Below are 55,063 nucleotides of genomic sequence, written 5' to 3' on the forward strand. Positions count from 1 at the left end.
GGTGGGCGGGTCACCACAGCACCGAGGACCAGAACACCTGCCCGATGATCTGGATGCCGGCCTGGGGACGCTCCTCGTCGGGGTACTCCTCGCGCTTGTAGCTGCGCAGGCGAATCTGGCCGGCGGGGAGGCGGTGCAGGACCTTGATCCTCAGCATGCCCTCGTCCACCAGGGCATAGACCTTGCCATCGACCAGCTCGCAACGCCCACGATCGATTCCGAGGACCGCGCCGTCGGGAAAGAGGGGTTCCATGCTGTCGCCGCTGACGATGACGCAGGCAACGTGTTCCGGATCTATCTGACGCTGCTGCAAGGCATGTCGGCTGAAGCGAATACCGGAGTAGTCCAGTTCCTCCAGCGCGGCGGGATGCCCTGAATCGCCCTCGGCCTCGCGCAGCAGCGGAAGCTCGATTTCGTATTCATAGCGGGACGACTCCGGTTCTCCGATGGTCATAGGGGCCACGCCATCCGGGGCGTCTGCGGCCTGCTTGCCGTCGTCGGGCGCCGTGGACGACTGCACGGCTTGCCCGCCGATGCTCAGCGGAGGCATGTGCAGCGCGCCGAGTATCTGGTTGATACGTGTCAGCCCAGGCTCGCGGCGCCCGCCCAGCCAGTGCGCGACTGCGCCCTGGGTCACGTGCAGGCGTTCGGCCAGTTGCTCCTGGGTGACGCCGAGATCTTTCATCCTGGCCTTGGCCAGCAGGTTCCATTTTTTCATGGGCGCGACATTACGCGCCGTATTGCCGGCCACCAGTGACCCAGTGTAATACACTGCCGAAGCACGAATTACCATGTGTATTATCCAAAAGCAGGTTGTTCCTCTGGCATCCCTCGAGCGGACGCCACACGGGTTTCAACCTCCCTCCGCCCGCCAATGCGTGCCCGTGTTCCACTCACGGTCCGCCAGCCGGCAGGACCAGGCGTCGGGAAGAACGCCGGTCGCCGGCCCGGGCCAGTGGCCCCCAGGCATGGGCCCGCAGGGCGGAGGGAGGCTTTCAGTCAAAGCGCCCGGATGGGCCTGTGCCGCAAGGCACCCAATCGCGAAAGGAGATGCGACATGCAATTTCAACTCACCGTCCTGTGCCTCGGCATCCACCGCCATAACGTCGAAGGCCACGACCAGTGCTACGCGGTCATCGCCCGGCAGCCGGCAACCGAGGAGGAGCGCGACCAGCACCGGGGCTACCTGGTGCAGCAGGTGACCGCCGAGCCCCGCCTGTTCGAGCAGATGACCTGGCTGGATACCCCTGCCGAACTGAGTTTTCTGTGCACCATCAGCGCAGAACCGGGGGGCCATTATCGACCGCATCTGCTCTGCCTCTGCCACTGAGCACCGCCGTGGCGTGCCACCCGTCTCGGGCTGGTTTGACAGCCTCGGGCGCATTCACGGAAGCTGCGCGCTTCCGTGAATCCATGCACCACAGCGGACGTCTGCATGCCGAAACGCCCGAACGCACCCGATTCCCCCGCGAGTACGCCCAGCCGCCCCAGTTACGTCCTTCCCGTGCTCGCCGCCCTGTTGCTGCTGGTGGGCCTGGGTGGCTGGCTGTGGGTGCAGGGCGGCAAGCCGTACGTGCCGGCCCGGGCCACGGTGCCGACGCTTGCGGAGCAGGGGCCGGCGCAGATGGTCGACGAGCAGCAGTGCGGCACCTGCCATGCCCCCCAGGCCAGGGCCTGGAAAGGCTCCCACCACCAGTTGGCGATGCAGGAGGCCACGCCGCGCTCGGTGCAGGGTGACTTCGACGACGCCCGCTTCGACGGCGAAGGCGGCAGCACGCGCTTCTTCCGCAAGGACGGTGGCTACTGGGTGAACACCACGGGCCCCGATGGCCAGCCGGCGGATTTCAAGGTCGCCTATGCCTTCGGCGTCGAGCCGCTGCAGCAATACCTGCTGGAGTTCCCCGGCGGCCGCCTGCAGGCCTTGGACCTGGCCTGGGATACGCGCAGGAAGGCCTGGTTCCACCTCGCCCCCGGCCAGGGCGTCGACTTGCGCAACCCGCAGCACTGGAGCAAGCCGTCGCAGAACGCCAACTTCCAGTGCATCGATTGCCATACCACGGGCTACGTCCGTGGCTTCGACGACGGCACCGGCACCTACGCCAGCCAGTGGCACGCCCTGGGCGTCGGCTGCCAGGCCTGCCACGGCCCGGCCTCGCGCCACCTGGAATGGGCACGCTTCAGGGGCCTGCACTCCCAGGCCGGCTTCGCCCTCGACCTCACCCGTGCCAGCAACCGCCTGCAGGTGGAGACCTGCGCCCGCTGCCACGCCCGGCGCGTGCCGCTGAACGACGACCACGCCTTCGGCAAGCGGCTGATGGACAACTACCTGCCCAGCGCGCTGACCCGTGAACTCTATGAGCTGGACGGCACCTTCAAGGAGCAGGTCTACGAGTACGGCTCCTTCACCCAGAGCCGCATGTACGCCCGGGGCCTGAGCTGCAGCACCTGCCACGATCCACACGGCGGCGGCCTCAAGGTCCGGGGCAATGCCCTGTGCACCCAATGCCACAACCCCGCCGGCAAGAGCGCCGTGGCCGGCATCGACGACAGGGGCCTGAAGGCGCGCGACTACGAAGCCCCCGAGCACCTGCGCCATACCGCCGGGCAGCCCGGCTCGCAGTGCATCGACTGCCACATGCCGGGCAAGACGCTCCTGGGTGTCGACTACCGCCATGACCACGGCTTCAGCCTGCCCAACCCGGGCCGCGCGCTGAAGCTCGGCACGCCCGACGCCTGCCTCGGCTGCCACCAGGATGTCGCCGGCCAGGCGGTCGCCGAGCAGTTCGAGCGCTGGTACGGCAAGGCGCGGGACCCCGCGCCGCGCTATGACGAAAGCCTGGCCCTGGTGCGCAACGGTCGCCCCGGTGCCTCGCGCGCGCTGTTCCAGCAACTGGAGCGCGGCGACCTGCCGGCGATCCGTCGCGCCACCCTGCTCGCCGAGTTGCCCGGCTACCCCAGCGAGCGGGCGCTGAACCTGGCCGCCAACGACCTCAACCACGCCGCACCCCAGGTGCGCGAGGCGGCGGTGCGTGCGGTCAATGCCCTGCTGCCGCCGGAGCAGCGCCGCGACCTGCTGGGCCCGCTGCTCAGCGACCCGGTGCTGGCGGTGCGCGCCATCGCCGCGCGCGGCCTGCTGGGCATGGGCACCACCGGCCTGGGCAACTACGAGAAGGCCTGGAACAAGGCCATCGGCGAGTACGAGGCCATCCAGCTGAACCTGGCCGAGCGCGCCGAGGCCAACCTCAACCTCGCTTCGCTCTACCAGGGCAACGGCCGCGCCGACCAGGTGGAGGGCCGCCTGCGCAAGGCCGTCGAGCGCGACCCCGATTTCCTCCCCGCCCGCGTGGCGCTGGTGCAATGGCTCGACGCCAACTACCGATGGGAGGAAGGCCAGCGGCTGCTGGCCGAGGCCCTGCGCGATCATCCGCAGTCGGCGCTGCTGCACCATGCCCGCGGGCTGGCGCTGCTGCGCAAGGGTGAACGCCAGGACGCCATCGCCGCCTTCCGCGAAGCGGTGCGCCTGGAGCCCGGCAACGCCCAGTTCGGCCACGCGCTGGCGACCGCGCTGCACGACGACGGCAAGCTGGAGGAAGCCTGCCAGCGCCTGGAGCAGGTGCTGGAGAACGCGCCGGCCAACCGCGAGGCACGCCTGACGCTGATCGGCTATTGGCGCGAGGCGGGGCAGATGCAGAAGGTGCAGGCGCTGCTCGCCGAGCTGGAGCAGCTCAATCCGGACGACCCGGCGCTGAAGCGCGAATAGCCACGTCGCGGCCCTGCAGACTGGCCAGCTGCCATGACCGATCGGCGGCTGCCAGGCGAGGCGACGGAACTCCCCGGGGGCGCCCGGAATCTCACGTGCAGGTTCCCCCCACAACAACCTGGAGTCATCCCATGCGTACCACAGTAGCTGCCGCTGTCATCGCCCTGGCCGCCCTCCCTGCCGGCTCGGCCATGGCGGATACCTTCTGGCGCAACGTGATCTCTTCCGGCGCCACCACCGCCTCCACCTACGTGACCTTCAAGGACCACAAGCTGATCGTGGCCGCCCGCGAGGACGCCAGCAGCTTCGTCGCCAGCGATGGCGCCATCCGCGGCCCCTTCCTGGAAGCCGCCCTGAAGCAGGTCCGTGCCGACAACCCCGGCATCCAGGCCAGCGACGAGGAACTGGCCAGCGCCATCCTCGCCAGCGAATAAGGGAAACCCGCAGGCGCGGGCGCTTGCAGCGCGGCATGGAATGCACCGAGGGCCCTCAGCACGGCTGAGGGCCCTTTTCATTGCCCCGGCGCCGCGAGCCGAAGCGTTACCCGGCGCGCACCCTGCGCATCCGGTGGTTGCGGGCGGCGCCTGGCTCAGGCAAAAAGCAACGGGCCGGCGTCACGGCGCAACGGCCCCTCCATTCCCTCCCCACAAGGACGTACCCCATGGGCAACCCCGTTCCCACGCTGAAGATCGTGCTGATCCTGATGATCGTGATCGACCTGTTCTGGTTCGGCGAGCGCGTGCTCTCGATGCTCGACTTCAGCCTCTTCGATTTCATGCCCAGCACGCTGATCAACCTCGTGGGCCTGGCCAGCAGCCTGCTGCTGATCGTCTTCAACGTGCTGCTGATCGGCCTGCTCGGACGCCTGCAGCTGAAGGCCGAGTGAACCCGGTCTGCCGGGGGCCCCTGGAAACGCAGGCGAGGCCGTCGGTGCAGGGCAGAACAGGCGGAGAAGCGCAGTTCACGCGGCGTGAATGAGCACGTTGAGCCTGTTCCAACGCCGCAGTGGCAACGCAGGCAGTCTCTGGAGATGCCTCACTCGCGGTAGTCCTCCAGGGGCACGCAGGCGCAGAACAGGTTGCGGTCGCCATAGACGTTGTCGACGCGGTTCACCGTCGGCCAGTACTTGTGCGCCCGGGTGTGCGCGGTGGGCGTGACGGCCTGCTCGATGCTGTAGGGGCGCTCCCAGAGGCCCACCACGTCGGCCAGGGTGTGCGGCGCACGCTTGAGCGGGTTGTCCTCGGCCGGCCATTCGCCGGCCTGCACCTTGGCGATCTCCGCGCGGATGCCGAGCATGGCCTCGATGAAGCGGTCCAGCTCGTGCCTGGACTCGCTCTCGGTGGGCTCGATCATCAAGGTGCCGGGCACCGGGAATGACATGGTCGGCGCGTGGAAGCCGTAGTCCATCAGGCGCTTGGCCACGTCCTCCTCGCTGATCCCGGTTTCCGCCTTGAGCGGGCGCAGGTCGAGGATGCATTCGTGGGCGACCCGTTCGTTGCGCCCGGTATAGAGCACCGGGTAGGCCTCGCCGAGACGCTTGGCCAGGTAGTTGGCGTTGAGGATGGCCAGCTCCGTCGCATCCGCCAGCTGCGGGCCCATCATGGCGATGTACATCCAGCTGATCGGCAGGATGCTGGCGCTGCCCCAGGGCGCCGCGCTGACCGCCCCGTTCTCCGGGTCCGGCCCCTTGAGTTCGATCACCGGGTGGTTGGCGACGAAGGGCGCCAGGTGCGCGCGCACGCCGATCGGCCCCATGCCCGGGCCGCCGCCGCCGTGGGGGATGCAGAAGGTCTTGTGCAGGTTCATGTGCGAGACGTCGGCGCCGATGTCGGCCGGACGCGCCAGGCCGACCTGGGCGTTGAGGTTGGCGCCATCCATGTAGACCTGCCCGCCCTGGGCGTGGATGACCTCGCAGATCTCGCGGATGCCTTCCTCGTACACGCCGTGGGTCGAGGGGTAGGTGGCCATCAGGCAGGACAGCTGCGCCCCCGCCTCGGCCGCCTTGGCCTTGAGGTCGTCGAGGTCGACGTTGCCGGCCTTGTCGCACTCGACGATCACCACGCGCATGCTCGCCATCTGCGCCGAGGCCGGGTTGGTGCCGTGGGCCGAGGCGGGGATCAGGCAGATGTTGCGATGCGCCTCGCCCCGGCTTTCGTGGTACTTGCGGATCGCCAGCAGCCCCGCGTACTCGCCCTGGGCCCCGGAGTTGGGCTGCATGCAGATGGCGTCGAAGCCGGTGATCGCCCGCAGCCACGCCTCCAGCTCGGCGATCATCGCCTGGTAGCCCTGGGTCTGCTCCAGCGGCGCGAAGGGGTGGATGGCGGCGAACTCCGGCCAGGTGATGGGGATCATCTCGCTGGTGGCGTTGAGCTTCATGGTGCAGGAGCCGAGGGGGATCATCGACTGGTTGAGCGCCAGGTCCTTGTTCTCCAGCTGCTTGAGGTAGCGCAGCATCTCGGTCTCGCTGTGGTGGGTGTTGAACACCGGGTGTTCGAGGTAGGCGGACTCGCGCGCCAGGGCGGCGGGAATGCCCGGCACCAGCACCCCGGCGTCCAGCTCGTCTACCGAGAGGCCGTGGTCGGCGCCGAGGAAGATGCTCCACAGCTGCTCGACGGTGGCCGCGCTGCTGGTCTCGTCCAGGCTCAACCCCAGCCGGCCGCGCCCGAGGATGCGCAGGTTGATGCGGGCGGCCTTCGCCGATTCGATGATCGCCGTCTGGCTGCCGCCCACCTCCAGGGTGAGGGTGTCGAAGTAGTGCTGGTTGACCCGCTGCATGCCCTTGCGTGCCAGCCCCTCGGCGAGGATGGCGGTGAGCCGGTGCACGCGCTGGGCGATGCGCTTGAGGCCCTGGGGGCCGTGGTAGACGGCGTAGAAGCCGGCGATGTTGGCCAGCAGCACCTGGGCGGTGCAGATGTTGGAGTTGGCCTTCTCGCGGCGGATGTGCTGTTCGCGGGTCTGCAGGGCCATGCGCAGGGCGAGGTTGCCCCGGGCGTCCTTGGAGACGCCGATGATGCGCCCGGGCATGGCGCGCTTGAATTCGTCGCGGGTGGCGAAGAAGGCGGCATGGGGGCCGCCGTAGCCCATGGGCACGCCGAAGCGCTGGGCCGAGCCGAACACCACGTCGGCGCCCAGCTCGCCGGGCGGGGTCAGCAGCAGCAGGCCGAGCAGGTCGGCGGCGACGCAGGCCAGCGCCTGCTGGCCGTGCAGGTGGTCGATCAGGGGGCGCAGATCGCGGATCTCGCCGTGGGTGTCCGGGTATTGCAGCAAGGCGCCGAACACCTGATGCGAAGGCAGGTTCTCCACCGCGTCCACCACCAGCTCGAAGCCGAAGGCCTCGGCGCGGGTGCGCACCACGGAGAGGGTCTGCGGGTGGCAGTTCTGGTCGGCGAAGAACAGGTTGCTCCTGGCCTTGGCCACGCGCCTGGCCAGGGCCATGGCCTCGGCGGCGGCGGTGGCTTCGTCCAGCAGCGAGGCGCTGGCCAGTTCCAGGCCGGTGAGGTCGATGGTCATCTGCTGGAAATTCAGCAGCGCCTCCAGGCGGCCCTGGGCGATCTCCGGCTGGTAGGGGGTGTAGGCCGTGTACCAGCCGGGGTTCTCCAGCACGTTGCGCAGGATCACCGCCGGGGTCAGGGTGCCGTGGTAGCCCATGCCGATCAGGCTGGTCCACACCTCGTTGCGCTGCGCATGGGCGCGCAGCTTCGCCAGGGCGCCTTGCTCGTCGAGGGCGGGCGGCAGGTCCAGCGGGCGGTTGAGGCGGATCGCCGGCGGCACGGTCTGCACCACCAGTTCGTCGCGGTCGGCGAGGCCCAGGGTCTCGAGCATGGCCTGCTGCTCGGCCGGGTCCGGGCCCAGGTGGCGGCGGAGGAACGCATCGGGCTGTTGCAGCTGGGACAGCGGGGGGATGTGCGACATGGAATCGGCCTCTGGAAATGGCCCAATAAGCTTAGGCAAGCATTTCCAGGATGGCCGGCCGGCTGGTCGGGGAGACCCGCCGGGCAGGACGCCGGCGACCGCCCCAGGGGGAGCGGCGCGCCGGGTGGGGTCAGGCGTCGGAGTCGGCGGAGGCCTTGTAGGCGGCAGCGTCCAGCAGCTTGTCCAGCTCGGCGGTGTTGGCCGGCTTGAGCTTGAAGAACCAGGCGCCGTAGGGGTCGCTGTTGACGTCTTCGGGGGACTCGGTCAGTTGCTCGTTGATGGCGATCACCTCGCCGGAAACCGGCGAGTAGATGTCCGAGGCGGCCTTCACCGACTCGACCACTCCGGCTTCCTGGCCGGCGGCCAGGGTCTTGCCGACTTCCGGCAGCTCGACGAAGACCACGTCGCCCAAGGCTTCCTGGGCATGGTCGGAAATGCCCACGGTAACGCTGCCATCGGCTTCCAGGCGGGCCCACTCGTGGCTGGGGGCGTAACGCAGATCGGCGGGGATGTTGCTCATTGTTCAGGCTCCTAAAGGACGGCGGCGGTCGGCCCGCCAGGAAAATTTAGATCAAGGCTTTGCCATTGCGAACAAAGTTCGGCTGGACGACACGAACCGGGTACCACTTGCCACGGATTTCCACCTCGGCGCGATCGCAGGTCCCCGCCGGCAGGCGGGCCAGGGCGATGGACTTGCCGAGGGTGGGCGAGAAGCTGCCGCTGGTGATCTCACCCTCGCCCACGCCCTCCACCCGCACCACCTGGTGGGCGCGCAGCACGCCGCGCTCCTCCAGCACCAGGCCCACCAGCTTCGGCTGCTCGCCGGCGGCGCGCTGGGCTTCCAGCGCGGCACGGCCGATGAAGTCGCGGCCGGCGGGTTCCCAGGCGATGGTCCAGGCCAGGTTCGAGGCCAGGGGCGAGTTGTCCTCGTCCATGTCCTGGCCATAGAGGTTCAGGCCCGCCTCCAGGCGCAGGGTGTCACGGGCCCCGAGGCCGATGGGCGCGATACCGGCGCCCACCAGTTCGTTGAGAAAGCCCGCTGCCTGGTCGCGCGGGAGCATGATTTCAAGGCCGTCCTCACCGGTATAGCCGGTGCGGGCGATGAACCAGTCGCCTTCAGGCAGGCCCTGGAAGGGCCTGAGTTCATGGATCAGCGAGGCGCGGGCACTGCTCACCAGCTCGGCGGTACGGTGGCGGGAGGCGGGGCCCTGGATGGCGAGCAGGGCCAGGTCGCTGCGCTCCTCGAGGCGTACCGCGAAGCCCTCGGCCTGCTTGTGCATCCAGGCCAGGTCCTTGTCGCGGGTGGCGGCGTTGACCACCAGGCGGTAGCCGTCGTGGGTGAGGTAGACGATGAGGTCGTCGATGACGCCGCCACGCTCGTTGAGCATCGCGCTGTAGAGCGCCTTGCCGGGGGTCCCGAGGCGGTCGACGTCATTGGCCAGCAGGCGCTGGAGGTAGGCCGCGGCCTGGCTGCCGGACACGTCGACCACGGTCATGTGGGAGACATCGAAGACGCCACAATCGGTGCGCACCTGGTGGTGCTCATCGACTTGCGAGCCGTAGTGCAGCGGCATGTCCCAGCCGCCGAAATCGACCATCTTGGCCCCCAACGCCAGGTGCAGATCGTAGAGGGGGGTACGCTGTCCCATGGGTTTCTCCTTCCGGGCTTGGCGAAGATGCGGACGGGTACGGAGCCCTTGCCGGGCCTGGCTTTGGGTAGCCCAGGCGGGGGCTCCCGGCACCCTTTCATGCAGACGCGCCGCAACGAATGGCGCGCATTGTAGCCGCAAGGTGGAAGACTGGACACCCGACCGGCGACCCGCCGGTCACGCCATGTTTCAGCGTCCGAAACCCCGGGCGGAACGGCGGATCAGGCCGACCACCGGCAGCAGCCCCACCAGCACGAGGCTCAGGGCGGGCAGCGAAGCGCGGGCCCATTCGCCCTCGCTGGTCATCTCGAAGATGCGCACCGCGAGCGTGTCCCAGCCGAACGGACGCATGAGCAGGGTGGCGGGCATCTCCTTGAGCACATCGACGAACACCAGCAGCGCCGCGCTCAGGGCGCCGGGCACCAGCAACGGCAGGTAGACCCGCAGGAACAGGCGCGGGCCGGCGACGCCGAGGCTGCGCGCGGCCTCCGGCAGCGCTGGGCGGATGCGCGCCAGGGCACTCTCCAGCGGCCCATGGGCCACCGCCATGAAGCGCACCAGGTAGGCCAGCAGCAGGGCCGAGAGGCTGCCCAGCAAGAGCGGCTTGCCGGCCCCGCCGAGCAGGCCGGACACAGGCACCACCAGCTCTCGGTCGAGCCAGCTGAAGGCGAGCATGATGGCCACCGCCAGCACCGAGCCCGGCAGGGCGTAGCCGAGGTTGGCCAGGCCTACCGCCGAGCGGATCGGCCGGGTCGGCTCCTGGCGCCGGGCGAAGGCCAGCAGCAAGGCCACCGCAACGGTGATCAGCGCCGCCATCGCGCCCAGGTAGAGGCTGTGCAGGATCAGCCCCAGGTAGCGCTCGTCGAGGTCGAAGCGACCGCGCTGCCAGCACCAGACGAGCAGTTGCAGCAGGGGGATGACGAAGGCGCAGGCGAACACCAGGCCGCACCAGGCGCTGGCCGCCCAGGCCCGGGCGCCACGCAGGTGATAGAGGGCGGCGCCACGGGGCCGTTCGCTGGCCGGGCGGGTGACGCCACGCGCGCGGCGCTCGCCATAGAGCACCAGGCACACGCCGAGCAACAACAGGCTGGCCAGCTGGGCCGCGCTGCCGAGGCTGAAGAAGCCGTACCAGGTCTTGTAGATGGCGGTGGTGAAGGTGTCGAAGTTGAACACCGAGACCGCGCCGAAGTCGGCCAGGGTCTCCATGATCGCCAGGGCCAGCCCGGCGCCGATGGCCGGTCGCGCCATGGGCAGGGCGACGCGCCAGAACGCCTGCCAGGGCGTCAGCCCCAGGGTGCGCGCGGCCTCCATCAGCCCCCGCCCCTGAGCCAGGAAGGCGCTGCGCGCCAGCAGGTAGACGTAGGGGTAGAAGACCAGCACCAGCACGGTGATCACCCCGCCGGTGGATCGCACCCGGGGCAGGCGCACGCCGCTGCCGAACCCTTCGCGCAGCAGGCTCTGCACCGGGCCGGCGAAGTCGAACAGGCCGATGAAGACGAAGGCCAGCACGTAGGCGGGGATGGCGAAAGGCAGCATCAGCGCCCAGTCCAGCCAGCGCCGGCCGGGGAACTCGCAGAGGCTGGTGAGCCAGGCCAGGCTGACGCCCAGCAGCGTCACCCCGCAGCCGACGCCGAGCACCAGCACCAGGCTGTTGCCCAGGAGGCGTGGCAACTGGGTGTCCCACAGGTGCGCCCAGATCTCCCGGTCCACCTCGTGCCAGGACAGCAGCAGCACGCAGAGCGGCAGCAGCACCAGGGCGGCGATGGCGAAGGTGATGGGGTACCAGCGGCGCAGGGCGGGACGCTTCAAGCGGGGTTCTCGACCAGGCGGGAGTAGGGTGGCGAGGGGCGCCCACCGGGGAGCGCCCCGGCGCGGGTCAGTTCCAGGACACCCGGTCCATCATGCGGATGGCTTCGGCCTGGCGCTTGCCGGTGATTTCCACCGGTACGTCGTCGGCCTTGAAGGCGCCCCAGGCGGCCACTTCGGCCGACGGCTGCACCGCCGGGTTGGCGGGGAATTCCTGGTTGACCCCGGCGAACAGGCTCTGCGCCTCGGGGGTGGTCATCCACTCCACCAGTGCCTTGGCCGCCTCGGGATGGGGCGCGTGGCGGGTCAGGCCGATGCCGGAGAGGTTGACGTGCACGCCACGGTCGGCCTGGTTGGGCCAGAACAGCTTGGCGCGCAGCTTCGGGTTCTGCTGGTGCAGGCGCCCGTAGTAGTAGGTGTTGACGATGCCGACGTCGCACTGGCCGGCGTCCACCGCCTGGATCACCGCGTTGTCGTCGGCGAAGGGGTCGGTGGCCAGGTTGGCGACCCAGCCCTTGAGCACCTTCTCGGCCTCGGTGGCGCCGCGCGCCTCGATCAGGGTGGCGGTCAACGACTGGTTGTAGACCTTCTTCGAAGAGCGCAGGCACAGGCGGCCTTCCCAGCTGGAATCGGCCAGGGCCTCGTAGGTGGAGAGCGCCTCCGGCTTCACCCGCTCGGTGGAGTAGACGATGGTGCGCGCGCGCAGCGAGAGGCCGGTCCAGCTGTCGGTGCCGGAACGGTACTGCGCGGGGATGTTGGCCTTGATGGTGGGGGAGCTGAAGGGTTGCAGGATGCCCATCTGCTCGGCCTGCCAGAGATTGCCGCCGTCGACGGTGAGCAGCAGGTCGGCCACGCCGTTCTCGCCCTCGGCCTTGATGCGCTGCATCAGCGGGGCTTCCTTGTCGGTGATGAACGTGATGGGGACGCCGGTCTTCGCGGTGTAGGCGTCGAACACCGGCTTGATCAGCTCGTCGATTCGCGACGAATAGACCACCACTTCATCGGCTGCCTGGACGGAGGTAGCGCCCAGGCCGACGGCCAGGAGCGTGAGCAGGGAGTTGCGCGCCTTCATTTGCGAATGCCTCGCGATGGACAAAAGGAGCCAGATGATAATCAACCTCAGTTGGCATCCGACGGCGCTTTGTATGACGAGGTGTTTCGCCCGGGCCGCGCGCGCGGCCCGGGGAGGTCAGACGCGGGCGAGCTCCGGCAGGTCGCCGGAAAGGCCCAGGGCCTGGCGCACGAACAGGGCCTTGGCCTCGGGCAGGCCGTCGACCAGGTCGAGCCCGGCGTTGCGCAGCCAGCGCAGCGGCAGCGGGTCGGCCTGGAACAGGCGCTGGAAGCCTTCCATCGCCGCCATCATCCCCAGGTTGTGCGGCATGCGCCGGCGCTCGAAGCGGCTGAGCACGCGCTCATCGGCCAGGCGCTCGCCACGGCCATGGGCGTGCAGCAGCACCTCGGCCAGCACCGCGGCGTCGAGGAAGCCGAGGTTGACGCCCTGCCCGGCCAGCGGGTGGATGGTGTGGGCGGCATCGCCGATGAGGGCCAGGCCCGGCTCCACGTAGCGCTTGGCGTGGCGCTGGCGCAGCGGGATGCACAGGCGCGGATCGGCGGCCTCGATGCGGCCCAGGCGATGCTCGAAGGCCTTGCCCAGCTCGACGCGGAAGGCCTCGTCGTCCAGGGCCATCAGGCGCGTGGCCTGCTCGGGCGTGGTGGACCAGACGATGGAGCACCAGTGGTCGTCGCCCTGGCGATCCAGCGGCAGGAAGGCCAGCGGGCCGTCGTCGGTGAAGCGCTGCCAGGCGGTGCGGTGGTGCGGCCGTTCGCAGCGCACGCTGGTGACGATGGCGTGGTGCAGGTAATCCCACTCGCGGGTGGCGCAGCCGGCCAGGCGGCGCACGGCGGAATTGGCACCGTCGGCGGCGATTACCAGCGGGGCACGCAGCTCGCGGCCATCCACCAGGGTCAGCAGCCAGTCGTCGCCGGAACGCCGCAGGCGCTCCAGGCGGGCGTTGGGCAGCAGGCCGACGCCGCTGTCGTGCAGCGGCTCCAGCAGGGCTTCCTGGATCACCCGGTTCTCGACGATGTGGCCGAGCACCTCGGCGTGCACGCTGGCGGCGGAGAAGTGGATGTTGCCGGTGCCGGAGCCATCCCAGACCTGCATCTCGCCATAGGGGCTGGCGCGGCGCGCGGCGACACCCTCCCAGGCGCCGAGGCGCTGAAGGATGCGCTGGCTGGCGGCGGACAGGGCGCTGACCCGGGGCTCGAAGGCGGCCTCGGCGTCGAAGGGCTTGATGCTCAGGGGGCTGCCGTCGATCAGGATGATCTCCAGGCCGCTGTCCTTGAGCGCCAGGCCGAGGGCACTGCCCACCATGCCGGCACCGACGATGATCAGATCCGCTTGCATGTGCATTCCTTAGGCGGCTTGCCGCGCGCGCGGCTTGAGCCGCACATAGAGGGTCTTGTGCACCCTGGCGACCAGGGTGCCGTCGCCGTCGTGCACGTCGACGTGCAGCTCGGGCAGGTATTTTTCACCGTCGGCGGTGTGCTGGCGGATGCGCGCGAGCAACGCGTCGTCGATGCGGAACTCGGCGTAGACCGGGCCCTTGCCGGGGGAGACGAAGTCGATGCTGGCGGCCTTGTCCCAGACGATGTAGTCGCGTCCGAGCAGGTTCATCAGCATCAGCATGAAGAAGGGGTCGGTCATGCTGTAGAGCGAACCGCCGAACTGGGTGCCGACGTAGTTGCGGTTGTACCAGCCCAGCGCCAGTTTGACTCGCACCAGACGGAAGTCTGCGCTGATCTGCCGCACGCGCACACCCGCCCCGAGGTAGGGCGGGTAGATGTTCAGCGCCCAGCGCAGGAAGCGCGCCTTGCGCGCCATCGAACGGTCCTGCATCGCGCGGCTCAGATGGGGCGGGTGCCCAGGCCCATGGCCTGGCGGGCGAACCAGCGCTTGGCCGGGGGCAGCAGGTCGAGCCCCAGCAGGCCCAGGTTGCGCCCGGTGGCCAGCAGCGGCTCCTTGTTGGAGAACAGGCGCGTCACCTGGTCGGAGAAGCCGACGGTGAGGTCCTGGTCCAGGCGCTGGTTGTCGAGGTAGCCCTGCAGGGTGGCGAAGTCGCCCAGGGGCGCGGCGCTGGCCAGCAGCGTCTCGGCCAGGGCCACGGTGTCGCGCAGGGACAGGTTGTAGCCCTGGCCGGCGATGGGGTGCAGGCTGTGGGCGGCGTTGCCGAGCACCACCAGGTTGGCGCGCACCTGCTCCTCGGCTTCCACCAGGGTCAGTGGGTAGAGGTGCCGCGCGCCCACCTGGCCGAAGGCGCCCAGGCGATAGCCGAAGGCTTCCTGCAACTCGGCGAGGAAGGCGCGGTCGTCGAGGCGGGAAAGACGCTCGGCGTCCTTGCCCGGACGGGTCCAGACCAGCGCGCAGCGGTTTTCCGCCAGCGGCAGCAGGGCCATCGGGCCTTCGTCGGTGAAGCGTTCGAAGGCCTGGCCGCGATGGGCTTCCATCGGGCTGACGTTGGCGATCAGCGCGGTCTGCCCATAGGGGTTGCGCCTGACGCCGATGCCCAGTTGCTCGCGCAGGCCGGAACGGCCGCCGTCGGCCAGCACCGCCAGCTCGCAGTCGAGCTGGGTGTCATCGTTGAGGCTGAGGCGATAGCCGTCCGCCAGGGGCTCCATGCGCACCACTTCGGCGGGGCAGCGCCAGCTCACCACCTCGGCGTCCAGGGCCTGCCACAGGCACTGGCCGAGCCAGGCGTTCTCCACCACGTAGCCAAGCGCCGGGACGCCCTCCTCGATGGCGGCCAGGCGCGCGGCGCCGAAGCGGCCACGGTCGGATACGTGGATCTGCAGGATGGGCTCGGCTCGGCGGGCGATGGCCTGCCACAGGCCGAGGCGCTCGTAGATCTGCCGGGTGCCGAACGACAGCGCCGAGGAGCGGGCGTCGTAGCTGGGCTGGTAACTGTCACCGGGGGCGAAGGGTTCGATCAGGGTGATCTTCCAGCCGCGCGCCTTGGCGCCTTCCTGCAGGGCCAGGGCCAGGCTGGCGCCCACGAGGCCGCCGCCGATGATCGCCAGTTGGGTACGTTGCATCACGCGGCCTCGGTTCGTGCGGCGGCCATCAGGGCCTCGATATCGGCGACCGTCTTGGGTACGCCACCGGTGAGGATCTCGCAGCCTTTCCTGGTCACCACCACGTCGTCCTCGATGCGCACGCCGATGCCGCGCCACTTCTTCGCCACGTCCTGGTTGTCGACGGCGATGTAGATGCCCGGCTCGACGGTCATGGCCATGCCGGGCTCCAGTACGCGCCACTCGCCGCCGACCTTGTATTCGCCGACGTCGTGCACGTCCATGCCCAGCCAGTGGCCGGCGCGGTGCATGTAGAAGGGCTTGTAGGCTTCGCTGGCGATCAGCTCGTCGACATCGCCCTGCAGCAGGCCGAGCTCGACCAGGCCGGCGGTGATCACGCGCACGGTGGCCTCATGGGCTTCGTTCCAGTGCTTGCCGGGGGCGATTTCTAGGAAGGCGGCTTCCTGGGCGGCCAGCACCAGTTCGTAGATGGCCTTCTGCTCGGGGCTGAAGCGGCCACTGACGGGGAAGGTGCGGGTGATGTCGCTGGCGTAGCAGTCCAGCTCGCAGGCGGCGTCGATCAGCACCAGGTCGCCGTCCTTCAGCTGCGCGTCGTTCTCGCGGTAGTGGAGGATGCAGGCGTTCCTGCCGGCGGCGACGATGGAGCCGTAGGCCGGCATCTTCGCGCCGCCCTTGCGGAACTCGTATTCCAGCTCGGCTTCCAGGCTGTACTCGTAGAGGCCGGCGCGGGCGGCCTGCATGGCGCGCACATGGGCACGGGCGGAGACCTCGCCGGCCTCGCGCATGACCTTGATCTCGGCCGCCGACTTGTACAGGCGCATGTCGTGCAGCAGGTGGTCGAGGGCGACGAACTCGTTCGGCGGCTGCGCACCCTGGCGCGCCTTGGAGCGGATCACGTTGACCCACTCCATCAGGTGCTGGTCGAACTCGGGGTTGGTGCCGATGGAGTAGTAGACGCGCTCGCGGCCTTCGATGAGGCCGGGGAGGATGTCGTCGATGTCGCCGATGGGGAAGGCATCGTCGGCGCCGTATTCGCTGATGGCGCCGTCCTGGCCGGCGCGCAGGCCGTCCCACAGCTCGCGCTCGGGGTCACGCTCGCGGCAGAAGAGCACGTATTCGCCGTGCTCGCGCCCGGGGATCAGCACCAGCACCGCCTCGGGCTCGGGGAAGCCGCTGAGGTACTGGAAGTCGCTGTCCTGGCGGTACACGTGCTCGACGTCGCGATTGCGGATGTGCACCGGCGCCGCCGGCAGGATGGCGATGCTGTTGGGCACCATCTGCGCCATGAGGGCCTTGCGACGACGGGCGAATTCGGACTTCGGGATACGGGTCATGCGCGCTCCTTACAAGGGGCGCCCATGCGCCCGTGACGCGGGTTCAATGCAGAGAGGTTTTCGGCGCCGGAGCCACCGGCGCGGGCTTCCTGGCGCACTCGCTGAACAGCAGCAGGGGCGCCACGCGCAGGTACTCCATCACTTCCATATAGTCGGTCTCGCCGTCCTCGGAGTCTTCCAGGGCGCTCTGCACCTGGGCGATGGAGGCAAGATCCTGGAGCACTTCGACCGCCTCGCCGGACAGCGCGCCTTCGCGTGCGGTCAGGCCGAAGCCGCCGAGGAAGCCCTGGCACCACTGGCCAAGGGCGGCGGCGCGGTCGGCCAGCGGCGTTTCGTCGTCGGGCAGCAGCAGCACGACGGCCATCTCGCTGCCGGTGAGTTCGTCCTTGACCATCTCCTGCAGGCCGATCAGGGCCTGGCGCAGGTTGTCCTGCGGGGCGCTGCCGAGCAGCTCGGCGGCATCCTCCAGCCAGGGCTCGGCGTCGAAGCCCGCACCGGCGCAGCTGCGCCCCAGCAGGAGGCCGTGAAGCTCGGCGGGAGAGACGGGCTGACCGCTGGTGGCGAGCAGGGTGGCGAAGGCGGAATACGGGGAATTGGAACTGGGCATGGGTGGCTAGGCGCCAGAGGGCGCAATCACTAGAATGACGGCCTCGTATCCTAGCATCGGCACGCGCGCCAAGACCATCGACCGCCGCCGACGGGTTTGACCCTGGATCGGGCCGATCCTATATAGTCCGACCATTCATCGCCCAAGTAGAGAGCCCATGGAAGACGCGGAACTGCAAGCCCTCACCGCCAAGCTGGAGCTCCTGATCCAGCGCGTTGAGCAGCTCAAGTCGCAAAACCGGCAACTGCAGGCGGCTGAAAAGGCCTGGAAAGAAGAACGCGCTCATCTGATCGAAAAGAACGAAATGGCCCGGCTGAAGGTCGAAGCGATGATTTCGCGCCTGAAAGCCCTGGAGCAGGATTCATGACCCAGCCGAACACCGTCACCGTCCACATCCTCGACAAGGAATACTGCATCGCCTGCCCCTCGGACGAGCGCGCCAACCTGGAAAGTGCCGCCCGCTACCTCGACGGCAAGATGCGCGAGATCCGCACCAGCGGCAAAGTCATAGGCGCTGACCGCGTCGCCGTGATGGCCGCCCTCAACATCACCCACGAACTGCTGCACAAGCAGGAGCGCCTGGACCAGGAGGCCACCTCGACCCGCGAGCGCGTGCGCGACCTGCTCGAGCGCGTCGACCACGCCCTGGCCGCTGATCCGGATGGTCACGAAGCCTGACGCCAGAGCCTTCTCTTGGGGTATACTCGCCGGCAGCTCCCTGGTGTGTTTGCCAGTCGGTGATGTCCCTGAGCCGATACGCACAACCACGGGGGTTGTAAGTGGGGCCGGTGTGCATGTCCGCCTGACGGAAAGCCTTAACGCCTCCTGCAACCTCCACCTTGAACTTTCGGGTTCAAGGGCTAAACCGACAGCGGCATAACCGGGGAGTCGTACCCTTCATGATCAGCGCCGGCACTCTCTCCCGCCCGGCTCTGCGGCGCCTGCTCAGGCAGACACGCCGCACGCTTCCCCCCCTCGAACAGAAACACGCCGCCCGCGACCTTTATCGCCAGCTCGCCCAGCATCCGCTGTTCCGCCGTGCCCGCCACGTGGCGCTGTACCTGCCGGCAGACGGCGAGATCGACCCGCGCCCCTTGCTGCGCGAGGCGCAGAGGCGCGGCAAGGCCACCTACCTGCCCGTGCTCAAGGCCTGGCCGCCGACGCGCATGGTGTTCCAGCGCCTGCGCCCGGGCGAGAAACTGGTGCGCAACCGTTTCCGCATCCTCGAACCCCGCGCCAATGGGTCGCAGCAGCGCCCGGTGTGGACGCTGGACCTGGTCCTGCTGCCGCTGGTGGGATTCGACGAGGACGGCGGGCGCCTGGGGATGGGTGGCGGCTTCTACGACCGCAGCCTGGCCTATCGCGCACGGCGCAAAAATTGGCAGAAGCCGACGCTGCTGGGCCTGGCCCATGAATGCCAGAAAGTGGATCGGTTGCCCTTGGCGAGCTGGGACGTGCGCCTGCAGGCGACGGTGACGGACGGGGGCTGGTATCGCGGGAACTGAGGCGGCGCCGCGTTCCCTGCGGCGTCGTCGGAGAATCAGGGCTGCTGGATACTGACCGGCGCGCCTTGGCGCTGCTCCCACAGGCTCTGGGTGTAACCCGTGGTAACCACGCCCAGGCCGAAGAGTATGACCAGTACCCAGAGAAGATCGGGTTTGCGTTTCATCGATTGCCTCCCCCTTCAAGGCAAACGTTCCGCGATGACTTGCGGCGGTTGCTTTTAGTTATGGGCCGCGAGTGGTCTGCGGCTTAAAGTGCGGCATTCTCCGGCAACGCTGGGGAACACGCAATTTATGACGCCAGCCGACCGTCGGCCAGTTGATGATTTTTCGTCCGCGACAAGGACCGGACGTCAGGAGCAAAGTTCATGCCTTATTGGTTGATGAAATCAGAACCCGACGAACTGTCGATCCACGACCTCCAGCGCCTGGGCCGCGCGCGCTGGGATGGCGTGCGCAACTACCAGGCGCGCAACTTCATGCGTGCCATGCAGGAGGGCGAACTGTTCTTCTTCTATCACTCCAGCTGCCCGGAACCGGGCATCGCCGGGATCGCCCGCATCGTCGGTGCCCCCTACCCGGACCCAACGGCACTGGACCCCGGCAGCCATTACTTCGATGCCAAGGCCAGCCAGGAGAAGAACCCCTGGAGCGCGCTGGACGTCGAGTTCGTCGAGGCCTTCCCGTCGGTCATCCCCCTGGCGGCGCTGAAGACCCAGGCCGCGCTGGAGGGGATGCCGCTGGTGCAGAAGGGGTCGCGCCTCTCGGTGATGCCGGTGCGCGACGAGGAATGGCAGGCGGTGATCGCGCTGCGCTGAACGCGAGCCCGGGTCAGGGCTGGATGATCAGGTTGTTGAACAGCAGGTCGTCCACCAGCGGCTTGCCCTCTTCCTGCTGCAGCACCTGCTGGACCTGCTTGAGCGCCTCCTGGCGCAGTTTCTCCTTGCTGTCGGGCGTGGCCAGGCTTTCGTCGGTCTGCTGCGAGAAGAGCATCACCAACTGATTGCGGATCAGCGGCTCGTGGTATTCCACCGACTTGGCCGCATCCGCCCCAGCCACCTGCAGGGAAATGTCCGCCTTGTAGTACTTGAGCTTGGGGCCCGCACCGTAGTTGCCCACCAGTGCAGGCGTCAGGCCGACATAGGCGACCTTCGGGGCGGCAGCCTCGCCCTCCTTGGGTTCTTCCTTCTCCTCGTTGGCCAGGGCGGCGAAGGGGATGAGCAGGGCCAGCAGCAGTGCGAGGGTGGTTTTCACGGGGATCATTCCTGAGGAGGCATGCCGCCTAGCATAGCCAGACCCGCGCGCCGGCCCAAGCCCGATGCTTATGCATGGCTATCAGGCCGGGCCATGCTCGTTGACCCACCGGGCCGGCTACCTACACTGCCAAGCCATCAGGCCAACCCGCCGGGCCCTTCGCGCCGGCATCCACGTTGAGGAAGCGTCCATGAAAGCCGTCCTGTGCAAAGCCTTCGGCCCAGCCGAAACCCTGGTGCTCGAAGAGGTTGCCAGCCCCGAGCCGAAGAAGAACGAAGTGCTGATCGACGTGCATGCCGCCGGCGTCAACTTCCCCGACACGCTGATCATCGAAGGCAAGTACCAGTTCAAGCCGCCGTTCCCCTTCTCCCCGGGTGGCGAAGCGGCCGGTACCGTCGCCGCCGTCGGCGAGAAGATCACCCACCTCAAGCCCGGTGACCGGGTCATGGCGCTGACCGGCTGGGGCAGCTTCGCCGAGCAGGTGGCCGTGCCCGGCTACAACGTGATGCCGATCCCCAAGGGCATCGACTTCAATTCCGCAGCCGCATTCGGCATGACCTACGGCACCTCCATGCACGCCCTCAAGCAGCGCGCCAACCTACAGCCGGGCGAGACCCTGCTGGTGCTGGGCGCCTCCGGTGGTGTCGGCCTGGCGGCGGTGGAGATCGGCAAGGCAATGGGCGCCAAGGTGATCGCGGCCGCCAGCAGCGCCGAGAAACTGGAAGTGGCCAAGGCCGCAGGCGCCGACCTGCTGATCAATTACAGCGAGTCCAGCCTCAAGGAGAAGGTCAAGGAGCTGACCGGCGGCCAGGGCGCGGACGTGATCTACGACCCGGTGGGTGGCGACCTGTTCGACGAGGCCATCCGCTCCATTGCCTGGAACGGCCGCCTGCTGGTGGTCGGCTTCGCCAGCGGCCGCATCCCCGAGCTGCCGGTGAACCTGACCCTGCTCAAGGGCGCCTCGGTGGTCGGCGTGTTCTGGGGCTCCTTCGCCCAGCGCCAGCCCCAGGACAACCTGGCCAACTTCCAGCAACTGTTCGCCTGGCATGCCGAAGGCAAGCTCAAGCCGCTGGTCTCCCAGGTGTTCCCGCTGGAGCAGTCCGCCGACGCCATCAACGCCCTCGGCCAGCGCAAGGCGGTGGGCAAGGTGGTCGTCAAGGTCCGCTAGCAACCGAGCAGTACTGGGCCCGCCCCGCCACGAAACGGGAGCGGGCCCTTTTCTTTCCGGGTCCCTCAGCCCGCCGCCAGCAACGGCGACGGACGCCGGCGGAACCAGTCGCTGGCCTGCTCGTAGGCATGGGCCAGTTGCAGCACCGCCAGGTCCTTCTGGTGCGGCCCGATGATCTGCAGCCCCATCGGCAGGCCATCCGTGTTGAACCCCGCCTGCACGTTGGCCACCGGGCAGCCCGACAGGGTCCCGGGGATCACCACCTCCATCCAGCGGTGGTAGGTATCCATCACCACGCCCTCGATCGCCTGCGGCCAGTGCTGCGCCTTGTCGAAAGGGAACACCTGGGCACTGGGCAGCAGCAGGTAATCGAAGCGCTCGAACAGCCGGCTCACCGCGCGGTACCAGTCGCTGCGGGCGGCCGAGGCGCGGTAGACCTGCTGGCCGCTCAGGCGCAGGCCGTTCTCCACTTCCCAGCAGGCTTCCGGCTTGAGCTGCGCGCGTTTCGCCGGGTCCTCATAGGCCGCCCCCAGGCCACCGGCCACCAGCCAGTGGCGCAGGGTCAGCCACGTGTCCCAGAGCCGCTCGCGGGAAAAGCCCAGGCCCGTCTCCTCCACCACGCAGCCCAGCGCCTCGAAATCCTTCAGGGCGGTGCGGCACAGCTCAAGCACGCCGCGCTGCATCGGCAACTGGCCGTCGAGGTCACCCAGCCAGCCCAGGCGCGCGCCCTTGAAGTCGCGCTGCAACGAGCCGGCGAAGGCCGCGCCATCGCCGGGGATGGACAGCGGCGCACGGGCATCGCCGCCCGCCTGCACCGAGAGCAGCAGGGCCACGTCGCGCACGCTGCGGCCCATCGGCCCCTCGTAGCCGAGCTGGTCGAAGAACAGGTCGGCGCTGTCGTCGAAGGGCACGCGGCCCTGGGACGGGCGGAAACCGATGACGTTGTTGAAGGCCGCCGGGTTGCGCAGCGAGCCCATCATATCGCTGCCATCGGCCACCGGCACCAGGTGCAGCGCCAGGGCCGCCGCCGCGCCACCGCTGCTGCCGCCGGCCGTGCGGGTGGGGTCGAAGGCGCAGCCGGTGGCGCCGAACAGCGGGTTGTAGCTCTGCGAGCCGAGGCCGAATTCCGGCGTGTTGCTCTTGCCGATGAAGATCGCCCCGGCGGCGCGCAGGCGCTCGGCCATGATGCCGTCACGTGCCGGCACGTGGTCGCGGAACAAGGGCGAGCCGTAGGTGGTGGTGATGCCCCTGACCGCCGAGAGGTCCTTCACCGCGTGGGGCAGACCGTGCATCCAGCCCCGGTAGAGGCCCTGCGCCAGCTCGGCGTCGCGCTCGTCGGCCTGGGCCAGCAACGCCTCGGCCGGTTGCAGGCTGACCAGCGCATTGACCGCCGGGTTGAAGCGCTCGATCTGGGCCAGGTAATCCAGCATCACCTCGCGGCAGGACACATCGCGCGCGCGGATGCGCTCGGCCAGCTCGGCGGCCGGCAGGCGCACCAGCTCGCTGATCGGGGTTGCATGACTCATGGGCAGTGATCTCGTTCCGTCTCGTTCTGGTTATGCGCCCCCGCGCCGGCGGGGGCGGTGTTCATCAACGCATCAGGTTGGTCCACAGGCGGTCGGCCAGGCGGATGGCGCCAGCGCCGCAGGTCTGGCTGAACACCACCTTGGTGCCTTCGGGGATGTGCAGCTCCGGGGCGTCCTTGAGGCCCGGCTCGAGGTAGGGCTCGACGCCCTGCACCGGGCTCTGGTGCTTGAGGAAATTCTGCGTCAGCGCGGCGTTCTCCGGCTGGCTGAGGAAGGCGATGAAGGCCTTGGCGTTATCCAGGTTGCGCGCGCCCTTGGGGATCACCAGGTTGTCCACCCAGGCCATCACGCCTTCCTTCGGGTAGAGGTACTGGAGGCTCGGCTTCATCTCCCGTGCGCGCAGCGAGGAACCGCCCCAGAACATCGACATGTCCAGCTCGCCGGCCGCCAGGCTCTCGCGGATGGCACCGGCCTTGGAGCTGTAGGTGCGCACATGGGGCTTCTGCTGCTTGAGCAGCGCCAGCACCTGCTGCATCTGCCTGGGGTCCTCGCTGCACAGCGGGATGCCCAGGTAGAGGCTGGCGGTGTCGATCACCTCGCTGACCGAGTCGAACATGTTGATGCGCCCCTGCAGCTCCGCCGGCGGCTTGAACAGCAGCGCGTAGCTGTCCGCCTCGCCCTGGTAGCGCTCGCGGTTGACCACCACGCTGGTGGTGCCCCAGATGAAGGGTGCGGCGTAGGCGCCCTCCGGGTCCCAGGCGGGCTTCTGCAGGTTGGCGGTGAAGCCCTGGTAGTAGGCCTGCTTGCCGGGCTCGAAGCGCTCCAGCAACTGCTCCTGGATGAGGATCGGCACGAACTGGTGGGAGGGGATGGCGACGTCGTAGCCGGCGCCGCCCTGCTTGAGCTTGGCCAGCAGCGTCTCGTTGGAATCGTAGGAGTCCACCGTGACCTTGATGCCGCTCTCCTTCTCGAACTTCTCCAGGATCTGCGGCGAGAAATAGCCGCTCCAACTGATGACGTTGAGCGTGCCGGCGGCCTGCACGTTGGCCGCCAGGGCGAGGCCCAGCGAAGTACCCAGAACAGCGATCAGCTTTTTCATGCGTCAATTCTCCAGGGTCAGGTTCTTTGCCTGCCAAGCAGCCAGGACAGGGTCACGAAGAGCACGGAGACGCCGAGGATCAGCGTCGACACGGCGTTCACGTCGGGCGTCACGCCCATGCGCAGCAGGCCGAAGATGAAGATCGGCAGCGTGGTGGTGCCGGCCTGGGAGACCATCATCGAGATCACGAAGTTATCCAGCGAGACGATGAAGGCCAGCATCAGCCCGGAGAGGATCCCCGGCATCAGCAGCGGCAAGGTGACCTTGCGCAGGGTGCGCCAGGGCCCGGCGTAGAGGTCCGCGGCGGCCTGCTCCAGGGACAGGTCCATGTCGTTGAGGCGCGCGCGGATCGGCAGGTAGGCGAAGGGGATGCAGAACACCGTGTGGGCGATGATCAGGTTGCCGTAGCCCAGGGACAGGCCAAGGGTGGAGAACAGCGCCAGGGTGGCGACGCCGACCACGATCTCGGGCAGCACCAGCGGCAGCATGATGGTGCCCATCGACAGGCGCAGGCCCTTGAAGCGGGCGCCGCGCGAGGTGGCCAGGGCCGCCAGGGTGGCGATGGCGGTGGCGATCAGGCTGGCGCACAGGGCGATCAGCAGGCTGTTGCCGGCGGCCTGGCGCAGCGCCTGGTTGGCGAAGGCGGCGCGGTACCAGTCGAGGCTGAAGCCGCTCCACACCGTGGCCGACTGGTTGGCGTTGAACGACAGCACCACCAGGACCAGGATCGGCGCGTAGAGGTAGAGATAGAACAGCAGGCTGAAGCCGCCGAAACCGGGGAAGTGGTGGACGCCGAGGCGGCGCTTGAACAGGTTCATCACACACCTCCCCGGGCGATGCGCACGCGCTCGGCGCGCAGTGCGTAGAGGGTCAGCACCAGCATCACCGCGGCCATCAGCACCAGCGCCAGGGCGGAGCCGAAGGGCCAGTTACGGGCATCGCTGAACTGCCGGAAGATCAGGTTGCCGAGCATCATCCGCGTGCCGCCGCCGAGCAGCTCCGGGGCCACCATGGCGCCGAGGCAGGGCACGAAGGTGAGGATGGCCCCGGCGAGGATGCCCGGCCGGGCGATGGGCAGCACCACCGTGCGCAGGGTGCGCCAGCGGCCGGCGTAGAGGTCCTGGGCCGCCTCCAGCAGGCGCATGTCCATCTTCTCCAGGGTGGCGTAGATCGGCAGCACCACGAAGGGCGCGTAGGTGTACACCAGCCCCAGCAGCACCGCGCCGTCGGTGTAGAGCAGCTGCAGCGGCTGGTCGACCAGCCCCAGGCCCACCAGCGTGCCGTTGACCACGCCGGTCTCGCGCAGCAGCAGGATCCAGGCGTAGGTGCGGATCAGCAGGTTGGCCCAGAACGGCACGGTGATGAGGAAGATCAGCAGGCCGCGCTTGTGGGGCGGCTGCATGGCCAGCCACACCGCCACCGGGAAGCCGATCAGCAGGGTCACCAGCGTGGTCGCCGCGGCGATGCCGATGGAGCGCAGGGCGATCAGCAGGTAGGCGTCGACGAAGGCCAGGCTGTCGTCCAGTTGCCGCTCGAACAGCAGCGACAGGTAGGACTCGGTGCTGAACACCGGCTCGACCCCGCCGTAGGGGTTGGCTTCCATCAGCGAATAGCCGACCACCAGCAGGATGGGGACGATCAGGAACAGGCCGATGGCGAGCAGCGCCGGGCTGACGCCGAGCAGGTTGCGCAGGGATTGCCGGCGCGCGTGCAGGGCGGCGCCGGTGAGGGTGGATCGATGCATGTCAGCCTCCGGGCTCAGTCCAGCAGGACGCTGGCGCTGCCGTTCTCGAACTGCAGCGCGGCGCGCTCGCCGACGCCGAAGCGCTGGTGACGCTCCAGGCTGTTGGGCATGCGCACGGTCAGCCGGGTGCCGTCGTCGAGGCTCACCCGGTACTGCAGGTCGGTGCCCAGGTACACCTGTGCCTCCACCCGGCAGGGCAGTGCGCCGACGGTATCGACACCGCCCAGGTGCACGCGCTCGGGGCGGATCGACAGGCTGACCCGGCTGCCCGGCAGCACGCCGTCGACGGATTCGGCCTGGAACGGCTGCCCGCCCGGTCCCTGGCACAGCGCCCGGGCGCCATCGAGGCTCAGCACCTGGGCGTCGAGGAAGTTGGTCTCGCCGATGAAGTCGGCGACGAAACGATTGCGCGGGCGCTCGTAGATTTCCTGCGGGGTGCCGACCTGCTGCACCTGGCCCTCCGAGAACACCGCGATGCGGTCGGACAGGGTCAGGGCCTCTTCCTGGTCGTGGGTGACGAAGATGAAGGTGATGCCGGTCTTCGCCTGGATCACCTTCAATTCCTCGCGCATCGCCTGGCGCAGCTTGAGGTCGAGGGCCGAGAGCGGCTCGTCCAGCAGCAGCACCCGGGGGTGCGGCGCCAGGGCGCGGGCCAGGGCGACGCGTTGCTGCTGGCCGCCGGACAGCTGCGTCGGGCGACGGTCGGCGAAGCGCTCCATCTGCACCAGGGCGAGCATCTCGGCCACGCGCTCGGCGACCTGGGCGCGGCTCATGGCCCGGCCCAGCGGCTGGGATTCCAGGCCGAAGGCCAGGTTCTGGGCGATGGTCATGTGCGGGAACAGCGCGTAGTGCTGGAACACCGTGTTGACCGGGCGCGCGTAGGGCGGCAGGTCGGCGATGTCCTCGCCATAGAGGTGGATGCTGCCGGCGCTGGGGTATTCGAAGCCGGCGATCATCCGCAGCAGGGTGGTCTTGCCGCAGCCGGATGGGCCGAGAAGGGTGAAGAACTCGTTGTCGCGGATTTCCAGGTCGACGTGCTTGAGGGCGACGGGCCCGGATTGCGGATCGCCGTAGACCTTGCGGACCGCGCGAATGGATACCGCTGCGGTCTGCACTGCATGCAGGGCGTTCATGGCCTTACCTCCGTGTCCTCGCCGCGTGGTGTCCGCTGGCGGGACTTCTCGTTGTTCTGGGCAGGACTGAGGGCTCGTGGCGAGCGGGTGGAGCGGGCGCGCTGGTTGTCGTTATGGCGCTGCCTGGCCCGGATACTCGGCCAAATACACGCGACAGGAAACTTCAATTTCCTTACATTGGCTGTTAATAAAATTAACAGCCAGGAGTCCCGTGATGGCCGAACCACGCCTGCCGCCGCTCAACGCCCTGCGCGCCTTCGAGGCCGCTGCCCGCCTCGGCAGCTACGTCGCCGCGTCACGGGCGCTGCACGTCACCCAGCCGGCCATCGGCCGCCATGTGCGCCTGCTGGAGGACTGGCTCGGCGTGCAGTTGCTGGAACGTACGCCACGCGGCGTGCTACTCACCGAGGCCGGGCGGCGCTACCACGCCAAGGTGTCGCGGGCGCTGCGGCAGATCGCCGAGGCCGGCGCCGAGGTGGCGGCCAGCGACACCCCGCGCTGGTTGCGCATCCTCGCCGTGCCGGCCTTCGCCAAGCGCTGGCTGATGCCGCGCATGGAGTCGCTGCGCCAATTGCGGCCGGGGCTGAAGATCGCCATCGAGCCCAACCCCACCTTCACCGCCGTGGACGGCCAGGGCGCCGACCTGGGCATCGTCTACGGCATGCCCGGGCAGTACCCGCAATGCAGGGCCACCCTGCTGCAACCCAATGTGTTCCCGGTGTGCTCGCCGGAGTACCTGGCCGCCCACGGCCCGATCGCAGGAGCCGACGAGCTGGCGCGGCACAAGCTGATCCATGTGGACGACGGTGAATGGTGGAACGCCTGGCTGGCGGCCGTCGGTTGCGCCGTGCGGGTCAGTTCCGATGTGCTCTACGTGAGCAACGACCACGCGCTGAGCATGGCCGAGAAGGGCCACGGCATCGCCCTGGCCAACGAGGTGCTGGTGAGCCAGGAACTGGCCACCGGCCTGCTGGTACGCCCCGTGTCGCTGCAGGCGCCGCTGGAGAGTTACCAGGCGCTGCTGCCGACCGAAGCGGTCAGTGCCGATATCCAATGGTTCCTGGGGTGGCTGGCAGCGGAGCTGCGCGCGGAGTTTCCCGAGCTGGCGTGATCCCCGGCCGGTTGACCGTGGGATGGGTAGAGGTATGAACCCCATCAAGCGGCCTTCCCGGCGAGCACCCTGCCCGTGCTTACCGCATGGGTTTCGCTTCGCTCTACCCATCCTGCGGGCCGCCCGGCTTATGCCGGATTCGGTGCGCCCCAGGTTGACGACAACGATGGATGTCGCCAACCCGGGGCCCGGAAGTACCGGTTAGCACACGCCGATTGGCGCGCTACCGGTCAGCGGAGCGCATCAGTTGCAGGCGCCCGCGTCCCTCCAGACCTTGCCGCTGCCTTCGCCACCGATGGTGGCGGCAGTGGGCTCGTTGCCCTTGGTCCACCAGCGGGCGACGTAGAAGCGACCGTTGTGGCTGACCTTGTCATTGGTCCAGTAGGTTCCCTGGGGGCTCCAGGCACCCTGGCAGCCGGTCGGGGTTTCCACCTTGTCCGCCAGCACCCTCACGCTGTGGTCGCGGCTGGCCACATGGGTGCCGTTGCCCAGGTTCAGGGTGAAGCGGTAGCTGATGTCCTTGTCGCTCCTGGGCGCGACGAAGCTCAGTTTCGATCCCGAGGCCTGGAAGGCGACGCTGGGCGTCACGGTCCACTGGTAGCTCAGTGCCAGGCCGGCTGGATCGCTGGAGCCTGCGGCGTCCAGGGTCACTGTTTCACCGCCCTTGGCCTGGCTGGCGCCAGCGATGCTGGCCACCGGCGGCTTGACCTGCACCGGCTTCTCGGCGGGCACCCTGACCTGATGCACGCGGGTTGTGCTGTGCTTGCCATTGTTGACGGTCAGGCTGACGTCATAGACGACATCCTTGTCGGCCTTCGGGGCGACGAATTTCATCAGGGTGCCGGCGGCCTCAAACGCGACGCTGGGGCTGACGCTCCAGCTGTAGCTGAGCTTCAGGCCCGCCGGGTCGCTGGAAGCAGTGGCGTTGAGGTAGACGGTTTCGCCCGGCTTGGCCTCGCTGGCACCGCCGATCACCGCCACGGGCGGCTTGACCTCCGCCACCGGCGGCTCGACCGGTTTCTCGCCGCCGCTCTGGCAGGGGCCCAGGTCACGCCAGACCTTGCCGGCGCCGTCCGGGCCGGTGGTGCCGGCCAGCCCCGGCTCGGCGCCCGAGGTCCACCAGCGGGCCTGGTACTGACGCCCCTTCCACTGCACCGTGTCGTTGCCGACATAGGTGCCCCTCACGGTCCACTCCGGCTTGCAGCTGGCGGTGGCGGCCTTGCCCTTGACCAGCACCTCGTGGGTCCGGGTGCTGCTCTGCTTGCCATTGCTCAGGGTCAGGGTGAAGCGATAGCGGGTGTCCGCCTGCAGTTCCGGCGCGGTGAAGCCGATACGCGCGCCGTCGTAGTCGAAGTCCAGGCGCGGCGAGGCCTCCCAGGCGAAGCTCAGGGCATTGCCCTGGGGATCACTGGAGCCGGAGGCGTCCAGGACTATCCGGTCCCCGGCACGGGCTTCGGTCTTGCCGCTGATCATCGCCAGCGGAGGCTGGCCGGCGTTCACCGGCTTGAGGGATGCGGCCTTGACGTCGTTGTCGGCGCTGAATTCGCCATCGGCCAGCAGGTTCCAGCCACCGTTGACGCTGCTGCTGCCGTAGACCTGGTAGCCCTTGATGTTGCCGCTAAGGCCCGCGTCCTGGCGGGGCAGGTAGTGCAGTTGCGAGAAGCGGCTAGCGGCACCCAGGTCGATCACCATTTCATGGGGGTAGCGTGCACCTGCGGCCGTGCTCCAGTAGGAGTTGGGGTTGCCATCGATCGCGTGGTTGCCGACCGCCGCGCCAGGCACCGCACTGCTGGTGGACAGGATTGTCCAGCTCTCGCGGGGCAGGGCCTTGCCCTTGGCATCCACCAGCAGCAGCTCGGCGACACTGGCGGTGTCCTTGCCATCCACCGCCGAGGTGGCGACGAACTTCAGGTAGCGGCCCTGGGCGCTGTCCTGGGTCAGGCCATAGGCGTGAACCTCAAGCACCTGGTCCTGGGTGGCGAGGTTGTCGGTGTTGATCGCCAGGTACCAGCGCCCCGGCTGCGGGTCGTTCACCCCCAGGGAGACGTTGTGGCTACGCGCCGAGCGGTAGTCGAAGCTGGCGCCGCTGGGCTGGGCGCCGCGCTTGAGCAGCAACTGGACCTGGCCGGCCTTCTCGGTGAGCTCGCCGTCCACCACGCTGAACACCAGGCGCCGGGTGCCTTCGGGAACGTCCACCGGGAAGTAGCGCGTCTGTTTGCTGCTCAGGCTCACCTTCTGACTGAGGATGGAGGTGCCCTGTTCCTCTTCCAGGGGCACGACGGAAGGGCTGTAGGCCGACATCCGCGCCGCCCTTTCCCGCCAGACCCGGGCCATGTTGGCGGTGTCCGCGTCGCCCAACGGCACACCCCGGCTGTCCTTGACGTCCGGGTTGGAGAAGTAGCCGACATGGTTGCCGCAGAGGATGGTGCCGACCCGGCCGTTGTGGTAGCCCCAGGTGTAGCTCCTGCCATCGGAGCAGTGGCCGCCGCCGATGTTGTGGCCCAGCTCGTGGCGGAACACGGTGGACGACTTGATGGAGTTGATGGTGTAGCGCCCGGGCATATGGCCCCAGCCGACGGCGGTGTCCACGCCGGGAGTACCCACGACGAAGCTGGCGACCACGTCCGGGCTGTAGCGACGCATGCCTTCGGCGAAGACGTTGCGCACCTGGCTCAGGCTGGAGCCGGTGATGGGAGCGTCCTGGGCCACCACCTGGGTGCCCACCAGGCGCAGGCGCACGCCCTGCACCTGGGACTGTCGCAGTGCACGGTTGACCGAGGCCACCTGGGCCAGGGCAAAGGCTTCGTGGTCACCGATGTAGTCCGCGGCCTTTTGCGAGAAACCGGCCAACAGGTCGATCACGGTTTCGCCCTGGATGTTGCGGTTGACCTGGAACGTGCGCTGGCCGCTGCGCGACTCCTTCAAGGCCGGCATCTCGCTGTCATCACCGGCGATGTAGTCGACGCCATCCGGCGCGAAGGCAGCGCCCGGATCGAAGCGGATCATCGACTGCTGGCCACTGGCGTCGCCGCGGATGATGGCGTTGGCGTCCGGCAGCAGCGCAACGAAGCTGCCATCGGGCCGCGCGGCCAGCGTCATTTCCCCGGGGGCGCTGAGAGTGCGCGCGCGCCCCTCGAGCTGCCCGGTCATGACCTGCAGGTTCTTGAATGCATCGCCGGCTCGCGGGGTGAGGCTGCGCACGCGCATCCCGGTTTCCTGCTCCAGTTGCTCGGTTCCGGCCTCGGCGGCGCTGAACGGGGTCGCCCTGGCATTCGATGACTGGAGGTTGAGGAAATGCCCCTGGATGATTGATTCGGTGCCGTGCTGGCTGTCATCGGCCAGCGCCATGCCGCTCGGCAGGAGCAGGGCCGCACCCAGGCTGGCACTCCATCGGCGGGTGGCACGGGAAAGGGCGTTCAATCGGAAGCTCGACATAACTGTTCCTCGATAGTCACGGCACGGCACGAGGCCAGGCGAACAGGACCGCTGGAGCGGCCGCGCGAGTGATGAGATAGGGAGTTTTGCCGGCAGCCGCGATCATAGGCAGGCCACCTATGGCCGTACATGAAAAGGCGGTGTTTTCGTACCTGTCCTAGACGGCCCGGTACGGCCGCCATGGCAGGCGTCGCGTCGAGCGCAGGCGGCTCGGGGCCGCGACGGGCACGCAGGTGGCGATGCGAGACTCATCGCCCCCGCCGAGCGTGACCGGGCCGCCGGGAGGGCGGCTGGCGCTGGGGCTCACGCCCGGGGGGCGTAGGCGAAGACGTCGGCTCGCATCTGGTGGGCGTCCATCCCCGCCGCCACCAGGGCGTCGAGGGTCGCGTAGACCATGGCCGGCGAGCCGCTGGCGTAGACGTGCAGCGGCTTCAGGTCGGGGAAGTCCTGGCGTACCGCTTCGTGCAGCAGGCCGCAACGGCCCTGCCAGCCACAGGCATCGCTGACCACCTGGTGCAGGGTCAGGTTGTCGAGGCCCTGCCACTGCGCCCAGTGCGGCAGCTCGTAGAAATCCTCCGGCCGCCGCGCCCCCCAGTACAGGTGCACCGGGTGCCTGAACCCCGTGGCGCGGCAATGCTCGATCAGGCTGTGCATCTGCGCCATGCCGGTGCCGGCGGCGATCAGCACCAGCGGACCCTCGGGAAGCTCGGCGAGGTGGGTGTCGCCGAAAGGCATCTGCACCCGGGCGATGCCGGTGCGCTGCAGCTGCGCCAGCAGGGCCTGGGCGCTGGGCTCGCGGGCGAGGATGTGCAGTTCGATCTCGCGCCCTTCGCTCGGCGCCGAGGCCAGGGAGAAGGCCGAGGATTCGCCATCCTTGCGCGCGACCAGCAGGTATTGTCCGGCGTGGTAGCGCGGCGGCTTGCCGGCCGGGGCGCGCAGGCGCACGCGCCAGACATCGCCACCGGCATCGATGCAGGCGCTGACCTGGCAATTGAGCGTGCGCACCGGCAGCTCGCCGGGAGCGAGCACGCCGTCCCAGTGCAGCACGCAGTCTTCCAGGGGTTCGGCCAGGCAGGTGAAGAGTTCGCCGTGGTCGAGCTCGGCGCCGGCCTGGAGTACCCGGCCCTCGACGAGCAGGGCGGCGCAGATGTGGCAGTTGCCGTTGCGGCAGCTCTGCGGGCAGTCGTAGCCGAGGCGCCGGGCCGCCGCGAGGATGTTCTCGCCGGCCTGGGTCTCCAGGACCGCGCCGGACGGTTGCAGCGTGACCCGCATCAGTCGATACCCAGGCTGGACCAGATGTCGTCGACGCGGCGGGTCACCGCCTCGTCCTTGACGATGGCCCGGCCCCATTCGCGGGTGGTCTCGCCCGGCCACTTGTGGGTGGCATCCAGGCCCATCTTCGAGCCGAGGCCGGAGATGGGCGAGGCGAAGTCCAGGTAGTCGATGGGGGTGTTGTCGATCATCACCGTGTCGCGCTTGGGGTCCATGCGCGTGGTGATGGCCCAGATCACGTCGTTCCAGTCGCGGGCGTTGATGTCGTCGTCCGTGACGATGACGAACTTGGTGTACATGAACTGGCGCAGGAACGACCAGACGCCGAGCATCACGCGCTTGGCGTGGCCGGGGTACTGCTTCTTCATGGTCACCACCGCCATGCGGTAGGAGCAGCCTTCGGGCGGCAGGTAGAAGTCGGTGATCTCGGGGAACTGCTTCTGCAGGATCGGTACGAAGACTTCGTTCAGCGCCACACCGAGAATGGCCGGCTCATCCGGCGGGCGGCCGGTGTAGGTGCTGTGGTAGATGGGCTTGCGCCGGCGGGTGATGCGCTCGACGGTGAACACCGGGAAGGTGTCGACCTCGTTGTAGTAGCCGGTGTGGTCGCCGTAGGGGCCTTCCGGCGCCGTCTCGCCGGGATGGATCACGCCTTCCAGCACGATCTCGGCACTGGCCGGGACCTGCAGGTCGGAGCCGATGGCCTTGACCAGTTCGGTACGGTGGCCGCGCAGCAGGCCGGCGAAGGCGTACTCGGAGAGGGTATCCGGCACCGGGGTCACCGCGCCGAGGATGGTCGCCGGGTCGGCGCCGAGGGCGACGCAGACGGGGTAGGGCGTGTTCGGGTGCTTCTGGCACCACTCGCGGAAGTCCAGCGCGCCGCCACGGTGGCTGAGCCAGCGCATGATGACCTTGTTGCGGCCGATCACCTGCTGGCGGTAGATGCCGAGGTTCTGCCGCTCCTTGTTGGGGCCGCGGGTGATGGTCAGGCCCCAGGTGATCAGCGGTGCCACGTCACCCGGCCAGCAGTGCTGGATGGGCAGCTTGCCGAGATCGACGTCGTCGCCTTCCTCGATCACTTCATGGCAGGGAGCGTCCTTGAGGACCTTGGGCGCCATGCTGATGACCTTCTTGAAGATCGGCAGCTTGGACCAGGCGTCCTTGAGCCCCTTGGGTGGCTCGGGCTCCTTGAGGAAGGCCAGCAGCTTGCCGATCTCGCGCAGCTCGGAGACGTCATCCGCGCCCATGCCGAGGGCCACGCGCCCGGGCGTGCCGAACAGGTTGCCGAGCACGGGGATGTCGTAGCCGGTGGGGTTCTCGAAGAGCAGCGCCGGGCCTTGCTTGCGCAGGGTGCGGTCGCAGATTTCGGTCATTTCCAGGATCGGCGAGACCGGGGCGGTGACGCGCTTGAGCTCGCCACGCTGTTCCAGGCCGCTGATGAATTCGCGCAGATCGCGATACTGCATGCTTGAGCCTCGCATGGGGCGTGCAGGTCGGGGCGCAAAGTTTAGCGCCGAACTGGGTTATTCAGAAGGCCACGACGAATCGCGCAAACGCGAAGGCCGGGTTTCCCCGGCCTTCCTGGTACCAACCAGACCTTACTTGCGCTTCATGGACATGAAGAATTCGTCGTTGGTCTTGGTGTCCTTGAGCTTGTCGAGCAGGAACTCGATGGCGGCGATCTCGTCCATCGGGTGCAGCAGCTTGCGCAGGATCCACATGCGCTGCAGTTCGTCGTCGGCGGTCAGCAGCTCTTCGCGGCGGGTACCGGACTTGTTGATGTTGATGGCGGGGAACACGCGCTTCTCGGCGATGCGGCGGTCCAGCGGCAGCTCCATGTTGCCGGTGCCCTTGAACTCTTCGTAGATCACCTCGTCCATCTTCGAGCCGGTCTCGACCAGCGCAGTGGCGATGATGGTCAGCGAACCGCCTTCCTCGATGTTACGGGCGGCACCGAAGAAGCGCTTGGGCTTCTCCAGGGCATGGGCGTCGACACCACCGGTGAGCACCTTGCCGGAGCTCGGGATCACGGTGTTGTAGGCACGCGCCAGACGGGTGATGGAGTCCAGCAGGATGACCACGTCCTTCTTGTGCTCGACCAGGCGCTTGGCCTTCTCGATCACCATCTCGGCGACCTGCACGTGGCGGGTCGGCGGTTCGTCGAAGGTGGAGGCGACCACTTCGCCGCGCACGGTGCGCTGCATCTCGGTCACTTCTTCCGGGCGCTCGTCGATCAGCAGGACGATCAGGTGGCACTCGGGGTTGTTGCGGGTGATGTTGGCCGCGATGTTCTGCAGCATGATGGTCTTGCCCGCCTTCGGCGGGGCGACGATCAGGCCGCGCTGGCCCTTGCCGATCGGCGCGCAGAGATCGATCACGCGGCCGGTGAGGTCTTCGGTGGAGCCGTTGCCGGCTTCCATCTTCAGGCGCTCGTTGGGGAACAGGGGCGTCAGGTTCTCGAACAGGATCTTGTTCTTGGCGTTCTCCGGGCGGTCGAAGTTGATCGAGTCGACCTTCAGGAGCGCGAAGTAACGCTCGCCTTCTTTCGGCGGGCGGATCTTGCCGATGATGGTGTCGCCGGTACGCAGGTTGAAGCGGCGGATCTGGCTGGGCGAGACGTAGATGTCGTCCGGGCCGGCCAGGTAGGAGGAGTCTGCGGAGCGCAGGAAGCCAAAACCGTCCTGGAGAATCTCCAGCACGCCGTCACCGGAGATTTCCTCGCCGCCTTTGGAATGCTTTTTCAGCAGGGCGAAGATCACGTCCTGCTTGCGCGAACGGGCCATGTTCTCGAGGCCCATCTGTTCGGCCATTTCCAGCAGTTCGGCAATCGGCTTTTGCTTGAGTTCGGTCAGATTCATAGGAATGACGTAAGTACGAAAATTGAGAAGGAAGGAAAGCGTTGAGCTTTAGAGGCCGCGCCGCGGAGAGGCGACAGGATCGCTGTGCTTATTCGATTTGGAATGCGTCGGCGGCGGCTTGCGAAGGGCAACGGAATGACGTTGCGGACCCGAATTTAACACCCGCATCCGGGGGCGTCTAGTACCGATTCAACAAAAAACCCCGCACATTGCGGGGTTTCTCGTTACGGCCCGAAGGCTCGCCGGAGGCCCGGCGGGACTCAGATGTTGGCGTCGAGGAAGGCCGCCAGCTGGGACTTGGACAGGGCGCCGACCTTGGTCGCTTCGACGTTGCCGTTCTTGAACAGCATCAGGGTCGGGATGCCGCGCACGCCGTATTTCGGCGGGGTGTCCTGGTTCTCGTCGATGTTCAGCTTGCAGATCTTCAGCTTGCCCTGGTAGTCCTTGGCGATCTCGTCGAGGACGGGGGCGATCATCTTGCACGGGCCACACCACTCGGCCCAGTAATCGACCAGCACAGCGCCTTCGGCCTTGAGCACGTCCTGCTCGAAGCTGGCGTCGCTAACGTGGGAGATGAGTTCGCTCATGGATGTTCTCCGTGGATTCGGATGCGGAAATTGGCGGCCATCATAGCCCGGCTTTCCCCGGACCGAAAGCTGCTGGCGATTGAGCCTTCCTATGGAGGTGCGTTGGAAAACTGATGGATAACCGGCTGCGCGTCAATCCGCCGCGGCCATTTATCGCCCCGTGTCGAGGCCCTCGCGAACACCGCCACCGGGAGGCGGGGCGCCGCCTATAGTAAGGAGGCGGCCGTCATGAAGCGGAAACTTCTCCGTGGCATTCTGCTCAGCTGCCTGCCATTTCCTTGCACGAGCGTTCCACGACTCGCGTTGGCGCAACGTGACGATCGTGGCAGGATGGCGCCGTTCAGAAACGAGACACCAAGACCATGCCCTCGACCCGTCGCGCCGAAACCCCTTCCCTGATCGCAGCCATCGACCTGGGCTCCAACAGCTTCCACATGGTGCTGGCCAAGGCCGATCACGGGGAGATCCGCATCCTCGAGCGCCTCGGTGACAAGGTGCAGCTCGCCGCCGGCCTGGATGACGAGCGCATGCTCAGCGAGGAAGCCATGCAGCGCGGCCTCGACTGCCTGCGCCGCTTCGCCCAGATGACCAACAGCCTGCCCGAGGGCGCGGTGCGCATCGTCGGCACCAACGCCCTGCGCGAGGCGCGCAACCGCGCCGAATTCATCCGCCGCGCCGAGGCCATCCTCGGCCACCCGGTGGAAGTCATCTCCGGTCGCGAGGAAGCCCGCCTCATCTACTTGGGCGTCTCCCACAGCATCGCCGACACCCCCGGCAAGCGCCTGGTGGCCGATATCGGCGGCGGCAGCACCGAGTTCATCATCGGCCAGCGCTTCGAGTCGCAACTGCGCGAAAGCCTGCAGATGGGCTGCGTGAGCTACACCCAGCGCTACTTCCGCGACGGCAAGATCACCCCCGCCCGCTACGCCCAGGCCTACACCGCCGCGCGCCTGGAGCTGATGGGCATCGAATACAGCCTGCGCCGCCTCGGCTGGCAGCAGGCGGTGGGCGCCTCGGGCACCATCCGCGCCGTCGGCCTGGCGATCCAAGCGGCCGGCATGGGCAGTGGCGAAGTCAACCCGGAAGGCCTGGCCTGGCTCAAGCGCAAGCTGTTCAAGCTGGGCGAGGTGGAGAAGCTCGAACTCGACGGCATCAAGCCCGATCGCCGTGCCATCTTCCCCGCCGGCCTGGCGATCCTCGAAGCCATCTTCGACGCCCTCGAACTCAAGCACATGACCCATTCCGAAGGCGCCCTGCGCGAAGGCGTGCTCTACGACCTGCTGGGCCGCCACCATCACGAGGACGTACGCGAACGCACCCTCAGCGCGCTGATGGAACGCTGCCACGCCGACGCCGAGCAGGCGGCCCGCGTCGAGGCCAAGGCCCTGGAAGCGCTGGAGCAGGTGGCGGACGCCTGGGAGCTGGACGACGAGTGGCACCGCGACCTGCTGGTCTGGGGCGCCCGCGTCCACGAGATCGGCATGGACATCGCCCACTACCAGTACCACAAGCACGGTGCCTACCTGATCGAGCACTCGGACCTGCCGGGCTTCTCCCGCCAGGACCAGCAGATGCTCGCGCTGCTGGTCCGTGGCCACCGCCGCAACATCCCCAAGGACAAGTTCGCCGAGTTCGGCGACGAGGGGGTCAAGCTCATCCGCCTTTGCGTGCTGCTGCGCTTCGCCATCCTCTTCCACCACATCCGCACCAGCCAGGAGACCCCCCAGGTCCGCCTGAAGGTGGGCCCGCAGAGCCTGGACGTGCAGTTCCCCGAGAACTGGCTGGCGGCCAACCCGCTGACCCAGGCGGACTTCGAACAGGAAGCCACCTGGCTCAAGCGCATCGACTTCACCCTGCAGGTGAGCTGAAGCGAGACGCCGGGAGCGCACAGCGAAACGGGGCCAGAGGGCCCCGTTTTCGTTGGTGCGGTCCGCTGCCCCGCCTCGCGAGAAGACCGGTCAGCGCGCGCTGACCGGCGGGTTGAGCAGCTTGTCCAGCAGGATGGCCTGGGCGCTGCGCGGGTTCTGGTTGCCGCTGGGGCTGTTGCGCAGGTAGCGACCGTCGGGCTGCAGGGCCCAGCTGTGGGTGTTGTCGGCGAGGTAGGTCTCCAGCTCCTTCTTGACCCGGGTGATGAGCTTCTTGCCCTCCACCGGGAAGCAGGTCTCCACGCGCATGTCGAGGTTGCGTTCCATCCAGTCGGCACTGGAGAGGTAGAGCAGCTCGTCGCCACCATTGAGGAAGTAGTAGATGCGGCTGTGTTCGAGGAAGCGGCCGATGATCGAGCGCACCTGGATGTTGTGCGAGACGCCAGGGATGCCCGGGCGCAGGCAGCACATGCCACGCACCACCAGGTCGATCTTCACGCCGCTCTGGCTGGCCTTGTACAGCGCGCGGATGACCTTCGGGTCGGTCAGCGAGTTGACCTTGGCCATGATGTGCGCCGGCTTGCCTTCGGTGGCGTGCAGGGCCTCCTTGGCGATCATGTCCAGCAACGACTTCTTCAGGGTGAAGGGCGCATGCAGCAGCTTCTTCATGCGCAGCGTCTTGCCCATGCCGATCAGCTGGTTGAACAGCTTGTGCAGGTCCTCGCAGAGCGCGTCGTCGGCGGTGAGCATGCTGTAGTCGGTGTACAGGCGCGCGTTGCCGGCGTGGTAGTTGCCGGTGCCCAGGTGGGCATAGCGGCGCAGCTCGCCATCCTCGCGGCGCAGGATGAGCATCATCTTGGCGTGGGTCTTGAAGCCGACCACACCATAGATCACCACGGCGCCGGCAGCCTGCAGGCGGCTGGCCAGCTGCAGGTTGGATTCCTCGTCGAAGCGCGCGCGCAGCTCGATCACCGCGGTGACCTCCTTGCCGTTGCGTGCCGCTTCCACCAGGGCGTCGACGATCTCGGAGTTGGCACCGGCGCGGTACAGCGTCTGCTTGATCGCCAGGACGTTGGGGTCCTTGGCCGCCTGGCGCAGGAAGTCCACCACCGGGGTGAAGGACTCGAAGGGGTGCAGCAGCAGGATGTCCTGCTTGCCCACCACGCTGAACAGGTTCTCGGCCTTCTGCAGCAGCTTGGGGATCACCGGGGTGAAGCTCGGGTGCTGCAGCTCGGGGTGGCTGTCCAGCCCGGTGATGCTGAACAGGCGGGTCAGGTTTACCGGGCCGTTGACCTGGTACAGCTCGCTCTCGGCCAGGCCGAACTGCTTGAGCAGGTAGTCGGACAGGTGTTTCGGGCAGGTGTCGGCCACCTCCAGGCGCACCGCATCGCCGTAGCGGCGCGAGAACAGCTCGCCGCGCAGGGCACGAGCCAGGTCCTCGACGTCCTCGGTGTCCACCGAAAGATCGGCGTTACGGGTCAGGCGGAACTGGTAGCAGCCCTTCACCTTCATGCCGGGGAACAGGTCGTCGGCGTGGGCGTGGATCATCGACGACAGGAACACGAAGTTGTCGCCGGGGCCGCTGATCTCCTCGGGTACGCGGATCACGCGCGGCAGCAGGCGCGGCGCCGGAATGATCGCCAGGCCCGAGTCGCGGCCGAAGGCATCGACGCCCTCCAGCTCGACGATGAAGTTGAGGCTCTTGTTCACCAGCAGCGGGAAGGGGTGCGTCGGGTCGAGGCCGATGGGGCTGATGATCGGCGCGATCTCGTCGCGGAAGTAGCGGCGCACCCAGGTCTTGAGCTTGGGCGTCCAGTAGCGCCGGCGGATGAAGCTGACCTGGTGCTTGGCCAGCTCCGGCAGCAGCACATCGTTGAGGATGCTGTACTGGCGCGCCACCTGCTCGTGCACCAGCTCGCTGATGCGGGCCAGCGCCTGGTGCGGCAGCAGGCCATCGGCACCCGCCTGTTCGCGGGCGAAGGTGATCTGCTTCTTCAGGCCGGCGGCACGGATCTCGAAGAACTCGTCGAGGTTGCTGGAGAAGATCAGCAGGAATTTCAGGCGCTCGAGCAGCGGGTAGGACTCGTCGAGCGCCTGCTCCAGGACACGGATGTTGAACTGCAGCTGCGACAGCTCCCGGTGGATGTACAGGCTGCTGTCATCCAGACCCGGGATCACCGGAGCCGGCGCGGGGGCCGGCGGCGGAGTCTCGACGGGCGCCGGAGCGGGGGCCTCGGCGACCGGTTGCTCCGGCACGGGCTCTTGTAGGGGATTCGACGCTTGGTTCAGTCCATCGGTGTTCATCTGGTTTCCTGCTGGGGAGTCAGGCTCCCGCCTTGAGCATTTCTGCGGCACGCACGGCGAAGTAGGTAAGGATGCCATCAGCGCCCGCACGTTTGAATGCGGTCAGCGATTCGAGTATGACCGCCTCGCTCAGCCAGCCGTTCTGGATGGCCGCCATGTGCATGGCGTACTCGCCGCTGACCTGGTAGGCGAAGGTCGGCACGCGGAAGGCGTCCTTCACGCGCCAGACGATGTCCAGGTAGGGCATGCCCGGCTTGACCATGACCATGTCGGCGCCTTCGGCGAGGTCGGCAGCCACTTCGTGCAGGGCCTCGTCGCCGTTGGCCGGGTCCATCTGGTAGCTGGCCTTGTTGGCCTTGCCCAGGTTGGCGGCCGAACCCACCGCATCGCGGAAGGGACCGTAGTAGGCGCTGGCGTACTTGGCCGAGTAGGCCATGATCCGCACGTTGGGGAAGTCGGCCAGTTCAAGGGCCTCGCGGATGGCCTGGATGCGGCCGTCCATCATGTCCGAGGGCGCGACCACCTGGGCGCCGGCCTCGGCGTGGGACAGCGCCTGCTTGACCAGCGCGTCCACGGTGATGTCGTTCTGCACATAGCCGTCGGCGTCGAGGATGCCGTCCTGGCCATGGGTGGTGAAGGGGTCCAGGGCCACGTCGCTGATCACGCCCAGTTCCGGGAAGCGCTCGCGCAGGGCGCGGATGGCGCGCTGGGCGATGCCGTCCGGGTTCCACGCCTCGGCGCCGTCGAGCGACTTGCGCTCCAGCGGCGTCACCGGGAACAGCGCCAGCGCGGGGATGCCCAGGGCCACCCAGCCGGCCGCGGCTTCCAGCAGCAGGTCGATGGACAGGCGCTCGACGCCCGGCATCGACGGCACCGCTTCACGGCGGTTCTCGCCGTCCAGCACGAACACCGGGAGGATCAGGTCGTCGACGGTCAGGGTGTTTTCGCGCACCAGGCGGCGGGAGAAGTCATCACGGCGATTGCGGCGCAGGCGGGTAGCGGGGAACAGGCGGTTGGCGGGGGTAAAGCTCACGACAGACTCCAGGGTCCAAAGGAGGACACAGTGCGACATTTATAAGCGGCAATTATGACCGAATGGTAACAATGCATGACAGCGACGCTCTGTCGCGTTCGACGAAATTTCCGAGGCCCCACGAGGCCTGGCCGTGAACCAGTCGACCCTCGACTGGCGGTTCGCCACCCTTTAGAGCTTTTCCCGCAACGCCAACCCGGTTAGGCTTCGCGTTCATTTTTGCCGCGCTGCCTAACTGATGCTGCAACAATTTCTCCAGGATTTCGGCTACTTCGCCCTCTTCCTCGGCACCTTCTTCGAGGGCGAGACCATCCTGGTCCTGGCCGGCTTTCTCGCGTTCCGCGGCTACATGGATATCAACCTGGTGGTGATCACGGCGTTCTTCGGCAGCTATGCCGGCGACCAGCTGTGGTACTACCTCGGCCGCCACAAGGGCCGGCAGATCCTCACCCGGCGCCCGCGCTGGCAGGCGATGGGCGACAAGGCCCTGGAGCACATCCGGCGCCACCCGGACATCTGGGTGCTGAGCTTCCGCTTCGTCTACGGCCTGCGCACCGTGATGCCGGTGGCCATCGGCCTGTCTGGCTACCCGCCGTTGCGCTACCTGATCCTCAACGGCATCGGCGCCATCATCTGGGCCCTGGCCCTGGGCTTCGCCGCCTTCCACTTCGGCGCCGTGCTCGAAGGCATGCTGGGCAACCTCAAGCGCTACGAGCTGATGGTGCTCGGCGTGCTGGTGGTGATCGGCGGCCTGCTCTGGCTGCGCCGCCGGCTGCGCAACAGCCGCGAGGCCAAGGCGAACGCCGACCAGCCTCCGCAGGCGTAACCGTCACGCCAGCGCCGCTTCACGCCGCCCCAGTGCGACCAGCGCCAGCACGCTGGCAACCCCATGCACCACCAGCACCAGCCAGACCAGCGGGCTGACCGGCAGCATGCCGAGTACCCCCGCCAGCCACAGCACCGGCAGGTTCAGCGCCAGCCGCGCCAGCTCCAGGCGCAGTGCCCAGGGCCGATTTTCCAGCCACGCACCGATGGCGAACAGGCCGAAGGCTACCCATAGCCAGCCCAGCAGCACGGCACCGAGCGGCAGGCCGTCGCCCACGCCCAGCAGGTAGCTCCCCCCCGCCACGTAGCCAGCAAACTGCAACGCCGCATAGAGGGTGCGACCGCCTGACAACGGCACCTCGAACTTGGTGAAGCGGCTCAGGTCCGGCTTGGCCTGCGGGTACTTGCGCGCCACATCCTCGGGGCGCCAGCCGGTGCGCATGAACCAGATGCGCAGGCGGTCCCACCAGGACCCGGCGCGCACCGCGTCCTGCCACAACACCGCATAGAACTGCAGGTTGGCCCAGATCGGATTCCAGCTGGCCAGGGGCGTGGTCACGCCGAACACCACCGGCTCCTCGTCCAGCTCCTCCTGGAAGGTGCCGAACAGGCGATCCCAGAGAATGAAGACGCCACCGTAGTTGCGGTCCATGTACACCGCGTTCTGCGCATGGTGGACGCGGTGGTTCGAGGGACTGATGAAGAACCACTCGAACCAGCCGAGCTTGGGCACATGGCGCGTGTGCACCCAGAACTGGTAGAGCAGGTTGAGCGCGGCCACCGTGAGAAACACCAGCGGCGGCACGCCAACCACCGCCATCGGCAGGTAGAAGATCCAGCCGAAGAGGAAACCGGTACTGGTCTGGCGCAGTGCCGTCGAGAGGTTGTACTCCTCGCTCTGGTGATGCACCGAGTGCGCGGCCCAGAGCACGTTGCGCTCGTGGCCCAGGCGGTGGTTCCAGTAGTAGCAGAAGTCGTAGAAGACGAAGGCGAACAGCCAGACCCAGGGGCTGTCAGCGCGCAACTCGAACAGCGCCAGGTGCTGCCAGGCGTAGGTGTAGGTGAGCAAACCGACCGCCTTGGTCAGCAGCCCGCTGGTGGTGGACAGCACCCCCGCACTGAGGCTGTTGATGGCATCGGCGGTGCGGTAGGTGCGCACCCCGCGCCAGCGATCGGCGAGCAGCTCGATGCCGATCAGCAGTAAGAAGAAGGGGATCGCGTAGAGGACGTAATTCATGATGTCAGCCGTATCGTTATGCCGATCAAGGGACTAGGATTGCCAGGCTCGATGCTACGCCCACGCCTACCCGGGCCCCTGGCGCGGCATGCCAGCCCAACCGGCATATGACGACACATGCGCATAACCACACGACGCAGCCTTTCCCTCCTGCTGATCCTGATCGCCACGGCCGCCCTCCTGGGACTCTATCCCTATCGCGCCGCGCTGCTGCCGGCCGCCGACGACCTGGCGTCCGCACGCGAGCGCCTGGCGCCCCACCTCAGCCTGTTCACCCCGGCAGGCGACGGGCCCTTTCCCACCGTACTGGTATTCCACGGCTGCAGCGGGCAGAGCCCGGGCTTCGTCGAGAACGTGAAGAAATGGCTGCTGCCCCAGGGCTACGCATTGCTCTTCGTCGACAGCCTGGGAGCGCGCGGCATCCATGACTGGCATCCGGTCTGCGACGGCAAGCTGCTGTGGGGCAACGAGCGCGCGCTGGACGTCTACGCCGCCCTCGACCTCGCCCGCTCGATGCCGCGCCTGGACCACCGGCGCATGGCCCTGCTCGGCTACTCCCATGGCGGCTGGAGCATCCTCGATGCACTCGCCTACGACGGCGACGCCGGCCACGGCTTCCCCCGCATCGGCCAGCAGGCGCTGGACGGTGTGCGCGGCGTCATCGCCTTCTACCCTTACTGTGGTTTCCCCGCGCACCTGCGCCAGGGCAAGGGGCGCGACCTGCCGGTGCTGATGTTTCTCGGTGGCAAGGACAGAATCACTGACCACCTTCAGTGTCTATCGGCTATGGACGGGCTCGATCTCGAACAACTGCAACTGGTGCAATACGGCGGGGCCGACCACGTGTTCGACCAGCGCAGCGACCTGAATACCTACCAACCCAGGCTGGCCGAGGATGCCCACCAGCATGCCCAGGCGTTCCTCCAGGAGAACCTGAAGGCGGCCCAGTGAAGCGGAGAACGCTATGAACAAGAAAGTTGCTGTGATTCTTTCCGGCTGCGGCGTGTACGACGGCGCGGAGATCCACGAGAGCGTGATCACCCTGCTGCGCCTGGACCAGCGCGGCGCGCTGGCGCAGTGCTTCGCACCCAACATCGCCCAGCACCACGTGATCAACCACCTCACCGGCGAGGAGATGCCCGAGAGCCGCAACGTGCTCACCGAGTCCGCGCGCATCGCCCGCGGCGCGGTGAAGGACGTCCGAGAGCTCAAGGCTGAGGACTACGACGCCCTGATCATCCCCGGCGGCTTCGGCGCGGCGAAGAACCTCTCCGACTTCGCCCTCAGCGGCGCCGATTGCAGCGTGCAGCCCGACGTGCTGGCCGCCGCCCAGGGCTTCGCCGACGCCGGCAAGCCGGTGGGGCTGATCTGCATCGCCCCGGCCATGGCCGCGAAGATCTACGGCGCAGGCGTCACCTGCACCATCGGCACCGACGCCGAGACCGCCGGTGCACTGGAGAAGATGGGCGCCGAGCACGTCGAATGCGTGGTCGGCGAGATAGTCGAGGACAAGGCGCGCAAACTGGTCACCACCCCCGCCTACATGCTCGCCCAGTCCATCAGCGAAGCCGCCTCGGGCATCTACAAGCTGGTCGACCGCGTGCTCGAACTGACCCACGCCGACCACTGACGGCCAGGCGGGCGGCCCTGGCCGCCCGCCGCTGCAAGCCGCTCCCGCCAATCCGCGTGCCATTTGGGCCGCACCCCTGTTCAAGCGCACCGCGCTGCGTCAGCGTCGCACTCTCGCCCCCCGACGCAGGTGCAGCATGAGCGACAACGACTTCGTCCTGACCCCGGAACTGCAACAGGCGGTCCGGCGCTTCTTCGAACGCATCCCCTTCAACCAGGTACTCGGCATCCAGCTGGGCGAGCTGTCGCAGGAGCAGGTGACCATGCACCTGCCGATGAAGGACGAGCTGATCGGCAACTTCGTCCACGGCATCCTCCATGGCGGGGTGATCTCCTCGCTGCTGGACGTCACCGGCGGCGCCATGGCGCTGATCGGCGCCTTCGAACGCCACCGGGGCCTGTCCACCGCCGAGCGCATGGAGCGGCTGTCCAAGCTGGGCACCATCGACCTGCGCATCGACTACCTGCGCCCGGGGCGCGGCCGCGCCTTCACCGCCACGGCGGTGCTGTTGCGCTCGGGCAACAAGGTCGCGGTGGTGCGCTCGGAACTGCACGCCGACGACGGCACCCTGGTGGCTGTCGGCACCGGCACCTACCTCTGCGGCTGAGGGCGTTCAGCCCCGGGCGAGGCGGGTCAGCAGCCGGTCCAGCGAGTTGGAGAACGCCTGGCGGTCCTTGTCGCTGTAGGCGGCCTGGCCGCCGCCCATCTGCCCCTGGTCGCGCAGGTCGGTGAACAGGTTGCGCACCGCCAGGCGCTCACCCATGTTGCGCTCGTCGAATTCGCGGCCACGCGGGTCCAGCGCAGCGACGCCCTTCTTCACCAGCCGGTCGGCCAGCGGCACGTCGCTGCAGATCACCAGGTCCCCCGGCTCGGCCTGCTCCACCAGGTGATCGTCCGCTGCATCCGGCCCGCTCGGCACCACCACCAGGCGCACGCAGGCGAAGGCCGGCTTCACCTGGCTCTGCCCGGCCACCAGCACCACCTCGAACTTGCGCTTGAGGGCGAACTTGATGACCTGGTCCTTGGCGGCACGGGGGCATGCGTCGGCGTCGATCCACACACGCATGGGCTTGGGCTCCGGAAAGGTTGCGGGCGCGCAGTATGCCAGCCGCCTCCTGCAGGCGCTCGCTGCGCCACCATGCCGCAGTTTCCGAGCGATCAAAATGATCTCATTGCGCCAGCAATTTTCGCCGATATTCCCCTATAATCGCCCGCCCTTCCCGCATCTCCGGTGCCCCGGGAAGGCCCCAGCGGGGATTGGCAGGACGCCGCCACATGCCATTGCACGCCTGGAACAGCCGGAAACGGCTGGCAGTATCAAGGACTCGACGAGGAACACATGGCATCCCGCGCCCTCACCGCCCTGGTGGCCTGCTTCGCCCTGCAGCTTGCCGGCTGCTCGGCCCTGCGCAGCTACGAAAACGAACTCACCGCCACCAGCCAGCACCTCGCCCGCGGCGAAGTGGACGCCGCCCTCGGCACACTGGAAGCCAATAACGGCGGCGAGGACAAGGACCTCCTCTACTACTTCGAAAAAGGCGAGCTGCTGCGCGCCCGTGGCGACCTCGCCGGCAGCCAGGCCGCCTGGCGCCAGGCCGACCGCATCGTCTACCAGTGGGAAGAGGCGATGAAGGCCGACCCTTCGCGCTACCTGGGGCAGGCCGGCGCCTTCCTCGCCAACGACCGGGTGCGCCGCTACGAGGGCTACGACTACGAGAAGGTCATGCTCACCACGCAGATGGCCCTCAACGACCTGGCCGCCAACGACTTCGACGCCGCCCGTACCGAGATCCGCAAGACCCACGAACGCGAAGCGCTGATCGCCGAGCTGCGCGACCGGCAGTACCTCGACAGCGAGGAGGAGGCCGAGCGCCAGGGCATCAGCACCCGCTTCGAAGACCTGCGCGGCTACCCGGTGGCCTCCCTCGATGCCCCCGACGTGGTCAGCCTGAAGAACAGCTACCAGAGCGCCTTCAGCCACTACCTCGCCGGGTTCGTCTACGAGGCCCTGGGCGAGAAGGGCCTGGCCGCCCCCGGCTATCGCCAGGCCGCCGAACTGCGCCCCGGCACGCCGCTGCTGGAGCAGGCCCTCCTGGACCTGGACGCCACGCCTGCGGCGGACGCCGGCAGCGACGTGCTGCTGGTGCTGCAAAGCGGCCTGGCACCGACCCGCGACTCGCTGCGCATCCCGCTGCCGGTGCCCCTGGACTCGGGAATGATCATCAGCACCGTGTCCTTCCCGCTGCTGCGCGACGACACCAGCACCCCGGCGCCCGGCTTCGTCGAGGTGGATGGCACGCCCACCGCCCTCACCGAACTCAGCAGCGTGCGCGCCATGTCGCACCGTGCCCTGCGCGACGACATGCCCGGCATCATCCTGCGCACCACCCTGCGCGCGGTGACCCGGGGCGCCCTGCAGAAGCAGCTCAACGACAACGGCAACGCCCTCGCCAGCCTGGCCGTCGGCATCCTGTCGGTGGCCAGCGAAGGGGCCGACGAACGCACCTGGCGCACCCTGCCCGGCAGCATCGGCGTCGCACGGTTGCGCCTGGCCATGGGCGAGCACCGCCTGGCCCTGCCCACCGCCCAGGGCGTGCGCGAATTCACCCTGAAGATCGATCGGCCCCACCAGGTGGTCCCCCTGCGCCTGGTGGCCGGCCAGGTCTACGCCCAGGGCGCCGCCACCCCGACCACACCCGGCGTCCGCGCCGTGGCCAGCAACCAGACTCCCTGAGGAACACACATGCGCAATCTGCTCGTCGCCGGGCTCGCCCTGGCCCTGCTGGCCGGCTGCTCCGGCCGCGAAACCGCCTCCAGCAAGGTGGCGCCGATGGGCGATGTCGAAGACATCGAAGTGGACACCATGCGGGTGGCCCGCGAGAACGGCTTCCTCACCGTCAAGGTGAAGCTGACCAACACCTCCAGCCACAACCGCACCCTCTACTACCGCTTCGCCTGGCTCGACAGCGACGGCTTCCCCGTCGCCGACGAGGAGGGCTGGAAGGCCTTGCCGATCTACGGCACCCAGACCACCGTCCTGCCGGCCATTGCCCCCGTACCCAAGGCGACCGACTTCCGCCTTGAAATGAACACCCCCGACTGATCACGAGAGAGCGACCCCCATGCGCCTTGTCCGCACCACCTGCATCGCCGCCTTCGCCCTGGCCGCCGCCGGCTGCGCCAACAACCCCTCGCCGGTACTCGGCGGCGGCAACATCAGCTACGGCGACAGCAAGGCCGTCGAGCTGATCACCAACGAGTTCGGCTCCACCGACCTGCAGATGATCGCCGAGTCCATGACCCGCTCGCTGGCCCAGTCCGGCGTGCTCCAGGGCCGCCCGGTGATCCAGGTCTACGACGTGAAGAACAAGACCAGCGAGTACATCGACACCCGCGAGATCACCACCTCGATCAAGACCCAGCTGCTGAAGTCCGGCACCGCACGCTTCGCCAGCGACAACACCGACATGCAGAGCCAGGTCGACCAGTTGAAGCTGCAGAACCAGAGCGGCCTGTACAAGAACTCCACCATCGCCAAGACCGGCAACATGGTCGCCGCCAAGTACCGCCTGGAGGGCTCCATCAGCTCCATCGTCAAGCGCAGCAGCGACTACAAGGACGTCTTCTACAAGTTCAGCCTGCAGCTCGTCGACGTCGAGAGCGGCCTGGCCGAGTGGATGGACGAGAAGGAAATCCGCAAGACCACGGAGCGTTGATATGCGCGTATTGATCGGCCTGTTCGTCGCCAGCCTGGCACTGGCCAGCCACGCGGCCCCCAAGGTGGCGGTGACCGACCTCGCCTACGAGGAACGCGTCCGCGAGTACATCCACACGGTGAACGCCCAGAGCGCCTCGCAGGTGAGCGGCTTCTCCGGCAGCGCATCCAGCAGCTACTCGGAAGAGGAAGGCACCTACAGCTACATCGAGCGGGGCGAGCTGCGCAAATTCACCGGCGACATCAAGGGCGAGATCCTCAAGTCCGGCAGCTTCCAGCTGGTCCAGGGGCGCCCCTACGGCAGTGACAACGAAGGCCTGCACGACGTGATCGGGCGTATCGCCCAGGGCCAGTTCCAGGGCGCGGACTACGTGCTGTTCGGCTCGCTCTCGGACGCCGACTTCCGCCAGGACGTCAACGCCATCGACAACACCGACACCTACTCCACGGTGCTGGGCCTGACCCTGGTGGCCGACTTCAGCCTCATCGACACCCGCACCCACGAAGTGAAGGCCGCCTTCACCGCGATGGGTGAAGCCCAGGACGTGAAGCTGGTGAAGGGCGGCGACAGGCGCGTCACCCCCAACCGCGGGCGCGTGGTGCGCGAGGTGTCGAAGGCCCTGGGCGAAGACGTCGCTCGGCAGCTGCAGGAGCAGCTCGGCGTGGGCCCGGCGGCAGTCACCGACAACGGGCGCTACGGCGCGCTGCCGCCGGACGAACCGGCGAAGATCCTGCATTGAGACAAGCGGCCTGCGGGCCGCTTTTTTTTGCCGATGCCAAGGCTCAGCGCCGGTAGAACGCCTCGCAGCATTCGCGCAGGGCCTGGGAGAGGTTGTCGTCCTCCAGCTCGATGAGGTCGAGCTCGAGGTCGTCGGGCAGCAACTCGGCGACCAGTGCGGCGAGGCGGCGGCGGCCGGCGAGATCGGTGCCGGAAACGCCCAGCAGCAGGCGCGGCTGCGGGCCGAGCGCGGGGTCGCGCAGGGCGGCGAGGAAGGCTTCGTGGATGTCGAGCTCGCCACAGGCGGCGCTCAGGGCCTGCTCCAGCGGAGGGTGTCGCAGGGGGGCGATGGCGAGGTCAGGCGAGTCGCCGTAGACCCCGTCCCGGCTGTTGGATGGCGGCATGCCGATGCTCCTTTGGGAAGACCGGCAGCCTAGTGCCCGTGCGCCACCTTGTCGCGGCGCCGGGTCACGTTCAGGCCATCGACTGGATCACGCCGGGACGCGACGCACGGTGGCCAGCAGCGCGGCGGCGCCGACGAAGAGCACGGCGAAGCCGCGGTTCATGGAGCGCTGCTGGCGCGGCGAGCGCAGCACCCGCAGGACCTTGGCGGCCAGCCCGGTGTAGCCGGCCATGACGATCAGGTCGACGGTGATCATGGTCGCGCCCATCACCAGGTACTGCTGCACCAGCGGCGCATGGGGGTCGATGAATTGCGGCAGCACGGCGAGCATGAAGACGATCGCCTTGGGGTTGCTGACGTTCACCAGGAAGCCGCGCAGCACCATGGTCAGTGGACGGCCAAGGGGGCGCTGGGCAGAGTCGGCGGACAGATCGCTGGGCAGCGCGCGCCATTGGCGGACGGCCAGGTAGACGAGGTACACGACGCCGAACCACTTGATCGCGCTGAAGGCCATGGCCGAGGTGGCGAGGATGGCGCCGACACCGGCGGCGACGATGGCGATCTGCAGGGCCAGGCCCAGCTGCAGGCCGATGGCGTTCCAGTAACCGCGCAGGAACCCGTATTGCAGCCCGGAGGACATGGAGGCGATGGCGCCCGCGCCGGGCGAGAGGCTGATCACCCAGCAGGCGACCAGGAAAGCGAGCCAGGTGTGCATGGCCATGGCGTGAACCTCGGAAAACGGAAGGGGGGTCGAGCAGACTACCCGCTGCGCTTTGCGCTGCCCAGCCCCGACCGGCGGCTCAGCGCCAGCGACGCACCGCCTTCTGGAAGAACAGGCTGTTGGGCACCTGCACCAGGGCACCGTCGGCGCTTTCGCCGAGGTCCTGCAGGGTGGTGTAGAAAAGGTTGATGGCCACCACGCGGCCCTTCACGCCGGGCTTGTCGGCGCTCTCCACAACCTCCACCACATCGCCCAGGCGGAACGGGCCGAGGGAGAAGATCAGCACCGCGCAGAACATGTTCGAGAGCACGCTCCAGATGGCGAAGAAGGCCACCGCGGCGACGGCGGTGAAGCCGGTCAGCGCCGTCCACAACACCTCGGCGGAAACCCCGAGACGCTCCAGCACCAACATGAAGGCACTGCCCAGGATCAGCCAGCGCAGCAGGCCGCGCAGCGGCAGCAGGAGCTCCTGGGGCAGCTGTGGATAACGCGCACCGAGGCGGGTGATGCCGCGGGTGACGATGCGCTGCACGAGCCAGGCGAGAATCAGGATGAGCAGCACCTGCGCCGCTCGGATCAGGGGCTCGCTCCAGGCCGTCAACAGCACCAGGTCTTCCATCAGTCACTCGCCTCCAGTTGGCTCTGCAGGTTTTCCAGGAGTTCCAGCGCCTCCAGCCACTTCTCCTCCAGCTCGCCTTCGCGGGCCTTGAGCCTGGCCTGCTCGGCGAGCAGGTCGCGCAGTTCGTCCTTGCGCGAGGCCTCGTAGAGGCCCGAGTCGCCCAGGCGTGCCTCAACGGCGGAAAGCTTCTCGTGCAGGGTTCCGAGCTCCTTCTCCAGCTTCTCGGCCTCGCGCTTGTGCGGGGCCAGTTGCTGGCGAAGAGCGGCGGCGGCCTGGCGCTGGGCGCGCTTGTCGGTGCCCGTGCCGGCACCGGCGGCAGGGGTGCTGGCCGGGGCCTGGCGGGCGCGGTAGTCGACCAGCCAGCGGGCGTAGTCGTCGAGGTCGCCATCGAAGGGCTGGATGCGGCCGTCGGCCACCAGGAGGAACTCGTCGGTGGTGCTCTTGAGCAGGTGGCGATCGTGGGAGACCACCAGCACTGCGCCGGCGAAGTCCTGCAGGGCCATGGTCAGCGCCAGGCGCATCTCCAGGTCCAGGTGGTTGGTCGGTTCGTCGAGCAGCAGCAGGTTGGGTTTCTGCCAGGCGATCAGCGCCAGGGCCAGGCGCGCCTTCTCGCCACCGGAGAAATTCAGCACAGGCTCGTCGCAGCGGTCGCCGCGGAAGTCGAAGCCGCCGAGGAAGTCGCGCAGGGTCTGTTCGCGCTCGGTCGGCGCCAGGCGCTGCAGGTGCAGCAGCGGGCTGGCCTTGGGATCGAGGGAGTCCAGCTGGTGCTGGGCGAAGTAGCCGATGGCGAGGTTCTCGCCACGGGACAGGCGCCCGGCGACAGGCGCCAGCTCACCGGCAAGGGTCTTGATCAGGGTGGACTTGCCCGCGCCGTTGGGGCCGAGCAGGCCGATGCGTGCACCGGGAACGAGCTGCAGCTTGACCTGCTGCAGCACCACCTTCTCGCCATAGCCGAGCTGGCCTTCGGCGACGTCCAGCAGCGGGCTGGAGATCTTGTCGGCCTCGCGGAAGACGAAGTCGAAGGGCGAATCGACGTGCGCGGGCGCCAGTTCCTCCAGGCGCTCCAGGGCCTTGATCCGGCTCTGCGCCTGGCGGGCCTTGGTGGCCTGGGCCTTGAAGCGGGCGATGTACTTCTCCATGTGCGCACGCTGGGCCTGCTGCTTCTCGTAGGCCTGCTGCTGCTGCGCCAGGCGCTCGGCGCGGGTGCGCTCGAAGGCCGAGTAGCCGCCGCGGTAGAGGGTCAGCTTCTGCTGTTCCAGGTGGGCGACGTTGTCCACCACCGCATCGAGGAAGTCGCGGTCGTGGGAGATCAGCAGCAGGGTGCCGGGGTAGCCCTTGAGCCACTCCTCCAGCCAGAGGATGGCGTCGAGGTCCAGGTGGTTGGTGGGCTCGTCGAGCAACAGCAGTTCGGACGGGCACATCAGCGCCTGGGCCAGGTTCAGGCGCATGCGCCAGCCACCGGAGAAGTCGCCGACGCGGCGGTCCATCTGCTCGCTGGTGAAGCCCAGGCCGGCCAGCAGCTTGCGCGCGCGGGCATCGGCGGTGTAGCCGTCGGCACTGTCCAGCTCGATGTGCAGGCGGGCGATGGCGGTGCCGTCATGGCCCGCCTCGGCGACGCCCAGCTCGGCCTGCACGCGCCGCAGGTGCACGTCGCCGTCGAGGACGTAGTCCACCGCCAGGCGGTCGAGGGTGTCCACCTCCTGGCGCATGTGGGCGATGCGCCAGTCGGCCGGCACGAAGCAGTCGCCCGCGTCGGGGCCGAGCTCGCCGCGCAGCAGGGCGAAGAGGCTGGATTTGCCGGCACCGTTGGCGCCGATGAGGCCGACCTTCTGGCCGGTGTGCAGGGTCAGTTCGGCGCCTTCGAGCAGGCGCTGAGGACCACGCTGTAGTGTGAGGTTCTGGAGTCGGATCATAATGGCGGCGGAGTTTATCAGCTTCATTCCCCCACCGCCCGGTATGCGCCATGCCCCCCGATCTATGGAGTTTCGCCCTTGATCTCTATGCCCGCCCGGGCGTCGAAGATGCCTGCCTGCGCCTGCAGGAGCGCGGCGCCGATGTCTGCCTGCTGCTGGCCGGCGCCTGGCTCGCGCGCCGAGGCGTCAGGCACGACGATGCCCGCGAGGAACAGCTGCGCCTGATCGCCGAACCCTGGCAACGTGAGGTCGTGGAGCCCTTGCGAGCGCTGAGGCGAGGATGGCGCGAAGCGGCGGCCATGGACGAGGAGTTGCGCGCGTTGCGCGAGGCGGTGAAACGGCTGGAGCTGGATGCCGAGCGTCGTCTGCTGGCCCGCCTGGAACAGGCTGCCGCGCCCTGGCCGGAGGCCGCTGGGCATGACGTGGACTGGCTGGAGGGACTGGCCGGAAAAGCGGGGGAGAGTGACCGCGACGCGCTGCAATCGCTGCGCGTCGCGGCCCTCGAGGCTTAAGCCGAAGGCGTGGTCGGTGCTGCGCCGTTGGCAGCCGACGGAGCCGGCGTGGCAGTAGCGGTCGGAGCCGGTGCGGCAGGCTTGGCGACCGGTGCGCTCACCGGGGTGGCGGGCTTGGCCGGCGCCTTCGCGGCAGGCTTGGCAGCAGGTTTGGCAGCGGCCTTGGGTGCCGGCTTCGCAGCCGGCTTGGCCGGGGCCTTGGCGGCTGCCGGCTTGACGGCGACGGGCTTGGCAGCAGGTTTCGCGGCGGCAGCGGGTTTGGCTGCGGCTTTCGCCGGAGCCTTGGCAGCAGGCTTGGCGGCCGGTTTCGCGACCGGCTTGGCAGCGGCTTTCGCAGGGGCGGCAGGCTTGCTGGCAACGGCCTTGGCCGGCGCTTTCGCGGCAGGCTTGGCCGCCGGTTTGGCAGCGGCTTTCACCGGAGCCTTGGCGGCGGCGGGCTTGGTCGCAGCCACTTTGGCCGGAGCCTTCGCAGCAGGTTTGGCCGCCGGCTTGGCAGCAGCGGCTTTGCTTGCCGCAGCCTTGGCCGGTGCTTTCGCGGCAGGCTTGGCAGCGGGTTTGGCGGCGGCTTTCGGCGCGGCCTTGGCGGCCGGTTTGGCGGCGGCGGGCTTGGCCTTGGCTTCACGAGCGACCAGCGCCTTGGCAGCGGCCTCTTTCACCTTGCCGACGCCCTGGGCGATCTTCAGGCTTTCCTGGGAGTCGCGCTTGAGGTCGGCGATGTAGGAGCGGGTCTCGGCCTGGCGGGCCTTCAGCGCGTCGAGCAGGCTTTCCAGCTCCGCTACGGCTTCCCTGGATTTGGCCTGCGCCTTCGCTTTGCCGGCCTTGGCAGCGTCCTGCAGCTTGGTCCGCGCACCGTGGAGTTTTTCCTGGGCCTTGCCGCGTTGCTTCTCCAGTTTGGTGAGCAGTTTCTCGGCATCGACCAACGCTTGGCTACAGGCGTTTTCGAGGTGTTCGATCAGGCTGTGGGAAAGTTGCTGCAACAGGTGCAGCGGGGTGCTTACGGGCTTCTTCTTGGCCGACATGGTGCGCCTCCGGGCGGACGTGGTTGCGCCCATACTAGACGCCTGTTTGAGCCATCGCTAGTTCCCCGTTATTCCAAACTGCATGGCTGGCATAATCGCCGGCATTCCGCTTCTGGAGAACGCCCGATGCGCATCCTCGTCCCCCTGCTTTTCTGCCTCTTCGCTCTGCCCCTTCACGCCGCCGACGAGCAGAAGGATCTCGCCTACAGCATGGGCGTGAAACTGGGGGAGCGGCTGCGCCAGGAAGCACCGGATCTGCAGTTGGACTCACTGCTGCGCGGGCTCGCCCAGGCCTATCGCGGCGAGAAGCCGGAGCTCGACGCGCAGCGCATGGAACAGCTGCTAGACGCCCACGAGACGGTCATCGAACGCAACGGCCAGGACACGCAGAAAGCCATCGCCGCGGAGAAGCGCTTCATCGCGCTGGAGCGCGGCAAGTACGGTGTGCGCGAGTTGAAGGATGGCGTGCTGGTGATCGAGCTGCGCTCCGGCAGCGGCGCGAAACCGGGCGCGCATTCGCAGGTGCGGGTGAACTATCGCGGGCAGTTGGCTGACGGCAGCGTGTTCGATGAGAGCGAGGCGCCGCAATGGTTCCGCCTCGACAGCGTGATCGCCGGCTGGCGGGATGCGTTGCAGGAGATGCCGGTAGGGGCCAAGTGGCGCCTGGTGATTCCCTCGGCCCAGGCCTATGGGGCGGAGG

Annotated in this window: 53 protein-coding genes and 1 other RNA gene (1 of these 54 cut by a window edge); 22 read left to right on the forward strand and 32 right to left on the reverse strand. The window is 68.0% G+C overall.

The features are described from left to right. Window positions 1-10: 10 nt before the first annotated feature. Window positions 11-793: an XRE family transcriptional regulator gene (locus tag DMX10_RS11065; protein WP_111261107.1), complete on the reverse strand. Its 783-nt coding sequence runs from the start codon at window positions 791-793 to the stop codon at window positions 11-13. 264 nt (window positions 794-1,057) lie between these two features. Here DMX10_RS11065 and DMX10_RS11070 point away from each other — a divergent pair, with 264 nt between their 5' ends. The 4 genes from DMX10_RS11070 (at window position 1,058) to DMX10_RS11085 (ending at window position 4,646) form a co-directional block, all read left to right on the forward strand. After that, on the forward strand, window positions 1,058-1,330 hold the full coding sequence (locus DMX10_RS11070; RefSeq protein WP_111261108.1) for a hypothetical protein: 273 nt from the start codon (window positions 1,058-1,060) through the stop codon (window positions 1,328-1,330). A 105-nt stretch (window positions 1,331-1,435) separates the two neighbouring features. Beyond that, window positions 1,436-3,760 carry a tetratricopeptide repeat protein gene (locus tag DMX10_RS11075; protein ID WP_111261109.1) on the forward strand — a complete coding sequence of 775 codons (2,325 nt, stop codon included), beginning with the start codon at window positions 1,436-1,438 and terminating at the stop codon, window positions 3,758-3,760. Between the two features lie 131 nt (window positions 3,761-3,891). Beyond that, on the forward strand, window positions 3,892-4,194 hold the full coding sequence (locus DMX10_RS11080) for a DUF2388 domain-containing protein (RefSeq protein WP_111261110.1): 303 nt from the start codon (window positions 3,892-3,894) through the stop codon (window positions 4,192-4,194). Between the two features lie 227 nt (window positions 4,195-4,421). Beyond that, on the forward strand, window positions 4,422-4,646 hold the full coding sequence (locus DMX10_RS11085; protein WP_111261111.1) for a hypothetical protein: 225 nt from the start codon (window positions 4,422-4,424) through the stop codon (window positions 4,644-4,646). 149 nt (window positions 4,647-4,795) lie between these two features. Here the strand turns inward: DMX10_RS11085 and gcvP are convergent, their stop codons facing one another. From gcvP to DMX10_RS11135, 10 genes are all read right to left on the reverse strand, one after another. Continuing rightward, on the reverse strand, window positions 4,796-7,672 hold the full coding sequence (gene gcvP / locus DMX10_RS11090; RefSeq protein ID WP_111261112.1) for an aminomethyl-transferring glycine dehydrogenase: 2,877 nt from the start codon (window positions 7,670-7,672) through the stop codon (window positions 4,796-4,798). 130 nt (window positions 7,673-7,802) lie between these two features. Continuing rightward, window positions 7,803-8,192: a glycine cleavage system protein GcvH gene (gcvH, locus tag DMX10_RS11095; protein ID WP_111261113.1), complete on the reverse strand. Its 390-nt coding sequence runs from the start codon at window positions 8,190-8,192 to the stop codon at window positions 7,803-7,805. A gap of 46 nt (window positions 8,193-8,238) precedes the next feature. Continuing rightward, window positions 8,239-9,321 carry a glycine cleavage system aminomethyltransferase GcvT gene (gene gcvT, locus DMX10_RS11100; RefSeq protein ID WP_111261114.1) on the reverse strand — a complete coding sequence of 361 codons (1,083 nt, stop codon included), beginning with the start codon at window positions 9,319-9,321 and terminating at the stop codon, window positions 8,239-8,241. Between the two features lie 189 nt (window positions 9,322-9,510). Continuing rightward, on the reverse strand, window positions 9,511-11,130 hold the full coding sequence (locus DMX10_RS11105; protein WP_111261115.1) for an iron ABC transporter permease: 1,620 nt from the start codon (window positions 11,128-11,130) through the stop codon (window positions 9,511-9,513). Between the two features lie 67 nt (window positions 11,131-11,197). Further along, a complete protein-coding gene (locus tag DMX10_RS11110; protein ID WP_111261116.1) occupies window positions 11,198-12,199 on the reverse strand; it encodes an extracellular solute-binding protein in 1,002 nt (333 codons plus the stop codon). Between the two features lie 117 nt (window positions 12,200-12,316). Continuing rightward, complete coding sequence (locus DMX10_RS11115; RefSeq protein ID WP_111261117.1) at window positions 12,317-13,534, reverse strand: 2-octaprenyl-3-methyl-6-methoxy-1,4-benzoquinol hydroxylase; 1,218 nt, start codon at window positions 13,532-13,534, stop codon at window positions 12,317-12,319. Window positions 13,535-13,543: 9 nt separating this feature from the next. Continuing rightward, window positions 13,544-14,026, reverse strand: coding sequence for a DUF4442 domain-containing protein (locus DMX10_RS11120; protein ID WP_111261118.1), 483 nt, complete (start codon window positions 14,024-14,026; stop codon window positions 13,544-13,546). A gap of 8 nt (window positions 14,027-14,034) precedes the next feature. Beyond that, window positions 14,035-15,219, reverse strand: a complete 1,185-nt coding sequence (gene ubiH / locus DMX10_RS11125; RefSeq protein ID WP_111261119.1) for a 2-octaprenyl-6-methoxyphenyl hydroxylase — start codon at window positions 15,217-15,219, stop codon at window positions 14,035-14,037. Further along, entirely contained in the window at window positions 15,219-16,553 is a 1,335-nt protein-coding gene (pepP, locus tag DMX10_RS11130) for a Xaa-Pro aminopeptidase (RefSeq protein WP_111261120.1), read from the reverse strand. Before pepP ends, ubiH begins: the two co-directional genes overlap by 1 nt. 43 nt (window positions 16,554-16,596) lie before the next feature. Continuing rightward, window positions 16,597-17,160: a YecA family protein gene (locus tag DMX10_RS11135; RefSeq protein ID WP_111261121.1), complete on the reverse strand. Its 564-nt coding sequence runs from the start codon at window positions 17,158-17,160 to the stop codon at window positions 16,597-16,599. 157 nt (window positions 17,161-17,317) lie between these two features. Between DMX10_RS11135 and DMX10_RS11140 the strand changes: the two genes are divergently transcribed. From DMX10_RS11140 to DMX10_RS11155, 4 genes are all read left to right on the forward strand, one after another. Beyond that, window positions 17,318-17,527, forward strand: a complete 210-nt coding sequence (locus tag DMX10_RS11140) for a TIGR02449 family protein (RefSeq protein WP_111261122.1) — start codon at window positions 17,318-17,320, stop codon at window positions 17,525-17,527. Continuing rightward, a complete protein-coding gene (locus tag DMX10_RS11145; protein ID WP_111261123.1) occupies window positions 17,524-17,838 on the forward strand; it encodes a cell division protein ZapA in 315 nt (104 codons plus the stop codon). The genes DMX10_RS11140 and DMX10_RS11145 overlap by 4 nt, the downstream gene beginning before the upstream one ends. A gap of 34 nt (window positions 17,839-17,872) precedes the next feature. After that, a non-coding RNA gene (ssrS, locus tag DMX10_RS11150) (6S RNA) lies at window positions 17,873-18,051 on the forward strand. Window positions 18,052-18,059: 8 nt separating this feature from the next. Next, window positions 18,060-18,665, forward strand: coding sequence for a 5-formyltetrahydrofolate cyclo-ligase (locus DMX10_RS11155; protein ID WP_111261124.1), 606 nt, complete (start codon window positions 18,060-18,062; stop codon window positions 18,663-18,665). A 35-nt stretch (window positions 18,666-18,700) separates the two neighbouring features. Here the strand turns inward: DMX10_RS11155 and DMX10_RS33165 are convergent, their stop codons facing one another. Next, window positions 18,701-18,829 carry a hypothetical protein gene (locus DMX10_RS33165; RefSeq protein ID WP_021218212.1) on the reverse strand — a complete coding sequence of 43 codons (129 nt, stop codon included), beginning with the start codon at window positions 18,827-18,829 and terminating at the stop codon, window positions 18,701-18,703. Between the two features lie 201 nt (window positions 18,830-19,030). Between DMX10_RS33165 and DMX10_RS11165 the strand changes: the two genes are divergently transcribed. Further along, the gene (locus DMX10_RS11165; protein ID WP_111261125.1) at window positions 19,031-19,480 is read left to right on the forward strand and encodes an EVE domain-containing protein; all 450 of its coding nucleotides are present in this window, start codon (window positions 19,031-19,033) and stop codon (window positions 19,478-19,480) included. A 13-nt stretch (window positions 19,481-19,493) separates the two neighbouring features. Here DMX10_RS11165 and DMX10_RS11170 read toward each other — a convergent pair whose 3' ends face one another. Next, window positions 19,494-19,916 carry a flagellar basal body-associated FliL family protein gene (locus DMX10_RS11170; RefSeq protein WP_111261126.1) on the reverse strand — a complete coding sequence of 141 codons (423 nt, stop codon included), beginning with the start codon at window positions 19,914-19,916 and terminating at the stop codon, window positions 19,494-19,496. A gap of 190 nt (window positions 19,917-20,106) precedes the next feature. Here DMX10_RS11170 and DMX10_RS11175 point away from each other — a divergent pair, with 190 nt between their 5' ends. Continuing rightward, window positions 20,107-21,084: an NADPH:quinone oxidoreductase family protein gene (locus DMX10_RS11175; protein ID WP_111261127.1), complete on the forward strand. Its 978-nt coding sequence runs from the start codon at window positions 20,107-20,109 to the stop codon at window positions 21,082-21,084. A gap of 65 nt (window positions 21,085-21,149) precedes the next feature. On the opposite strand, the gene DMX10_RS11180 is transcribed toward DMX10_RS11175, so the two are convergent. The 5 genes from DMX10_RS11180 to DMX10_RS11200 form a co-directional block, all read right to left on the reverse strand. Further along, window positions 21,150-22,610: an amidase gene (locus DMX10_RS11180; protein ID WP_111261128.1), complete on the reverse strand. Its 1,461-nt coding sequence runs from the start codon at window positions 22,608-22,610 to the stop codon at window positions 21,150-21,152. Between the two features lie 64 nt (window positions 22,611-22,674). After that, on the reverse strand, window positions 22,675-23,709 hold the full coding sequence (locus DMX10_RS11185; protein ID WP_111261129.1) for an extracellular solute-binding protein: 1,035 nt from the start codon (window positions 23,707-23,709) through the stop codon (window positions 22,675-22,677). 17 nt (window positions 23,710-23,726) lie between these two features. Then, complete coding sequence (locus DMX10_RS11190; RefSeq protein WP_178082939.1) at window positions 23,727-24,527, reverse strand: ABC transporter permease; 801 nt, start codon at window positions 24,525-24,527, stop codon at window positions 23,727-23,729. After that, window positions 24,527-25,453: an ABC transporter permease gene (locus tag DMX10_RS11195; RefSeq protein ID WP_111261131.1), complete on the reverse strand. Its 927-nt coding sequence runs from the start codon at window positions 25,451-25,453 to the stop codon at window positions 24,527-24,529. Before DMX10_RS11195 ends, DMX10_RS11190 begins: the two co-directional genes overlap by 1 nt. Before the next feature lie 14 nt (window positions 25,454-25,467). Beyond that, window positions 25,468-26,586 carry an ABC transporter ATP-binding protein gene (locus DMX10_RS11200; protein WP_111261132.1) on the reverse strand — a complete coding sequence of 373 codons (1,119 nt, stop codon included), beginning with the start codon at window positions 26,584-26,586 and terminating at the stop codon, window positions 25,468-25,470. Between the two features lie 214 nt (window positions 26,587-26,800). Between DMX10_RS11200 and DMX10_RS11205 the strand changes: the two genes are divergently transcribed. Continuing rightward, window positions 26,801-27,697: a LysR substrate-binding domain-containing protein gene (locus tag DMX10_RS11205; protein WP_111261133.1), complete on the forward strand. Its 897-nt coding sequence runs from the start codon at window positions 26,801-26,803 to the stop codon at window positions 27,695-27,697. 243 nt (window positions 27,698-27,940) lie between these two features. Here the strand turns inward: DMX10_RS11205 and DMX10_RS11210 are convergent, their stop codons facing one another. From DMX10_RS11210 to trxA, 5 genes are all read right to left on the reverse strand, one after another. Then, entirely contained in the window at window positions 27,941-31,132 is a 3,192-nt protein-coding gene (locus DMX10_RS11210) for a discoidin domain-containing protein (RefSeq protein ID WP_236233261.1), read from the reverse strand. Between the two features lie 303 nt (window positions 31,133-31,435). Beyond that, entirely contained in the window at window positions 31,436-32,404 is a 969-nt protein-coding gene (locus tag DMX10_RS11215; protein WP_111261134.1) for a CDP-6-deoxy-delta-3,4-glucoseen reductase, read from the reverse strand. Next, window positions 32,404-33,870 (reverse strand): 4-hydroxy-3-polyprenylbenzoate decarboxylase, encoded by a 1,467-nt coding sequence (gene ubiD / locus DMX10_RS11220; RefSeq protein ID WP_111261135.1) that lies wholly within the window; start codon window positions 33,868-33,870, stop codon window positions 32,404-32,406. Before ubiD ends, DMX10_RS11215 begins: the two co-directional genes overlap by 1 nt. 132 nt (window positions 33,871-34,002) lie before the next feature. Beyond that, window positions 34,003-35,262: a transcription termination factor Rho gene (gene rho, locus DMX10_RS11225; protein ID WP_111261136.1), complete on the reverse strand. Its 1,260-nt coding sequence runs from the start codon at window positions 35,260-35,262 to the stop codon at window positions 34,003-34,005. A gap of 260 nt (window positions 35,263-35,522) precedes the next feature. Then, window positions 35,523-35,849 carry a thioredoxin TrxA gene (trxA, locus tag DMX10_RS11230; RefSeq protein WP_021218198.1) on the reverse strand — a complete coding sequence of 109 codons (327 nt, stop codon included), beginning with the start codon at window positions 35,847-35,849 and terminating at the stop codon, window positions 35,523-35,525. A 362-nt stretch (window positions 35,850-36,211) separates the two neighbouring features. Between trxA and ppx the strand changes: the two genes are divergently transcribed. Next, the gene (gene ppx, locus DMX10_RS11235; protein ID WP_111261137.1) at window positions 36,212-37,717 is read left to right on the forward strand and encodes an exopolyphosphatase; all 1,506 of its coding nucleotides are present in this window, start codon (window positions 36,212-36,214) and stop codon (window positions 37,715-37,717) included. Between the two features lie 90 nt (window positions 37,718-37,807). Here ppx and ppk1 read toward each other — a convergent pair whose 3' ends face one another. Both ppk1 and hemB read right to left on the reverse strand, forming a co-directional pair. Beyond that, window positions 37,808-40,018 carry a polyphosphate kinase 1 gene (gene ppk1 / locus DMX10_RS11240; RefSeq protein WP_111261138.1) on the reverse strand — a complete coding sequence of 737 codons (2,211 nt, stop codon included), beginning with the start codon at window positions 40,016-40,018 and terminating at the stop codon, window positions 37,808-37,810. A 19-nt stretch (window positions 40,019-40,037) separates the two neighbouring features. After that, window positions 40,038-41,051 carry a porphobilinogen synthase gene (hemB, locus tag DMX10_RS11245; RefSeq protein ID WP_111261139.1) on the reverse strand — a complete coding sequence of 338 codons (1,014 nt, stop codon included), beginning with the start codon at window positions 41,049-41,051 and terminating at the stop codon, window positions 40,038-40,040. Window positions 41,052-41,286: 235 nt separating this feature from the next. Here hemB and DMX10_RS11250 point away from each other — a divergent pair, with 235 nt between their 5' ends. Then, on the forward strand, window positions 41,287-41,877 hold the full coding sequence (locus DMX10_RS11250; RefSeq protein WP_178082940.1) for a DedA family protein: 591 nt from the start codon (window positions 41,287-41,289) through the stop codon (window positions 41,875-41,877). A gap of 3 nt (window positions 41,878-41,880) precedes the next feature. Here the strand turns inward: DMX10_RS11250 and DMX10_RS11255 are convergent, their stop codons facing one another. Continuing rightward, window positions 41,881-43,113 (reverse strand): sterol desaturase family protein, encoded by a 1,233-nt coding sequence (locus tag DMX10_RS11255; RefSeq protein ID WP_111261141.1) that lies wholly within the window; start codon window positions 43,111-43,113, stop codon window positions 41,881-41,883. 117 nt (window positions 43,114-43,230) lie between these two features. Here DMX10_RS11255 and DMX10_RS11260 point away from each other — a divergent pair, with 117 nt between their 5' ends. The 3 genes from DMX10_RS11260 to DMX10_RS11270 all read left to right on the forward strand — a co-directional run bounded on the left by DMX10_RS11260 (window position 43,231) and on the right by DMX10_RS11270 (window position 45,350). Next, window positions 43,231-44,064, forward strand: coding sequence for a dienelactone hydrolase family protein (locus tag DMX10_RS11260; protein WP_111261142.1), 834 nt, complete (start codon window positions 43,231-43,233; stop codon window positions 44,062-44,064). A 13-nt stretch (window positions 44,065-44,077) separates the two neighbouring features. After that, window positions 44,078-44,743: an isoprenoid biosynthesis glyoxalase ElbB gene (gene elbB / locus DMX10_RS11265; protein ID WP_111261143.1), complete on the forward strand. Its 666-nt coding sequence runs from the start codon at window positions 44,078-44,080 to the stop codon at window positions 44,741-44,743. 136 nt (window positions 44,744-44,879) lie between these two features. Then, complete coding sequence (locus tag DMX10_RS11270; RefSeq protein ID WP_111261144.1) at window positions 44,880-45,350, forward strand: thioesterase family protein; 471 nt, start codon at window positions 44,880-44,882, stop codon at window positions 45,348-45,350. Window positions 45,351-45,356: 6 nt separating this feature from the next. On the opposite strand, the gene DMX10_RS11275 is transcribed toward DMX10_RS11270, so the two are convergent. Beyond that, the gene (locus tag DMX10_RS11275) at window positions 45,357-45,809 is read right to left on the reverse strand and encodes a YaiI/YqxD family protein (protein ID WP_111261145.1); all 453 of its coding nucleotides are present in this window, start codon (window positions 45,807-45,809) and stop codon (window positions 45,357-45,359) included. A 273-nt stretch (window positions 45,810-46,082) separates the two neighbouring features. Between DMX10_RS11275 and DMX10_RS11280 the strand changes: the two genes are divergently transcribed. From DMX10_RS11280 to DMX10_RS11295, 4 genes are read left to right on the forward strand one after another with little or no spacing between them, the layout of a single operon-like run. Then, entirely contained in the window at window positions 46,083-47,477 is a 1,395-nt protein-coding gene (locus DMX10_RS11280; protein WP_111261146.1) for a COG3014 family protein, read from the forward strand. A gap of 9 nt (window positions 47,478-47,486) precedes the next feature. Further along, a complete protein-coding gene (locus tag DMX10_RS11285; protein ID WP_111261147.1) occupies window positions 47,487-47,846 on the forward strand; it encodes a YcfL family protein in 360 nt (119 codons plus the stop codon). Between the two features lie 19 nt (window positions 47,847-47,865). Further along, window positions 47,866-48,459, forward strand: a complete 594-nt coding sequence (gene lpoB / locus DMX10_RS11290) for a penicillin-binding protein activator LpoB (protein ID WP_111261148.1) — start codon at window positions 47,866-47,868, stop codon at window positions 48,457-48,459. A 1-nt stretch (window position 48,460) separates the two neighbouring features. After that, window positions 48,461-49,198, forward strand: a complete 738-nt coding sequence (locus tag DMX10_RS11295; protein WP_111261149.1) for a penicillin-binding protein activator LpoB — start codon at window positions 48,461-48,463, stop codon at window positions 49,196-49,198. A gap of 43 nt (window positions 49,199-49,241) precedes the next feature. Here DMX10_RS11295 and DMX10_RS11300 read toward each other — a convergent pair whose 3' ends face one another. From DMX10_RS11300 to DMX10_RS11315, 4 genes are all read right to left on the reverse strand, one after another. Then, entirely contained in the window at window positions 49,242-49,580 is a 339-nt protein-coding gene (locus DMX10_RS11300) for an enhanced serine sensitivity protein SseB C-terminal domain-containing protein (RefSeq protein WP_111261150.1), read from the reverse strand. An 87-nt stretch (window positions 49,581-49,667) separates the two neighbouring features. Next, window positions 49,668-50,300, reverse strand: a complete 633-nt coding sequence (gene rhtB / locus DMX10_RS11305) for a homoserine/homoserine lactone efflux protein (protein WP_111261151.1) — start codon at window positions 50,298-50,300, stop codon at window positions 49,668-49,670. Between the two features lie 79 nt (window positions 50,301-50,379). Continuing rightward, complete coding sequence (locus tag DMX10_RS11310) at window positions 50,380-50,919, reverse strand: mechanosensitive ion channel family protein (RefSeq protein ID WP_111261152.1); 540 nt, start codon at window positions 50,917-50,919, stop codon at window positions 50,380-50,382. Further along, complete coding sequence (locus tag DMX10_RS11315; RefSeq protein ID WP_111261153.1) at window positions 50,919-52,832, reverse strand: ATP-binding cassette domain-containing protein; 1,914 nt, start codon at window positions 52,830-52,832, stop codon at window positions 50,919-50,921. Before DMX10_RS11315 ends, DMX10_RS11310 begins: the two co-directional genes overlap by 1 nt. A 50-nt stretch (window positions 52,833-52,882) precedes the next feature. Here DMX10_RS11315 and DMX10_RS11320 point away from each other — a divergent pair, with 50 nt between their 5' ends. Further along, window positions 52,883-53,344, forward strand: coding sequence for a TIGR02444 family protein (locus DMX10_RS11320; protein WP_111261154.1), 462 nt, complete (start codon window positions 52,883-52,885; stop codon window positions 53,342-53,344). Here the strand turns inward: DMX10_RS11320 and DMX10_RS11325 are convergent. Then, window positions 53,341-54,363, reverse strand: coding sequence for an AlgP family protein (locus DMX10_RS11325; protein WP_111261155.1), 1,023 nt, complete (start codon window positions 54,361-54,363; stop codon window positions 53,341-53,343). The two genes, DMX10_RS11320 and DMX10_RS11325, sit on opposite strands and share 4 nt — an antisense overlap. Before the next feature lie 126 nt (window positions 54,364-54,489). On the opposite strand from DMX10_RS11325, the gene DMX10_RS11330 reads away from it, so the two are divergent. After that, window positions 54,490-55,063, forward strand: partial view of an FKBP-type peptidyl-prolyl cis-trans isomerase gene (locus tag DMX10_RS11330; RefSeq protein WP_111261156.1) — the 5' portion only. Its footprint extends 68 nt past the window's final position; 574 of the gene's 642 nt are visible here — the first part of the coding sequence; its start codon is at window positions 54,490-54,492; the stop codon falls past the right edge of the window.

The sequence above is a fragment of the Pseudomonas sp. 57B-090624 genome (genome assembly GCF_003234055.1).
Taxonomy (GTDB): domain Bacteria; phylum Pseudomonadota; class Gammaproteobacteria; order Pseudomonadales; family Pseudomonadaceae; genus Metapseudomonas; species Metapseudomonas tohonis.

Coding starts and splice junctions, on each gene's coding strand:
- DMX10_RS11065 (WP_111261107.1), bottom strand. CDS start 793: ATGGTAATTCGTGCTTCGGCAGTGTATTACACTGGGTCACTGGTGGCC.
- DMX10_RS11070 (WP_111261108.1), top strand. CDS start 1,058: ATGCAATTTCAACTCACCGTCCTGTGCCTCGGCATCCACCGCCATAAC.
- DMX10_RS11075 (WP_111261109.1), top strand. CDS start 1,436: ATGCCGAAACGCCCGAACGCACCCGATTCCCCCGCGAGTACGCCCAGC.
- DMX10_RS11080 (WP_111261110.1), top strand. CDS start 3,892: ATGCGTACCACAGTAGCTGCCGCTGTCATCGCCCTGGCCGCCCTCCCT.
- DMX10_RS11085 (WP_111261111.1), top strand. CDS start 4,422: ATGGGCAACCCCGTTCCCACGCTGAAGATCGTGCTGATCCTGATGATC.
- gcvP (WP_111261112.1), bottom strand. CDS start 7,672: ATGTCGCACATCCCCCCGCTGTCCCAGCTGCAACAGCCCGATGCGTTC.
- gcvH (WP_111261113.1), bottom strand. CDS start 8,192: ATGAGCAACATCCCCGCCGATCTGCGTTACGCCCCCAGCCACGAGTGG.
- gcvT (WP_111261114.1), bottom strand. CDS start 9,321: ATGGGACAGCGTACCCCCCTCTACGATCTGCACCTGGCGTTGGGGGCC.
- DMX10_RS11110 (WP_111261116.1), bottom strand. CDS start 12,199: ATGAAGGCGCGCAACTCCCTGCTCACGCTCCTGGCCGTCGGCCTGGGC.
- DMX10_RS11115 (WP_111261117.1), bottom strand. CDS start 13,534: ATGCAAGCGGATCTGATCATCGTCGGTGCCGGCATGGTGGGCAGTGCC.
- DMX10_RS11120 (WP_111261118.1), bottom strand. CDS start 14,026: ATGCAGGACCGTTCGATGGCGCGCAAGGCGCGCTTCCTGCGCTGGGCG.
- ubiH (WP_111261119.1), bottom strand. CDS start 15,219: ATGCAACGTACCCAACTGGCGATCATCGGCGGCGGCCTCGTGGGCGCC.
- pepP (WP_111261120.1), bottom strand. CDS start 16,553: ATGACCCGTATCCCGAAGTCCGAATTCGCCCGTCGTCGCAAGGCCCTC.
- DMX10_RS11135 (WP_111261121.1), bottom strand. CDS start 17,160: ATGCCCAGTTCCAATTCCCCGTATTCCGCCTTCGCCACCCTGCTCGCC.
- DMX10_RS11140 (WP_111261122.1), top strand. CDS start 17,318: ATGGAAGACGCGGAACTGCAAGCCCTCACCGCCAAGCTGGAGCTCCTG.
- DMX10_RS11145 (WP_111261123.1), top strand. CDS start 17,524: ATGACCCAGCCGAACACCGTCACCGTCCACATCCTCGACAAGGAATAC.
- DMX10_RS11155 (WP_111261124.1), top strand. CDS start 18,060: ATGATCAGCGCCGGCACTCTCTCCCGCCCGGCTCTGCGGCGCCTGCTC.
- DMX10_RS33165 (WP_021218212.1), bottom strand. CDS start 18,829: ATGAAACGCAAACCCGATCTTCTCTGGGTACTGGTCATACTCTTCGGC.
- DMX10_RS11165 (WP_111261125.1), top strand. CDS start 19,031: ATGCCTTATTGGTTGATGAAATCAGAACCCGACGAACTGTCGATCCAC.
- DMX10_RS11175 (WP_111261127.1), top strand. CDS start 20,107: ATGAAAGCCGTCCTGTGCAAAGCCTTCGGCCCAGCCGAAACCCTGGTG.
- DMX10_RS11180 (WP_111261128.1), bottom strand. CDS start 22,610: ATGAGTCATGCAACCCCGATCAGCGAGCTGGTGCGCCTGCCGGCCGCC.
- DMX10_RS11185 (WP_111261129.1), bottom strand. CDS start 23,709: ATGAAAAAGCTGATCGCTGTTCTGGGTACTTCGCTGGGCCTCGCCCTG.
- DMX10_RS11190 (WP_178082939.1), bottom strand. CDS start 24,527: ATGAACCTGTTCAAGCGCCGCCTCGGCGTCCACCACTTCCCCGGTTTC.
- DMX10_RS11195 (WP_111261131.1), bottom strand. CDS start 25,453: ATGCATCGATCCACCCTCACCGGCGCCGCCCTGCACGCGCGCCGGCAA.
- DMX10_RS11200 (WP_111261132.1), bottom strand. CDS start 26,586: ATGAACGCCCTGCATGCAGTGCAGACCGCAGCGGTATCCATTCGCGCG.
- DMX10_RS11205 (WP_111261133.1), top strand. CDS start 26,801: ATGGCCGAACCACGCCTGCCGCCGCTCAACGCCCTGCGCGCCTTCGAG.
- DMX10_RS11210 (WP_236233261.1), bottom strand. CDS start 31,132: ATGTCGAGCTTCCGATTGAACGCCCTTTCCCGTGCCACCCGCCGATGG.
- DMX10_RS11215 (WP_111261134.1), bottom strand. CDS start 32,404: ATGCGGGTCACGCTGCAACCGTCCGGCGCGGTCCTGGAGACCCAGGCC.
- ubiD (WP_111261135.1), bottom strand. CDS start 33,870: ATGCAGTATCGCGATCTGCGCGAATTCATCAGCGGCCTGGAACAGCGT.
- rho (WP_111261136.1), bottom strand. CDS start 35,262: ATGAATCTGACCGAACTCAAGCAAAAGCCGATTGCCGAACTGCTGGAA.
- trxA (WP_021218198.1), bottom strand. CDS start 35,849: ATGAGCGAACTCATCTCCCACGTTAGCGACGCCAGCTTCGAGCAGGAC.
- ppx (WP_111261137.1), top strand. CDS start 36,212: ATGCCCTCGACCCGTCGCGCCGAAACCCCTTCCCTGATCGCAGCCATC.
- ppk1 (WP_111261138.1), bottom strand. CDS start 40,018: ATGAACACCGATGGACTGAACCAAGCGTCGAATCCCCTACAAGAGCCC.
- DMX10_RS11255 (WP_111261141.1), bottom strand. CDS start 43,113: ATGAATTACGTCCTCTACGCGATCCCCTTCTTCTTACTGCTGATCGGC.
- DMX10_RS11260 (WP_111261142.1), top strand. CDS start 43,231: ATGCGCATAACCACACGACGCAGCCTTTCCCTCCTGCTGATCCTGATC.
- elbB (WP_111261143.1), top strand. CDS start 44,078: ATGAACAAGAAAGTTGCTGTGATTCTTTCCGGCTGCGGCGTGTACGAC.
- DMX10_RS11270 (WP_111261144.1), top strand. CDS start 44,880: ATGAGCGACAACGACTTCGTCCTGACCCCGGAACTGCAACAGGCGGTC.
- DMX10_RS11275 (WP_111261145.1), bottom strand. CDS start 45,809: ATGCGTGTGTGGATCGACGCCGACGCATGCCCCCGTGCCGCCAAGGAC.
- DMX10_RS11280 (WP_111261146.1), top strand. CDS start 46,083: ATGGCATCCCGCGCCCTCACCGCCCTGGTGGCCTGCTTCGCCCTGCAG.
- DMX10_RS11285 (WP_111261147.1), top strand. CDS start 47,487: ATGCGCAATCTGCTCGTCGCCGGGCTCGCCCTGGCCCTGCTGGCCGGC.
- lpoB (WP_111261148.1), top strand. CDS start 47,866: ATGCGCCTTGTCCGCACCACCTGCATCGCCGCCTTCGCCCTGGCCGCC.
- DMX10_RS11295 (WP_111261149.1), top strand. CDS start 48,461: ATGCGCGTATTGATCGGCCTGTTCGTCGCCAGCCTGGCACTGGCCAGC.
- DMX10_RS11300 (WP_111261150.1), bottom strand. CDS start 49,580: ATGCCGCCATCCAACAGCCGGGACGGGGTCTACGGCGACTCGCCTGAC.
- rhtB (WP_111261151.1), bottom strand. CDS start 50,300: ATGGCCATGCACACCTGGCTCGCTTTCCTGGTCGCCTGCTGGGTGATC.
- DMX10_RS11310 (WP_111261152.1), bottom strand. CDS start 50,919: ATGGAAGACCTGGTGCTGTTGACGGCCTGGAGCGAGCCCCTGATCCGA.
- DMX10_RS11315 (WP_111261153.1), bottom strand. CDS start 52,832: ATGATCCGACTCCAGAACCTCACACTACAGCGTGGTCCTCAGCGCCTG.
- DMX10_RS11320 (WP_111261154.1), top strand. CDS start 52,883: ATGCCCCCCGATCTATGGAGTTTCGCCCTTGATCTCTATGCCCGCCCG.
- DMX10_RS11325 (WP_111261155.1), bottom strand. CDS start 54,363: ATGTCGGCCAAGAAGAAGCCCGTAAGCACCCCGCTGCACCTGTTGCAG.